Here is a 54,929-nt window from a genome sequence, read left to right on the forward strand (position 1 = left end):
TCCCGGCCGCGGCGGCGATCGCGTCGATGGAGGTGGCGGTGTAGCCCTCGCCGCCGAACAGCTCGCGGGCGGCGGCGACCAGACGGGAGGTGGTCTCGTCCGAGCGTTCGGCCTGGGTACGGCGCGGCATGCGTCCTCCTCTTGACGGGACATACTCCCAGTATGTAACTTCCGGGCTGTTACATACCCAAGGTATGGAAATGAGCAGGCCATGACCGCACCGCTCATCGCGATCTACGGAGCCTACGGCCACACCGGCCGCCTGGTCGCCGCCGAACTCCTGGAACGCGGCCGCCGCATCGTCCTGTCAGGACGCGACGCCACCGCCCTCGACGACCTGGCCGCACACCTGCGAACCACCCTGGACGACCCCGCCCGCGTCCACGTCCACCCGGCCGCGCTCGACGACACCGCCGCACTGCACGAGCTCACCTCCAACGCCCGGGTACTGGTGCACTGCGCCGGACCCTTCTCCCAGACCGGAGGGCCGCTCGCCACCGCCGCCACCGCGACCGGTTGCCACTACATCGACCACGCGATCGAGGCCCACCACGTCAAACGGCTCTTCGACGCCCACGCCGGCCCCGCGCGCGACGCCGGCATCGTCATGATCCCCGGCCTCAGTTTCTACGGCGGCCTCGGCGACCTGCTCGCCTCCGCCGTCGCCCACCGCCGCCACGCCCCCGGCGGCACCGCCCCCGCCGAACGCATCATCGTCGGCTACGCGGTCAGCGGCTGGCGCCTGACCACCGGCGCCAAGAACACCGCCGCCCAGCTGTTCGCCGAGACCGAGCGCATCACCTTCACCGGCGGCGCCCTCCACACCGGCTACCTCGAACCCCGCAACGCCGTCTTCCCCTTCCCGCCGCCCCTCGGCCCCCGCACCATGATCGCGCCACTCCCCTCCTTCGAGACGATCACCATCCCCCGGCATGTCCCCACCCGCAACGTCGACCTCATGCTGACCGCCGCCACCTTCCAGGAGGACGGCGCCTTCGACTCCGAGGACGCCGACGCCGACACCCGCGCCGCCACCGACTTCACCGTCGCCGTCCAGGCCGTCGCACCCGAAGGACCCGGCGCCTCCGGGCACCTCACCGGCCGCGACCTGTGGCGCGCCGCCGCACTGGCCTCCGTCGAGGCCGCCGTGCGCATCGCCGACGGGCAGGGCCCCACCGCCACCGGCGTCCTCAGCCCGGCCGAAGCCTTCCCCGCCGCCCCCTTCCTGCGCGACCTGGAAGACCTCGGCGCCTTCACCCTCCACCTGCCCGCAGCGGCCGCCGACGGGAACGGGTGAAGGCCATGGAACCGATCCTGGTCACCGGCGCCGCCGGCGGACGGCAGGGCTCCACCGGCCTCCTGGTCACCCGGATGCTCCTGGAACGAGGCCACCCCGTCCGCGCGTTCGTCCACACCGACGACGACCGCGCCGCACGCCTGCGCGGCCTGGGAGCCGAGGTCGTCGCCGGCGACCTGCGGGAGATCACCTCCGTCCTCCCCGCGCTGGACGGCGTGCGCCGCGCCTACTTCACCTACCCCGTCACCGAAGGGCTCCTCACCGCCGCCGCGGCGTTCGCGGCCGCCGCGCGCCGGCAAGGAGTGGAACGCGTGGTGGAGGTGTCCCAGCTGGCCGCCGACCCCTACGCCGGAACACCCCACATGCGCCGCCACTGGCTTGCCGAGCAGGTCTTCGACTGGGCCGGCGTGGGCGCGGTGCACCTGCGCGCGGCCGTGTTCTTCGAGAACCTGGACTTCCTGGTCCGGGCAGGAGGACGACGCGAACTGCCCGTCCCGCTCGGCCCGCCCGACACCGTCGTGCCGCTCGTCGGCGCCGTCGACGTCGCCCGGGTCGCCACCGGGATCCTGACCGGCACCGGCCCAGGCCCCGATCCGGTGTGCCGCCTGACCGGGCAGATCCTCTCCGTCGAGCAGATCGTCCACGCCCACACCGCCGCGGGCACCCCCCTCACCTACCTGCGCCCCTCCCCCGAGCAGTGGCGCCGCCAGGCCCTCGACCTGTACGGGGACGCCGTCACCGTCGAGCACCTGGACCATCTCTGGCAGCTGTTCCGCACCATCGGCTCCCACCACGAGCTGTACGAGGTGACCCCCGCCATCGGTGAAGTAGGAGGCAGGGAACCGCAGACCTTGGAGGCTTTCATTGCATCCCGCCAGCGGCCTTGACATAGTAAGGTTCAGTCCGGGAGGCCGCGCAGGACGCGGAACAGCCTCACCCACTGATCGGGGTGGACGTAGGCCACCACCGTCCCCCGCTCCAGCTCCGCCGCACGGAACGCCGCGTCCACCCTCCCCCGCGAATACTCCCGGCGCAGCGAAGCGTGCAGCGTCCCTCCCCTCCCCTCGAACCCGGCCGCCACGCACCGCCGGTACTCGGCCAGCGCCTCCCCCGGCAGCAGCGGACGCTCCCGCCGCTCCAGGCGCAGCACGCCCGCGTCCACCCGCGGAACCGGCCGGAACCGCTCGCGCGGGATCCGCTCCAGCAGCCACCACCCGAACACCGGCCAGGTCTCCACGGTCAACCGGCTCCACCGGCCGCCGTACCCGCCCGTGCGCTTGCGCGCGTACTCCAGCTGCGTGATCAGCGTCGCCGACCCGAGCCCCGGCGCGCGCAGGCACCACTCCACGATCGGCGAGGTGGCCGCGTAGGGGATGTTGCCCGCCACGTGGAACGGGACGAGCGGCGGGCTCGCCCTCAGGAAGTCGCCGGTCACGCAGCGCACGTTGTCCAGGCCGGCGCAGCGGGTGCGCAGCCGCTCGGTCATCTCCGGGTCGATCTCGTAGGCGATGACGCGCTCGGCGCGGGCGGCCAGCGCCGTGGTGATCCGGCCGTCGCCGGCGCCGACCTCAACGATCAGGCCGCCGCCGTCGGTGGCGGCACGGGCGAAACGTCGCAGCGTGGCACGGTCGGCCAGCAGGTTCTGGGAGAGGACGCGCCGCCTGCGTCCCCGGTCCGAGGGCACGGGACGAGCGGCGGAACGGTTCAGAGCGGAACGCTGTGGAGTGGAACGGTGAGGCACGGTCGCCTGTCCTTAGCCGCCGGCCGCTGCGAGGCGGCCGGGCATACGAGGGTCATGGACGCTCGAAGGCCCTGGACAGGCAGGAAGGCATCGCCGCACGAACGCACGGCGCACAAGGCACAGGCACGCGGAAGAACGCGGACGGCACGGCGCGTGCGCCCGCACGAGAGGATCAGGCGTGAAAGAAGATCAGGCGCCGGCGCGACCTGGCTGGTCCAGGACGAGGCGACGCGCGCGAGGCCGCGCTACGGCGGCCAGATACGCGGCCACCTGGACCGCGCCGTCGGTCACTGCGCACATGCCGCCGATCCTAGGGAGACTTCGCGGTGGCATCCAACTGGTTTTCCTGGAGGTCGGCACGGCATCCCGGCCATCGGCCTTGACATAGTAAGGTCCAGGGTTTCGTAGGCTGGTGCACATCCCCGAAGACCGCGCGGACGGGAGCGTCATGGGCCGAGACCCCGACTATCTGGCCTTCATGCGGCGCCGCCTGGCCTCCCCTCCTCCCGCCGGGCGCCGGACGATCGAGGAGATCCGCCGCGAGCACGCCGCCGACCTGGCCCCGCTCCCCCGGCCCGCCGTCGCCGTCGTCCAGGACCTCACGCTGGACGGCCCCGGCGGCCCCCTGCCCGCCCGCCTCTACCGGCCCTCCGCGGACTCGCCCGTCCCCGCGATGGTCTACTTCCACGGCGGCGGCTGGGCGCTCGGCGATGTCGACAGCTACGACCCGGTCGTGCGCGCCCTGGCCGTCGCCAGCGGCGTCGGATGGGTGTCGGTCGACTACCGCCGCCCGCCCGAGCACCCCTTCCCCGCCCCCGTGGACGACGCCGTCGCCGCGATCGCCCAGGTCACCGCACGTGCCGGCGACCTGGGCCTGGACCCGGCCCGGATCGGCGCCGCCGGCGACAGCGCGGGCGGGCAGCTCGCCGCGTCCGCCGCCCTCCGCCTCCGCGACGCCCGGGCCGCTGCGCCGGTGCTCCAGCTCCTGGTCTACCCGGCCGTCGACCTGCGGGAGATCCCGCCGGACCCGCCCGACCCCGACGGCCTGGAGTTCAGCCCCTCCGGGCTGGCCCGCATCGTACGGCTCTACCTCGGCGACACCGACCGCACCCGTCCCGAGGTCTCCCCACTCATGGACCCCGACCCCGCGGGCCTCCCCCCGACGATCATCGCGACGGCCGAGTACGACAAGCTGCGCCCCCAGGCCGAGCAGTACGCTCGGCACCTGCGGGCAGCCGGAGTCCCCACCACCCTCATCACCGGCACCGGGCTCGACCACGGCTTCCTCGGCTGGGGCTCCTACGCCCGCCGCCCCGCCGAAGCCGTGGCCCAGATAGGCACCGCCGTACGGCACGCCCTGCACAGCCCGACGCCTTAACAAAGTAAGGCTAGCGGTGAAAGGCACGGGCGGTCCCATCCGGCCACGGCCTCCAGCCTGCCGACCTGGGCGAGGTGCCGGCGGCGGTGCGCCGATCAGCGGCGGAGGGTGCGCAGGTACTTGGCGAACTTCTCCGTGCCGTCGATGACGCGCGGCCCGCTGATGCCCTCGTTGTAGTCGAGGACGAAGAAGTTGTTCTTCCTGACGGCCGGCAGGTGCCGGGTGTGCGGCGAGGTCCTCAGGAACTCGATCTTCTTGGCGGCGGGCCGGTCGCCGTAGTCGAGGATGATCAGGACCTCGGGCCCGGCCTGGGCGACGGCCTCCCACGACACCGTCGTCCATCGCTGGTCGAGGCCGTCGAAGACGTTCCGGCCCCCGGCGGTCTTGATGATGACGTCCTCGGCCGCAATGGCCTCCACGCCGAAGATCCTGCCGAGGCGCTCCAGGTCGGTGTAGAGGGCCTCGAACGGGGTGACGCGTTCGGGGTGGCCCGGGTAGTTGTAGCAGCTCTCGGTGTGCATGTAGACGCCCAGCCCCGCCAGCCCGCCGGTGACCGTGACGCCGACGGCTCCGACGGACGCGCCCGAGGACACCCCCAGCACGAAGGGGTCGGCCAGCGCGTTGCGCACCATCGCCTGGATCGCGACGCCGACCGCGCTGAGCCCCGCCCCCACCAGCGCCGCCAGCAGCACCCGCGGCGTGCGGATCTGCCAGACGATCTGGTACGTCGTCGCCTCGTCCGCCGCGATCCGGCCCCCGGTCAGGGCCGCCCACAGGTACCGGGCGGTCTCCGCGGGCGGGACGGCCGCGGCTCCCAGCCCGATCGCCACGACCACCGAGGCCAGCAGGACGGCGAGCAGCGCGAGGCACACCACCGGCAGGCCGACGCGCGAACCGGGCCGTCGCCCGGGCCGCGGCGCCGCCTGCGGAGCCGTCCCATCAGAACGCGCTGCGGCCTCGGCGCCGGGCGCCGGCCTGGGCAGCGGGGGTGGGGGCATGGTGCGGCCTTCCTCGGCGATGAAGATCGATCCGAGGGGCAATGGTAATCATATTCATTTTCGCTTGTCGCCCCGCCCCCGCCCTACGCTGCGTCTCCATGGGCGTCCGCGGGGGCCGATGTGCTCGACGAGGGGCTGCGGGCGATGATCGCGCCGGTCGGTTCCTCGGCTGGTCGCCCATGTCGGGAGAGGTCCCGGATCAGAGCATCCGGCCCAGCCCGGCCGCCTGCCGGCGCAGAACGGGCAGGAAGTTGCGGCGCATCTCGTCGATCGAGGCGCGAGCGGTGAACGTGCTCGCGGTCAGCGCGGCGCGCACCCGGCCCGACGAGTCGGTCACGGGCACGGCCATGGAGCGTATGCCGTAGTCCAGCTCCTCGTTGGTGAACGCCACTCCCTCGTCCCGGGCCAGGTCGATCCTGCCGCGGATCTCCGGAACGGTCACCAGCGTGTTCGGCGTGGTGCGAACGGGTGCGCACGACTCGAGGTAGGCCGCCAGCTCCGCCTCGGGCACACCCGTGAGCAGGACCCGCCCGGACGCCGACGAGTAGGCGGGGAGCCGCGCTCCTATCCGCACCCCGGTGTTCACGATGCGCTGGACCTCGGCCCGCGCGACGATCAGCGCGGACCCGTCGTCGTACACCGCGACCGACACCGACTCGTTCAGTTCGTCGCGCGCGGCCAGCACGAAGGGCTGCGCCAGCGCGGGAATGCTGGCCGTCTCCAGGTACGCCGCGCCCAGCCGCATCATCCTCGGCGTCGGGCGGAAGAGCCCGCCGTCCTGCTGGAGGTATCCGAGGTCCCGCAGGGTCAGGAGGCAGCGGCGGGCGGCGGCGGGCGTGATGCCGGTCGCGCGCGCGGCGTCGGTCACCGTCAGCTGCGTGCGCTCGGCCGTGAACGCCTCGACGATGGCCAGCCCCTTCGCCAGCCCGGCCATGCCCTCCGGCTGCCGCTTCCCGGCGGGCTCGGCCGCCGCGTCCTCGTGTGATCGCACCACGGACTCCTTATACGGAAGGTCGCCGTCCCGTTTCAAGCACGCGCGAACTCGCCGGCGCGAAGCTCGACGTCGTGGTCGTACAACCAGGCGCGCAGTTCGCCGGACGCGGCGATCTCGGCGTCCCGCTCGCGCAGGTCCTCGTACTGGGAGTCGTACCTGCGGCCGTTGGCGCGCGCCCCCTCCTGCACCTTGGCCGTCCGGGGACGGCGGAACTCCTCGTAGGAGCGCAGGGCGCGCGGCGCGTCCTCGGGTGAGCCGCCGTCGAGCATTACCGCGAGCGCCACGCCGTCCTCGATCGACTGGTTGGCGCCCTGGCCGAGGTGCGGCAGCATCGGATGCGCCGCGTCGCCCAGCAGCGTCAGTCTCCCGTTCGTCCACTTGGGGAGGGGCTCGCGGTCGTACAGCCCCCACCAGTAGGTCGTCTCGACACGTGAGAGCAACTCCCCGACGAGCGGGTCCCACCCGGTGAAGGCCGCGCGCAGCGCGTCGGGGTCGCCCACGCCGGACCAGGTCTCCTCGGCCGCGTCGGCGCTGGGCAGGAAGCCCACGTAGTTGAGCAGGCCGCCGCCGCGCACCGGGTAGACCATGAAGTGCTTCCCCTCCCCCATCCACACCAGGTGCGCGTCCCTGGGCCAGCTCGGCAGGGCATCGGAGGCGATCAGCCCCCGGTAGGCCACGTGCCCGGAGTAGACCGGCTCCGCCGGCTCGGCCACGTACCTCTGCAGCGCGGAGTGGATGCCGTCGGCGGCGACCACGACGTCGGCCTCGGCACGGGCGCCGTCGGCGAACGCCAGCCGCGCCGAGCCCGCGTCCTGCTCGAACCCGACGCAGCGGTGCCCCGTGCGCACCACGCCGGCCGGGAGGGCGCCGGCGAGCGCCCCCAGGAGATCCGCGCGGTGCATCCCGTAGACGCCGTGCGCGCCCTCGGAGTCCGCGGTCCTGATCGGGCCGACCGTGCTGCCGTCCGTCCGGCAGTACCGCGACCCGGCGCCGACCCGGCCGCCGAGCTCGGCGACCGCCTCGCCCAGCCCCATCCGGGCCAGTTGCCGGACGCTGTTCGGCGTGATCAGCACACCGGCGCCGACCTCGCCGAGCGCGGGCGCCTGTTCGAAGACGGTGACCTCGATGCCGCGCCGCACCAGGGCGTTGGCGGCCGCCAGGCCGCCGATGCCGCCGCCCACGATCGCCACCCGCAACCGATCGCTTCCCACTGACCCTCCAATATTTTCGAATAACGAAAAGTGTTCGGGATTCGTTTCACGCTAGGACGCCCTGCCGCGACTGTCAACATCTGGGCACGTCACGCGGCAATCCCTGGGACGGCGTCGACTCTGAATCCGACTCGGCCCGCGCCGGTCAGCCTCTTGACATGCGGCGATACGAGTGCATCATGTAATTCGATTTTCGCGGTGAGTTTCGATAATCGAAAAGCGCCCTCCCGCCCCCCGCCAGGCACTGCCTCGCACACGAGAAAGGCCAGTGGCCATGACGACACGCTCGACCCTGAAGATCGGCTCGCAGCTCGCGCTGATCCTCGGGGCGCTGATCCCGTTGATCTCCTCGGGATGGGTGGGCATGCCGCTCTCCGAGCAGCCCGCGGTACTGCTCGCCACCCTCGCCCTCTGGACGGCCGGCCTGCTCCTCGGCTACCGCGCCTTCGTGCAGGAGAAGGACTTCCCGGCCGGCCACCCGGCCTGGCGGCGGATCTGCCAGTTCGTCACGGCCGCCTCGGCCACCCTGCTCCTGCTGGGCATGACCTTCGGGTTCGTCTACCACCCCACGATCGGCACATCGTTCCTGGGCACGGACTTCACCACGGTCCTGATGATCACGCTCGTCGTCATGGGCGTGCAGATCGCGCCCGACGACTGGAAGGCGGTCGTCAAGGACGCCCGGGTGGTCTCGCTCGCCGTGCTGATCCGCTGGCTCATCATGCCGCTGACCGGCTACTGCGTCGCGTTCCTGGCGTTCCGGCCGTTCCTCGAGCCCGAACTCGCCGGCAGCCTCGCCATCGGGATGATGCTGTTGTCCACCTCCCCGACCGGCGCGGCGTCCAACAGCCTGACCCTGCTCAGCAAGGGCGACCTCGCGCTCTCGGTGTCGGCCACCACGCTCAACGTGCTCATCGCGCCGTTCCTGCAGCCCCTGCTCATCAGGTTCTTCGTGGGCGGCACGGCGAGCGTGGACGCCGTCGGCATGTTCCTGGACCTCGTGCGGTTCGTGCTGGCGCCGGTCGTGGCCGCGAGCATCGTGGGCGCGCTGTTCCCCGGGCTCATCGCCAGGATCAAGCCCGTCCTGGGCCCGCTGGCGGTGCTGTCGCTGACCTGCGTGCTCATGGGGACGATCTCCAAGGGCGCGCCAGCGATCCTGGACAACCTCAACGTCCTGCCCTACGTCCTGATCGCCTGCGTGGTCCAGGGCCTCGCCGGGCTGATGCTCGGCTACCACGTCCCGAAGTACCTGGGCTTCAACCGGGAGCAGCGCATCGCCTCGTGCTTCGAGGTCGGCGTGGAGAACGCCGCGATCGCCCCCGCGCTGGCCGCCACGTACTTCAACCCGCTGGCCATCGTGCCCGCGATCGTGTACGGCAAGACCCAGAACATCCTCGCCGTCACCATCTTCGTGCGGAAGTTCCAGAAGGAGAACGAGGCGCTCGAACGCCGGGAGGAGGCCGCCGAACCGGCGGTGCGATGACGAAGCTCAGAATGCGCCCGCCACCCGCCTTAACATAGTAAGGTCGCTTTTGAAGGCGTTCGCAGCGCGCCTGATATGGCTTTTCATATCGATCAGTGATTCATAGCGGTATTGGACATGCGCGGCCGTTCTCTGCTCTGCTCTTCCGGGTGAGAATCCCTTTCCGGCCGCGGCCCCGATCGGCGGTCGCCCTGATGGCGGCGTCCGCGCTGCTGGCCCCGGCCTGCGCGGCGAATCCCCCCGCCGCGCAGACGGGCGCCGCCAAGCCCGTCGCCCGGACCGGCGCCCTCCCCTCCCGGATCACCGCCGACCCCGGCCTCCAGCGCAGGCTGCGAGCGCTGGAGGTCTCGTACGCGGGCCGCATCGGCGCGGCGGCGATCGACACCGCGACGGGCAAGGCCGTCGGCTACCGGGCCGGCGAGCGCTTCCCCTTCAACTCCATGTTCAAGGCGTACGCGTGCGCCGCGGTCCTCCGCAAGGCACGCGACACCGACCCGGGCCTCCTGGACCGCGTGCAGCACTGGAAACCCGGCGAGGTGCTGGAGAACTCGCCGGAGACCAAGGAGTACACCGACACCGGCATGACCCCCGCCCAGCTCTGCCGCGCGGCCGTCACCAAGAGCGACGGCCTGGCGGGCAACCAGCTGCTGAAGCAGATCGGCGGGCCCGCCGGGCTGACCGGGTACTTCCGCTCCCTGGGCGACCCGGTGGGCCGGCTCGACCGCTACGAGCCCGATCTGACCGGGTGGAGGCCCGGCGAGGCGCGCGACACCACCAGCCCCGCGGCGGCCGCGGGCGCCCTGTCCCGGATCACCGTGGGCGACGCCCTCCACGCCCGCGACCGGGAGCGGCTCGTCGGCTGGCTCCGCGCCTCCGTCACCGGCGCCGAGCGCATCCGGGCCGGCCTTCCCGAGGACTGGACGATCGGCAACAAGACCGGCACCGGCGGCGCCGCCAACCACGGGACCGCCAACGACATCGCGATCGCCTGGCCCCCGGGATCCTCCGCGCCCCTCGTCATCGCGGTCTTCACCAACCGGAACGCCAACGGGGTCCCGCCCGACGAGAAGGTCATCGCCTCCACCGCCACGGCACTGGCCCGGGCCCTCGGCCGCCTCTGACCCGCACCTCCCCCACCCCGCCCATCGCCGCGGCGCGCCGCCCCGGAAGCGGCGCGCCGCCGGGCGTCCACGCGTGGAATCCAGGAGCCGCAAGGGCTCCGTCTTTGAAGAGAACTGGCGATTCTTTGGCCGGGCGGGCGAAACGCCGCTGGCTATCGTGGAGCATGAGCACAGAGAGGTCCGGGGACCCCGCACCGGACACCGCGGAATCGGCTCGTCTCCGCGACGCGGCGACCCGGCTGTTCGCGGTGCTCGGCTATGACGGGACGGCCACGGAAATGATCGCCGACGCCGCGGGCGTCCCCCGGGAGCAGGTCGTGGCGGCGGGCGGGCGGAGCGGGCTGTACCGGCAGGCGCTCGAGGAGCACTGCCGGGAGCAGTGCCTCATGCTGGAGGAGATCGGCCAGGGGTTCAGACCCGGTGACGACCGGATGGCGATCGTGCTCGAGCACCTCATGGACTTCTATCTGGCACGCCAGGACCTGGTGGCCATGTGGCGGCAGCGCCGGATGATGGACGCGGCCGACATGACCGATCTCGAAGAGCGCTACCAGTACCCCATTCACCAGAAGGTCCTGGCCATTCTCGGCCCCGACGTCGTCGAAAGCCCGGAATACGAGCTGATCGGTGTCGTTTTCGCGTGGTGCCTGCTGGGGTTCACGGCCGGCGGCGCCCCGCGCCCCGACGGCTCGCTCCTGGATCCGGACGATCCCCGGGACCGCGCCCTGTTCCGCTCCCACATGATCGAACTCATGGAGAAACTGCGCTCCGCGTAACGGGAATCGGTTCTGATCCGGCGCCCCGGCCGACGGCCTTGACAAAGTAAGGTTCCCGCCGGCGAATGACTCCCGCCTGATCCCGAACTGCCCAAGTGATTATGTTTCGTCTGATTTCGGGCACGGAGTGCCCGGGTACGGGGACGAGCACGCCGTCTCGTCGGCCCGGCTCAACGGGGGTGTGCTGTGAGAGTTGTCGTCGACCTCACGCGCTGTCAGGGGTACGGGCAGTGCGCCTTCCTGGCACCGGAGGTGTTCACCCTGCACGGCCAGGAAGCGCTCATGTACGACACCGACCCCGGCGACGAGCAGCACGAACGCGTCCTGCGGGCGGCCGCGGCCTGCCCCGTCCAGGCGCTGCACGTCGACCGCCTGGTCACCCAGCACCGGACCGTGCGCCCCGAACTGGCCCCCTCGCCGACCGGCGGCGACGAGGAGTTCAAGCGCAGCGGGCGCATCGTCATCGTCGGCGCCTCCCTCGCCGGCGGCCGCGCCGCGGGAGTCCTGCGCAGGGACGGCTTCCGGGGCCGGCTGACCCTCATCGGGGACGAGCCGCACCAGCCCTACGACCGGCCGCCGCTGTCCAAGCAGGTGCTGACCGGCCGGGTGCCCGCCCAGCGCACCCTGCTCCCCTACCTCCGCAGGATCGACGTCGAGTGGCTGCCGGGGACCCCTGCGACCGGGCTCGACCTGGCCGCCAAGCAGGTCCTCCTCGCCGACGGCCGCACGGTCGGCTTCGACAAGGTGCTGATCGCCACCGGGGCGCGGGCCAGGCCCTGGCCGAACGAGCGGGAGGCCGCGCTGGACGGGGTGCACGTCGTGCGCACCCTGGAGGAGGCGGAACGGCTGCGGCGGCGGCTGTCGGCCGGCGTCGGCCGCGTCCTGGTCATCGGCGGCGGATTCACCGGGTCGGAGGTGGCGTCGGTGTGCCGCGGCCTCGGCCTCCCGGTGACCCTCGTCGAGGCGGGCCCCGCTCCCCTGGCCGGCGCCCTGGGCCGGGTCATCGGCGAGGTCGCGGCGGACATGCAGCGCGCCGCCGGCGTCGACCTGCGCTGCGGAGTCAGGGTCGGCGCCCTGGAAGGCGACGCCGGCGGGCGGCTGCGCGGCGCACGCCTGTCCGACGGCGGCACGGTGGAGGCCGACGTCGCCGTGGTCGCGCTCGGCGCCGTCCGCAACGTCGAATGGCTGCGCGACTCCGGGCTGGCCGCCGGCGTGTGGGGGGTGGCCACCGACGCCGGCTGCCGGGCCCTGGACGTCAACGGCCTGGTCACCGACGACGTGTTCGCCGCCGGCGACGTCGCGCGCTTCCCGCACCCGGTGTACCACTACCAGTTCATGGCGCTGGAGCACTGGGGCAACGCCGTCGCCCAGGCCGAGATCGCCGCCCACAACATGCTCAGCGACCAGGCCCACCGCTGGCCGCACCTGTCGCTGCCGGTCTTCTGGTCCAACCAGTTCGGCACCAACATCAAGTCGGTGGGGGTGCCGACCTTCAGCGAGGAGGTCGTCATCGCGCAGGGCTCGGTGCCCGACCGCCGCTTCGTCGCCGTCTACGGCCACCGCGGCAGGATCACCGCCGCCGTCACCTTCGACCAGGCCATGTGGCTGGACTTCTACCAGCGGCTGATCGAGCAGGCCGCACCGTTCCCGCCCGATTTCCGCATGGTCGACCGGCCGGACGGGGAGCGTCCCGTCCCGGCCGAGGTCCCGCCGCGGATCGTCCCCGCCGAGGGCGCGACCGTCGTGGTGACCGGCCACGACCCGGCCGAGCGCCGCGTCTCGGCCGTCCGCGAGTCATAGGGACGAGGAACCAGCGACACGGGGAGGCACCGACGTGGAACCGGCCGGCGTCTACGAGCGGATTCACCAGTTCTCCAACCGGGCCGACCCCTACCGGCTCTACACCGAGCTCCGCGACACGCCCGTCGCGCGGCAGGAGGACGGCAGCTACGTCGTCAGCACCTACCGCGAGATCGTCGCGCTGCTGCACGACCCGCGGGTCAGCTCCGACCGCCGCAACCTGGCCGAACCGGCCCACGCGGACCAGGACGCGCTGCCCTCGGCCTTCATCGGCCTCGACCCGCCCGAGCACGACCGGCTCCGCCGCCTGACGATGCGGCACTTCGGGCCGCCGCACTCGCCCGGCAAGGTCGACGCCATGCGCGCGGAACTGCTCGAGATCATCACCGGCCTCATCGACGGCGTCGCCGGCCGCGCGCGGGCCGACCTCGTCGACGACATCGCCTACCCGTTCCCCGTCACGGTCATCTGCCGCCTGCTCGGCGTGCCCCGCGAGGACGAGCCCCGCTTCCACCGGTGGGCCGAGGAGATCGTCGAGACCATCGGCCCCGGTGAGGGCGACAGGGACGAGCGGGCCCGGCGGCGCCAGGCCGCCGTCCTGGAACTGGGCCGGTACCTGGGCGAACTCGCCGAGGCCCACCGCCGCGACCCCGGCGACGACGTCCTGTCCGGACTGGTCACCGACCAGGGCCCCGACGGCCCCATGTCCGGGACCGAGGTGATCACGACCTCGGCGCTGCTGCTGATCGCCGGGCACGAGACCACCGTCAACCTCATCGCCAACGGGATGCTCACCCTCCTGCGCGACCCGCCGCTGCTCGAACGGCTCCGCCGGGAACCCGACCTGGTCGTCCACACCGTCGAGGAGCTGCTGCGCTGCGAACCGCCGGTCCACTTCCTGCCGCAGCGCGTCGCCCTCGACGACATCGCCATCGCGGGCGTCACCATCCCCAAGGGCGCCTCCATCGTCCTCGCCCTGGCCTCGGGCAGCCGCGACCCCGCGCACGTGCACGATCCCGACCGCTTCGATCCCGACCGCCCCTACATCCAGCACCTCGGGTTCGGCGGCGGCGTCCACCACTGCTTCGGCGCCCCGCTGGCCCGCCTCGAGGCCCAGATCGCGCTCCGCGAACTCGCCCGCCGGCTGGTGAACCCGCGCCTGGTCACCGACCCGCCGCCCTACCGCCCCAGCTCGACGCTGCGAGGCCCGCGCCACCTCGACATCGAGTACGACGACGTCATCCCGTAGCCCTTTTCAGGGGCGCGGGATGTTGCGGAGGTTGGCGCGGGCGAGCTGGATCATCCGCCCGACGCCGCCGTTGAGGACGAGCTTGCTGGTGGTCGTGGCGAAACCGGCCAGCTGCCGGCCGGTGACGTGCGGCGGGATCGACAGCGCGTTGGGATCGGTGACGACGTCGACCAGCGCCGGGCCGTCGTGGGCCAGCGTCTCGCGCAGGGCGTCCCGGACGTCGGCCGGGTCCTCGACGCGCACGCCGTGCCCGCCCGCCGCGCGGGCGATCGCCGCGTAGTCGGTGCGGGGGTAGGCCGTGCCGTACGGCGGGAAGCCCGCGACCATCATCTCCAGGTCGACCATGCCCAGCGAGGAGTTGTCGAACAGCACCACCTTGACCGGCAGGCCGTGCTGGACCAGCGTGAGGAAGTCCCCCATCAGCATCGAGAACCCGCCGTCGCCCGACAGCGCCACCACCTGCCGCGACCGGTCCAGCATCTGCGCGCCGATCGCCTGGGGCATGGCGTTGGCCATCGAACCGTGGTTGAACGACCCGATCACCCGGCGCCGGCCGTTCGGGGACAGGTACCGGGCCGCCCAGACGTTGCACATGCCGGTGTCCACCGTGAAGATCGCGTCGTCGGCGGCCTCCTCGTCCAGGATCGAGGCGACGTACTCGGGATGGACGGGCCGGTGGTGCTCGACGTCGCGGGTGTAGGCGGCGACGTCGTTCTCCAGCAGCTCGGCGTGCTTGGCGAGCATCCGGTCCAGGAACCGGCGGTCGGTCTTCTCCCGCACCTCGGCCGTGACTGCGCGCAGCGTCTCGCGGACATCGCCCCAGACCGCCAGGTCCAGCCTGGAGCGGCGGCCCAGATGCTCGGGGCGGATGTCCACCTGGACGACGCGGACGCCGTCGGGCAGGAACGCGGTGTAGGGGAAGTCGGTCCCCAGCAGGATGAGCAGGTCCGCCTCGTGCATCGCCTCGTAGGCGGCGCCGTAGCCCAGCAGCCCCGACATGCCGACGTCGAAGGGGTTGTCGTACTGGATCCACTCCTTCCCGCGCAGCGCGTGCCCGACGGGCGCCTTGACGCGGCCGGCGAACGCCATGACCTCGTCGTGGGCCCCGGCGGTGCCGCTGCCGCAGAACAGCGTGATCGCGCCCGCCTCGTCGACCAGCCGGGCCAGTTCGGCGATCTCGGCCTCCCCGGGCCGCACGGCGGGCCGCCGGGTCACCATCGCCAGGGGGGCGTCCTGCCCGGGCGCGGCCCGCCCGGCGACGTCCCCCGACATGGCGACGACGGCGACGCCCGAGCGGCCGATCGCGTGCTGGACGGCCGTCCGCAGGATCCGCGGCATCTGCGCCGGATCGGAGATCAGCTCCGAGTAGTGGCTGCACTCGGTGAACAGCCGGTCCGGGTGCGTCTCCTGGAAGTAGGCGGTGCCGATCTCGGCGCTGGGGATGTGCGCGGCCAGCGCCAGGACCGGCGCCATGCTCCGGTGCGCGTCGTAGAGCCCGTTGATCAGGTGCAGGTGGCCCGGTCCGCAGCTCCCGGCGCACGCGGCCAGGCGCCCGGTCAGCTGCGCCTCGGCACCGGCGGCGAACGCGCCGGTCTCCTCGTGCCGCACCTGCACCCACTCGATCGAGGGGTTGCGCCGCACGGCGTCGGTGACGGGGTTGAGGCTGTCCCCGACGACGCCGTACAGGCGCTGGACGCCCGCGTGCACCAGCAGGTCGACGAACTGCTCCGCGACCGTCTGCTTGGCCATGCCCCGAACCTCCGTCGAACGGCGGACGGCCCCGGTACGCGCCGCCGGCCGTGGCCGGGGCGCTCCGCCCTCACTGCGCAGGGTCCTGCCCCGGCACCGGACGCCGACGACACGGGGGCCCGGTCCTTTGTCAGCCCTCGAAGGAGTTCTGGGACGGCGTTTGACCGCGGGGATACTCGTCGTGGCGGCGCAGCCAGCTCATGAAGGGGTCGTCCCCGCGGCGGGGAGCGGGCTCCCAGTCCTCCTGCCGCCCGCGGGCGGTGAGGTCGAGCCAGTTGTAGGTGCCCAGGAGCAGGTCGAGGCCGCGCGCGTATCCGGAGTAGGTGTGGAAGACGCGGTCGCCCTCCCGCAGGAACGCGCTCACGCCGGGCTGCTCACCCGACCATCCCCGCCAGGCGGGGTCGTCCCGCACCAGCTCGGCCTGATCCTTGTAGTTGTACTCGACCGGTGCGACCGACTCGTCGAGGGTCACGTGGTAGTCGTAGTTGAAGTCGCTCCCGTGCGAGGAGTACCACGGGAAGGTCCACCCCATCCGCCGCCGGTAGCGCTCGAGCCTGTCCAGCGGCGCCCGGGACACCAGCGCGAACGAGGTGTCGCGGGCGTTCAGGTGGCCGAGATGGCCGACGTTGTCGGTCACGAACGAGCAGCTCGGGCAGCCCTCGTCCGCGTCGGGCTCGAACATGAAGTGGTAGATCAGCAGCTGGCCGCGCCCGTCGAACAGGTCCGGCAGCCTCGCCGGCCCGTCCGGGCCCTCGAACACGTAGTCCTTGGTGACCTCGACCATCGGCAGGGCGCGCCGGGCCGCGTTGACCCGGTCGCGCTGACGGGTCAGCGCCTTCTCCTCCTCCAGCAGCTCCCGCCGCGCCGCTAGCCACTGCTCGCGCGTGGCGACCCGCGGATCCTCGGACATGTCGTCCCCCCTCGTCTCGTCCCGTCGCCCCCGTCCGAGGACATGCCCGCCGCCGGGCGGTTCGATCCCGGGCGGTCCGATCTCGGGCCGTTGATCTCGGGCGGGCGCCGCGTGGGACGCTGGGCCGATGGAGAGCGATGTCGCCGCCGACCACCGCCCGTTCGCGGTCCGCGCCGGAGGCCAGGACCTGCTGGTCGCCTGGCATCCCCCGTCCCGCCCTCCGGAGGGACGCCCGCACGGCGCCGAGGGCGTGTGCCTGACCGGCACCGGGGAGGCGGTCCTGGTCAGCCATGACGGCGAGCGCTGGTCGTTCCCCGCCGGACGGCCCGAGGACGGGGAGACCTGGCAGGACACCCTGTACCGGGAGGTGCGCGAGGAGGCGTGCGCGGAGGTCGTGAGCGCACGCCTGCTGGGCTACAGCCGCGGCGAGTGCGTCGCCGGGCCGGAGAAGGGGCTGGTGCTGGTGCGCTCCATCTGGCGCGCCGAGGTCGAGGTGGGCCCGTGGACGCCCCGGTTCGAGATCAGGCACCGCCGGATCGTCGCGGCGGCGGACCTCGCGACCGAACTCAAGCTCGGCGCCCACCCGTTCGCGCCGCTGGTCCGCCGCGCGCTCCTGGAGGCCGGCATCGGCTGAGCCGAACCGGTCTCGGGCGGGCCGGTCGTTCAGAGCGTCCGCGTACCCGCGGGCGAGACGGGGCGGAAAGGATCGGCCGGGCGGCCGCCGACGGCGGCCGGAGCCGCCAGGACGCGGCCGTCGGCGGCGCCCTCGGGACGATCGCCCAGGCCGTACAGCGCCGTGGTCACCACGATCCGGTACGGCGGCGACGGCGTCAGGCACACGCTGGTGGGCTGCTCGGCGGGCACCGCGACGACCGCGAGCAGCTCACCGGACGGCGCGTAGCGGTGGACGGCCGCCGCGCCCCAGACCGCCGACCACAGGCACCCCTCGGCGTCGACGGTCATCCCGTCCGGGGAGCCGTCCGGCACGCGCGCGAAGACCTCGCGCCCGCCCGCCTCGCCCGAGGCGGGATCGACCGGGACGCGGTAGATCAGCCCGAGCGCGCTGTCGGCCAGGTACATCGTCCGGCCGTCGGCGCTGAAGGCTGGACCGTTGGGGACGGTCAGCCCGCCCATCGCCGCGGTGACCGCCCCGTCCCGGTCCACGCGGTAGAGGGATCCGGCTCCGCGCGTGCCGTCGTAGGCCATCGAGCCCGCCCAGAACCGCCCCGCCGGGTCGGCCGCGCCGTCGTTCATCCGCATCGCCGTGGCCGCGCCGTCCTCTGGGCGCGCGAGCCAGCGCACCCCGTCCGCCGAGCCGTCCGCGGGCAGGAGCGCGATCCCCGTGCCGGCGGCGGCGATCCAGCCGTGCGGGCCGCCGGGTGCCGTGACCGGGGCGACGGCGCCGAGCGGGAAAGGGACGCGGGCCGCGAGCACGGTGGGATCGAGCCGGTACAGGCGCCCGGCCAGCAGGTCGACGGCGACCAGCCCGCCGGGCACCGCGCGCAGCCCCTCCCCCAGCTCCCACGGCCCGGCGCCCTCCACCGCCGACCAGGATCCGACCAGGCCGCTCATCGCAGCGCCGCGCCTTCCGGGAGACCGATCATGTCGAGTTCGTCCCGGTAGGGCAGGCCCTCCCAGTCGCCGCGGCTCGACACGGCGAACGCGCCGACGGCGTGGGCGCGCCGCAGCCGCCCCTCCGCGTCCAGGCCGTCCAGGAGACCGGAGAGGTAGCCGGCGACGAACCCGTCCCCGGCCCCGATGGAGTCCACCGCCTGCACGCTGTGGGCGGGGACGGCGCGGACCCCGTCCGCAGTGAACGAGCGCGCCCCCGCGCCGCCGTCCTTGACGACGACCTCAGTGGCGCCCCCGTCCAGGAGCCGCGCCGCGACCGGCTCGGCCGCGATCGGCTCGGCGGCCCCGCCGGGGTGCAGGAGCTCCAGCTCGTCGGGGGAGGCGATGACGTGGTCGGCCTGCGCGGCGATCGGCGCCAGCGCCCGCGCCGCCTCCTCCCGCGTCCACAGCCGGGACCGGTGGTTGACGTCCAGGCTGATCCGCGCGCCGCGCTCCCGGGCCAGGGCGCACAGGGCCCGCACGGCCTCCCGGCAGGACGCGCCCAGCGCCGGGGTGATCCCGGTGAGATGCACGATCGCCGGCGTGTACGGCACCGCCGCGACATCGTCGGCGCACAGCCGCGACCCGGCCGAGCCGGCGCGGACGTACTGCACGCGGGTCACGTCCGGCAGCCGCTGCTCGAACATGATCATTCCGGTGGGGGCGGCGTCGTCGCGGCGCACCGCGGAGACGTCGACGCCCTCGGCGCGCAGCGTCCGCACGACCAGGCGGCCCGGCTCGTCCGCGCCGACCCGGCCCAGCCACGCCGCCGAGTGGCCGAGGCGGCTCAGGCCGATGGCCACGTTGCTCTCCGCGCCGGCGACGCCGGCGGTGAAGCCCGAGCCCAGCCGGATCAGCCCGGTGGCCCGCAGCGCCATCATGGTCTCCCCGGCGGTCAGCACGTCCACCCGCGTCACGAGGAGCCCCCCGGGACCGGCGCGGCCGCCCCCGCCACCGCGACGAACGCGCGGGCACGGCGGCGCAGCGCCTCCAGGTCGCCGCCGGAGGGGGCGTCGCCGCACAGCGGCGAGCCGACGCCCACCGCCAGCGCGCCGCGGGCCAGGAACGCCGCGGCCTCCTCCTCACCGACCCCGCCCACCGGGACGAACGGCACGTCAGGGAACGGATCGCGCAGCGCGCGCAGGTAGCCGGGCCCGTTCGCGCTCGCCGGGAACAGCTTCACCGCCGTCACCCCGGCCGCGACCGCGGCGGCCACCTCCGTGGGTGTCAGCGCCCCGGCCAGCACCGGCAGGTCCAGCCGCAGCGCCTCGTCGACGCCCGCGCCCAGCGAGGGCGTCACGATGTAGCGGGCGCCCGCGTCCCGGGCCCGCCGCACGTCGTCGCCGGTCAGCGCGGTGCCCGCGCCGAGCGCGACGGAGCCGCCGACGGCGCGGGCGATGTCCTCGATGGCGCCCAGGGCGTCGCGGCCGCTCAGCGACACCTCGATCAGCGGCACCCCCTCCTCGGCCAGCACCAGCGCCGTCCGCACCGACGCCGCCCGGTCCGAGCCGCGGACCACGGCCACCAGCCGGTGCCGCCGCAGCGCCTCCAGCATCCCGCTCCGAGTGATCATCGTGCCGGTCGCTCCCCTCACCTCTGGGCCCGTCTCTGGGCCCATCTCCGGGCCCATCTCTGGGCTCACCACTCCGCGTGCCCCCCGTCGGGATGCCGCCACACCGGCGGCCGCCACCGGTGCCCGACCCGGTCGGCCCGGCGGACGGCGGCCTCGTCGATCTCGATGCCCAGGCCGGGCGCCTCCCAGCGCTCGATCGCGCCGTCCACGAAAGCGAACGGCGACCGGTCGGCCATGTAGTCCAGCAGTTCGGCCCCGGTGTTGTAGTGGATGCCGATGCTCTGCTCCTGGATGAGGAAGTTCGGCGTCGCGAACGCCACCTGCAGGCTCGCCGCCAGCGACAGCGGCCCCAGCGGGCAGTGCGGGGCCAGCAGCGCCCCGTACACCTCGGCCAGCGAGGCGATGCGCCGCACCTCGGAGATCCCCCCGGCGTGCGACAGGTCGGGCTGGACGACCCCCACCCCGGCCTGGAGCGCGGGCAGGAACTCCGCGCGCGAGAACAGCCGCTCGCCGCACGCGATCGGGGTGGTCGTCGCGGCCACCACCTCGCCCAGCCGGTGGGTGTGCTCGGGCAGCACCGGCTCCTCCACGAACAGCGGCCGGAAGGGCTCCAGCAGCGGCACCAGCCGCCGCGCCGCCGGGACGCTCACCCGGCCGTGGAAGTCGACGGCCACGTCGTTGCCGTCGCCGATCGCGGCGCGCACCGCCTCGACCCGCCCGACGATCGCGTCGATCTCCCGCGCCGCCGGCAGCGGCGCCACCCGGCCCGAGGCGTTGATCTTCACCGCGGTCAGCCCGGCCTCGACCTGCGCCGCGGCCGCCTCGCCGACCCGCGACGGCTCATCCCCGCCGACCCAGCCGTACACCCGGACCCGGTCGCGGACCGCGCCGCCGAGCAGCTGGTGCACCGGGACGCCCAGGGACTTGCCGAGGATGTCCCACAGCGCCTGGTCCAGCCCGGCGACCGCGCTCGACAGCACGGGCCCGCCCCGGTAGAAGGCCGCCTTGGTCATCGTCTGCCACAGGTCCTCGACGCGCCGCGGATCGGCGCCGATCAGAAGGTCCGACAGCTCCTCGACTGCGGCGCGGGTGGTCGCGGCCCGGCCCTCCACCACCGGCTCGCCCCAGCCGGCCACGCCCTCGTCGGTGTCGATCCGGCAGAACAGCCAGCGCGGGGGGACGAGAAAGGTCTCCACCCGGGTGATCTTCACGTTCGGTTCTTCCCCCTCGGTGCCGCCACGGCCCTTCCCGGCGCCGTCACGGCGAACTCTCGAGCTCCCGTCATGAGGAGCTCTTGGTGATGCTCCAGCCGCCGTCCACGTACAGGGACACGCCGGTGATGTACGAGGCGTCCGGCCCGGCCAGGAACGCGACCGCGCCGGCGACCTCCTCGGGGCGGCCCAGGCGCCCCGCGACGGTCTCGGCGGCGCTGCGCGTGCGGTCCTCCTCGCCGATCCCCTGCCACTGCGCGGTGAGGACGGGGCCCGGCAGCACGGCGTTGACCCGGACCCCTGGCCCGTACTCGACCGCGAGCTGGCGGGTGAGCCCGGTCAGCCCGGCCTTGGCCGCCGCGTACGCGGGCCGTGCGGGCAGCCCGAAGGCGGCGTGCACCGACGACACGATCACGATCGCGGCGCGGCCGCTCGCGCGCAGGTCGTCCAGGGTCGCCCGCACCCCCAGGAAGGCCCCGGTGAGGGTGACGTCCAGCTGCCCGCGCCAGGACTCCAGGGACAGCTCGTGCGCCGCCGCGGGCTCGTAGCGCAGCGCGTTGGAGACCAGGACGTCGACCGGGCCGAGGCCGTCGCGGCAGGCGCGCACGGCCCGCTCCCAGTCGCCGGGGTCGCTCACGTCGCACAGCACGCCGAGCGCGGCGGCGCCTCCGGCGGTCAGTTCGGCGGCGACCCGCTCGACCTCCGGGGACACGTCCAGCAGTGCGACGCCGTACCCGTCGGCGGCCAGTCGCCGCGCGGTCGCCGCGCCGATGCCGCGGGCCGCCCCGGTCACCACGGCGACCGGGCGGCCCGGTGTCCTCTCCTGCGAGGTCATGGCGCCTCCACGCTGACGCGGACGCCGAGGGAGGCGGCGGCGCCGGGCTCGAGCCGCTCCCACGGGCCCAGCGCCTCGCATTCGACGATCCGGTCCGGCGGGTTGAGGCCGCCCAGGTGCTCCAGCGGACGTTCCAGCGGATGCTCCATCCACACCTCCGCGCGCGACCCGCCGTCGGGGTAGGCGGCGTCCGCGCGCACATCCCATTCCATGGTGAGCCGGTGGCGGCCGCGCGCATAGGTCAGCCGCCCGGTGGCGCCGGGGAAGCCGAGCTTGCCGACGACGTCCTGCGCCGGGACCTCCAGGAGCTCCGTCCCGGCCCGCTGCCCCGCGCCGACGCGCGTCCAGGCGGGCGCGGCGGTGCCGACGGCCAGCTCGACCGGCGCGCCCGCTCCCGCCTCGACCTCCACCCGGACGACCCCGCCGCCGGGGTACTGGGCGATGTTCCACAGGGCCCAGCGCACCGGCCGGGACGACTCGTTCACCGCCGTCAGCCGCAGATCGTAGGAGGCCCGCCCGGCCCCCAGCCCGATCTCGCGGCGCAGCCGCAACCCCGTGCGCGGGTCGTGGCCGCTCTCCAGCGTCACCGTCGCGCCGTCGCGCTCCTCGCGGACCGCGGCCGTGTACGGTCCCGAGTCCAGGACGGGGTCGGGCGGCCCGGCCCATTCCTGCGCCGACGACCATCCCTGCGGCGCCGGCCAGGTCTTGTCGCCGCCGTAGTTCGCCCAGGCCGCCATCGGGCCCGAGGCGGGCGCGGGACGGTGCCCGCCGGCCGGGTGCAGCCGGTCGTCCAGCAGCGCGGGATTGCGCCACAGCAGCTCAGTACCGTCGTGGACGAGGCTCAGCAGCCGTCCGCCCAGCAGCGGGACGATCCCGAGCCGCAGCCGCCCGTTGTCGAGCCACACCACCTCGTACGGGCCGGAGGCGTCCGTGGTGGCCTCGACGCGCTCTGTCATGACGCCTCGCCGGGCACCAGGACGACCTTGCCCTTGCTCGCGCCCGCCGCCAGCGCGTACGCCTCACCGGCCCGCTCGAACCCGAAGGCGTCGCTCACGACCTTCTCGGGCCGCAGCCCCCAGCCGACCAGGTTCCGCGCCAGCTCGCTCATCGCCGGGAGCGAGGTGACCCAGGAGGCGTGGATGGTGAGCTGCTTGTGCAGCAGCGTGTCCGACACCTCGGTGTGCAGGTCGCCGCCCTCCCCGACCAGCGACACGTGGCCCCACTCGGCCGCCGCCTCCAGCGCCAGGCTCCGGCCGGGCCGGGTCCCCGAGCAGTCGATGGTGACGGCCGCCCCGCCGCGCCCGGTGAGGTCGGCGACTTCCTCCGCGGCGTCGTCACCGGCGGGCAGGACGGCGTCGAACACCCCGGCCGTCGCGGCCCACGCGCGGCGCGCCTCCGCCGTCTCCACCCCGATGACCTTGCGGGCGCCCATGCCGCGCCCGATCATCCCGGCCGCCAGCCCGACCGGGCCGAGCCCGACGACCAGCAGGTCGGCGTCGCCGCTGACCCCGGCGCGGCGCAGCCCCTCGTAGGCGGTGCCGAAGCCGCAGGCGATCAGCGCGCCGTCGACGTAGGACAGCTCGTCGGGCAGCGGCACGCAGGTCCGCTCCTCGGCCAGCAGGTACGGGGCGTGCCCGCCGTCGCGCTGCCACCCGTAGGACTCGCGGCCGTACCCGCAGCTGATGTAGTGCCCGCGGCGGCAGTTGTCGCACAGCCCGCAGCCCACGATGTGGTAGACGATCACCCGGTCGCCGGGGCCGAACCGGCGCACGCCCGGCCCGGCCGCCACGATCCGGCCGGACGGCTCGTGCCCCGCGATCACGCCGCGGTAGGCGGGGCCGTCCACGCCCCGGTAGCCCTTGTAGCCGCGGTAGATGAAGCCGATGTCGCTGCCGCAGATCCCGGACGCGCCGATCTCCACCAGCACCTGCCCGTGGCCCGGCCGGGGCACGTCGTACTCGCGCAGCTCGGCGGTGGAGTCGCCGGGCAGGAAGACGCCCCGCATCCTGCTCGGTGTCGAAGTCATGATGATCGCCAGCTTTCTCAGAGCCTTCTCAGGAGGTCGGGGTGCCGCGGCCGCGGCGGGCGACGATCACGTTGATCAGCACCGCGCCCACGATGATCACACCGCGCACCACGTTCTGCAGGAAGGAGTCCACGCCGAGCAGCACCAGCCCGTTACCGATCACGGTGATGAACACCACGCCCAGCAGCGTGCCCAGCATCCCGCCGCGGCCGCCGGCCAGCGCGGTGCCGCCGATCACCACCGCCGCGATCACGTCGAACTCCAGCCCGGACGCGGCGCCGCCGCTGCCCGAGCCCAGCCGCGCCGCCAGCAGGATCCCGGTCACCGCCGACAGCAGCCCGGTGGTGGCGAACAGCAGCACCCGGACCCGGGTGAGGCTGATGCCCGACAGCCGCGCCGCCCCGGCGTTGCCGCCGATCGCGTACACCGACCGGCCGTAGGCGGTGAACCGCGCCACGTAGGCGAACACCGCGAACAGCGCCAGCATGATGACCGCGGCGGTGGGGACGCCCAGCAGGTCGCCGCCCAGCACCTCGAACACCCCGCTCTCGGGCAGCGTCACCGGCAGGGCGTCGGTCAGGTAGAGGCCCAGCCCGCCCAGGACGCTCCACACCCCCAGCGTCGTGATGAACGACGGCACGTCGAACGCGGCGCGCAGCCAGCCCGCCAGCCCGCCCCACAGCAGGCCCAGGACCAGCGTGAGCGCGATCGCCCCCGCCACCCCCAGGCCCCATTGGGTGCTTCCCTTGGCGACCAGCACCGAGGAGAACGCCACCGCCGGGCCGATGCTGATGTCGATCTCACCGGCGATGATGACGAGGGTGACGCCCCACGCGGCGATGCCGATCATGGCGGCGTCGCGCAGCATCCCCAGCTGGTTGTGCACCGACAGGAAGCCCTCGGCGGAACTGCCCAGCGCGATGTACAGCACCGCGATGGCGGCCAGCAGGCCGATCTCGTTCAGCTGGTGCGCCCGCCCGGCCAGCAGCCGGGCCGCCGCGCCGCCGGCGGGCGCGCCGGGCGGCGCGGCCCGGCCGGTCTGTGCGGTGGTCATGTGATCTCGTTCTCCTCGGTTGTGCGATGCGGGGGTTGCGGCGGACGGCCTCGCGAGGCGGGGCCGCGCGGCGCGGGATGCGGCTCAGGCGGCCATCGCGGCGGACAGGACGGCGTCGACGGTGACGTCCGCGCCGGTGAACTCGGCGGCGACGGTGCCGCCGCGCACCGCGATGACGCGGTCGCAGACCAGCGGCAGCTCCTCCAGCTCCCCGGAGACGAACAGCACGGCGTTCCCCCGGTCGGCCAGCTCGCGCACCAGCCGGTAGATCCCCTCCTTGGCCTCCACGTCGACGCCGCGGGTCGGCTCGTCCAGGAGCAGGATCCGGCTGCCGGCGTGCAGCCACCGGCCGATCACGGCCTTCTGCTGGTTGCCGCCGCTGAGGGTGGCGATGGGGGTGCGGCCGGAGGCGGTGGCGATCGACAGCCGCTCGATCAGGCCGCGCGCGGCCCGGCCGACCTTGGACGGCGTCACGGAGGTGCCCGTGCTGACCGCGCGGTAGTCGGACATGACCATGTTCTCGCCGACGCCCAGCAGCGGGACGATCGCCTCGCTCTTGCGGTCCTCGGGGGTCAGCCCGACGCCGCGCCGCTTCATTCCGGCGGCCGTGACCCTGGGCACCTGCGCCCCGTCCACCCGGACGGTCCCGGCGGCGATCGGGGCGAACCCGGCCAGGGCGCGCAGGATCTCGGTGCGTCCCGAGCCCATCAGCCCGGCCAGCCCCAGGATCTCGCCGGGGTGGAGGTCGAAGGAGACGTCCACGACCTTCGGCGGCACGCTCAGCCCCGACACCGACAGCAGCGGCGTCCCGGTGCGGTCGACCGTGCGCGGGCGGGGCCGGACGGCCGCCTCGTAGGCGGAGCCGAGCATCATCGCGACCGCCTCGTCGGTGGAGGTGGTCTCCAGGTCGACGGTGCCGACGACCCGGCCGTCGCGCATCACGGTGGCGGTGCGGGCGATCCGGCGGATCTCGTCGAGCCGGTGGCTGACGTAGATCACCGCGACGCCGCTCTCGGCGATCCGGCGCACCGCGTCCAGCACGGTCTCCACCTCGGCGGCCGCCAGCGCGCTGGTGGGCTCGTCCAGGATCAGCAGCCGGGGCTCGCGGCGCACCGCCCGGCAGATCTCCACGAGCTGCTGCTCGGCGAGCGGGAGCGTTCCAACCCGGGCGTCGGGGGCGATGTCCAGACCCAGCCGGCCGAAGATCTCCCGCGCGGCGCGGCGCATCGCGGCGTGGTCGACCCGGCCTCCGCCGGTCCGCGGCCAGCCGCCCAGGAACAGGTTCTCCGCCGCCGTCATCCCCGGGACCAGGCTGAGCTCCTGGTGGACGGTCCGCACGCCCAGCTCGCCCGCGCGGCGCACGCCGCCGCCGTCCAGCGGCACCCCGCCGATCTCCACGGTGCCCGCGTCGGGCCGCTCCACCCCCGACAGCACCCTGATCAGGGTGGACTTGCCCGCGCCGTTGCGGCCGAGGAACGCCCGGACCTCGCCGGCCTCGATCTCCAGGCTCGCGCCGGTCAGCGCCCGGACTCCGGGGTAGTGCCGCGTGACGTCGGCGATGCGTACCAGCGGGGTGCTCATGAGTGGGTCCTTCGTTCGGGGGTCCTGGGGTTCGCCTCTCTCGGACGCGCAGGGGGTCTACGGGATGCCATCGGGGTGCTCCCGGAGCCAGCGGGCGCCGTCCTGGGCGCCGAGGTAGCGGTCGACGGGCGCGGGGACGATGAACCCCGCCGGCGGGTTCCCCGCCAGCACGGCCCGGGCCACCTCGCCGGCCAGCCGCCCGACCTTGATCCCCGAGATGTCGGCCACGCCCTTGAGGACCCGGCCGTCCTGCAGCTTCTTGGCCGCCTCGACGGACATGTCGCCGCCGAAGACGGCGGTCTCGCCGATCCGGCCGCGGGTCTCGACCGCCCGGACCGCGCCGAGCGTCTGGGAGCCCGCCTCGCCGTAGAAGGCGTCCAGGTCGGGGTGGGCGGTCAGGAGCTGCTGGGCCCGCTCCACGGCCTCGTCCATCTGCAGGCCCTGCTGGCTGGCCACGATCCGGGCGCCCGGCACCTTCTCCTTCAGCGCCCGCTCGAAGCCCTTGCGGCGCTGGACGCAGACCTCGAACTGCTCGCAGTTGATGATCCCGACCTGCGGGGCGCGCCGGCCCGCCCGCAGGAAGTGGTCGGCCATCTGCTCGCCGCTGACCCGGCCGAACTCCTCCGGCGAGCCCAGCACGAAGGCGCGCACGTACTTGCGGGCCTGCTCGTCCTCGACGCAGGTGTTGTAGCAGATCACCGGGACGCCGCTCTCCTTGGCGAGCCGCATCGCCGGCACCGACGCGGTGGCCGAGGCGGGCGACACGATGAGCGCGTCGGCCTTCGCCGAGCTCATCGTGCTGATGAACGAGCTCTCCCTGGCGGGGTCGGACTGGATGTTGGTCTGGAGGAGCTGCGGCCCGCGGCCCTCCTCGCCCAGCGTCGCGCGCAGCCCCCGCTCCACGCCCGCGTAGTAGCCCTCGGCGTTGAGGTAGACGACGCCGATCCGGCCGTTCTCGCCCACCCGGCCGCCGCACGCGGCCGTGACCGCCAGGACCGCGGCCGTCACGACAACGGCCAGGGTCCGGCGCTTGGCATGGTTCATCGACGCACTCCTCGACGTGCTCCTGCTTCACCGCGGCGTTCACCGGGAGGTTCACCGGGGGGTCGGCCGCGGGTGTGTCCGCCGACACTGTTTAACGCCCTCGTAGCACCGCTGTCAACATTAATTAGTATTTTATGATTACTGGAGGGCGAGCGATGCCGCTAGGGTGCTCGCCGACGGCCGGAACGGAGGGGGACCCGTGGCGCGCTACTCGGAACGCGGACTGCACGGCCAGACCGTGCAGGAGATCGCGCGCCGCATCCTCACCGGCGAGCTGCGCCCCGGCGACACCATCGACCCGGCCGCCCTCGGCGCCGAGCTCGACCTCAGCCTCACCGCCCTCCGCGAGGCCCTCAAGGTCCTGGCCGCCAAGGGCCTGGTCGCCTCCCGCCAGAAGCGCGGCACCTTCGTCCGCCCCCGCTCCGACTGGAGCCTCCTGGACCCCGACGTCATCCGCTGGCAGTTCGCCAACCGCAACGACCACGCCTTCCTGGAGAACCTCGCCGAGGTCCGCGGCATCATCGAGCCCCAGGCCGCCCGGCTGGCCGCGCTGCGCCGCACCGAGCACGACCTCGCCGCCCTCGACGACGCCCTGGCCGCGATGGGCCGGGCCGACGGCGACGCCGCCCTGGCCGTCCAGGCCGACCTCGCCTTCCACCGCGCCCTGCTCACCGCCACCCACAACGAGCTCCTGGAGCGGATGGAGATCGTCATCGAGGTGGGGCTGGCCGAACGCGACCGGCTCGTCCACGGCGTCGGCGGCCACGACGACCCGGTCCCCAGCCACCGCGCCGTCCTGGACGCCGTCCGCGCCGCCGCGCCGGGCCGGGCCGAGGAGGCCATGCGCGACCTGCTCGCCAAGGCCCGCCGCGACCTCGACACCGTCCGCGAGGACTGAGCCCCCGCCGCCTACGGCTTCGGGCCGACGCGATCCCTGGGATCGGGGTCGGGGCGGGCCCCGGCGAGAAGGCGGCGCGCCTTGTGCGCGGCCCGCCAGCCGGCGTACCGGTGGACGGGCGGCGCCGAGTCGACCGGGTGGTACCGGACACGGGTGAGGACCACGCGGACCGCCAGGAGGGGACCGCCCGCCTCCCCGTCGAGCCGATCGATCGGCACGGCGGGCGGTTCCGCGCCGGACAGGACGATGGAGCGGGGCCGGGGCAGGCCCGTGAGATTCAGGCGCACGCCGCGCTCGATGGCGGGCGCGCACTCCTCGTGCACCTGCCGGTCGTAGGCGTCGAACCCGTGGTCGAGGCCGCCGGCGAACTCGTACCCGAGCCGCCCCTCGGGAAGGGGCTCGAAATCCAGGCTGAACCAGGCGAAGTCGGGGGCGCAGTTGCCGACGCTGCCGTACCGCACCTCGACGCCGCGGACCGCGCGTCCCGGGAACGTCTCTCTCACGCGGGCAAGGGTACGGGCATCGCGGCCGCTCACGGCAGGGGTCGGCCGCGGCCCCCAGAAGCCGCATCGGGTAACGTGGCCGCAGGTGTGCCGGGAAGTCTGGTCGGCGAGGTCCCTCATCCGTCGACTTCGAAGGAGCCCGGTGATCCGTCCCAACCGCCGAACCCCGTCCGGAAACCGTTCCGCCGGCCGCGCCAGGGCCCTGTTCAGCCGCGGCTCGTGGCCCGAGGCACGGCGGATCGGTCACATCCTGCGGCAGGAGACGGTCGGCGGCGTCCTGCTGGTGGCCGCCGCCGCGGCCGCGATCCTCTGGGCCAACTCGCCCTGGTCGGACGTGTACGAGTCCGTGCGCGACCACACCGCCGGGCCCGCGGCCCTGCACCTGGACCTGTCCCTGGAGTCCTGGGCCGCCGACGGGCTGCTGGCGATCTTCTTCTTCGTGGCGGGGCTCGAACTCAAGCGCGAGTTCGTCGCCGGCGACCTGCGCGACGTGCGGCGGGCGCTGGTGCCGGTGCTCGCGGCGGTCGGCGGCGTGGTCGTCCCGGCGCTGATCTACCTGGCGCTGACGCTCGGCGAACCGGGCGCGGCGCGCGGCTGGGCGATCCCGACCGCCACCGACATCGCCTTCGCCCTGGCGGTGCTGGCGGTGATCGGGCGGTTCCTGCCCACCGCCCTGCGCACCTTCCTGCTGACGCTGGCGGTGGTGGACGACCTCATCGCCATCGTGATCATCGCGCTGTTCTACACCGCGCACCTGTCGGTGCTTCCGCTGCTGGGCGCCCTCGTCCCGCTCGGGCTGTTCGCGGTGCTCGTCCAGCGGCGGGTGCGCAGCCGCCGGCTGCGCGAGCTGCTGGCCGCCGCCACCTGGACGCTCGTGCACGCCTCGGGCGTGCACGCCACCGTCGCCGGCGTGCTGCTGGCCTTCACCGTCCCGGTGCTCCGCGGCCACCGGGCCGGCGGCCCCGACGCCGGCCCCGGCCTGGCCGAGCACTTCGAGCACCGCTTCCGCCCGCTGTCGGCCGGGGTCGCCGTCCCCGTCTTCGCCCTCCTGGCCGCCGGAGTCCCGCTCGGCGGCCTCGACGGGCTGGCGTCCGCCCTCGGCGACCCGGTCGCCGTGGGCGTGCTGGCCGGCCTCGTGATCGGCAAGCCGGTGGGCATCATGGCCGCGACCTGGCTGGTGTCGCGCTTCACCCACGCCGACCTGGACGAGGAGCTGGCCTGGCTGGACGTGCTGGGCCTGGGCCTGCTGGCCGGGATCGGCTTCACCGTCTCGCTCCTGATCGGCGAGCTGTCGTTCGGCGGCGGATCCGCGACCGACGACCACGTCAAGATCGCCGTGCTGGGCGCCTCGCTGACCGCCACCGCCCTGGCCACCGTGGTCCTGCGCCTGCGCAACCGCGCCTACCGGCGCATCCACAAGGTCGAGACGCTCGACCTGGACCACGACGGCGTCCCCGACGTCTACCAGGAGCGGTGAGGCGCCCGGCTCAGCCGGCGGGCGCGCGGCCCTCCCTGCGCAGGGCCAGGGCTCCCAGGGCCGCGTAGCCGCCGGTGATCGCCACCAGGCCCGCGGCCGACGCGCGCGGCACGTCCCCGCGGACCAGGTGGACGGCCCCGGCCGCGGTGTCGCACACGTCCACCGCCAGGCACAGCCTCCGCCAGCGCCGCCGCGCCGCCTCGTCGCCGAGGAGGTAACCCAGTCCCAGCGCGACGGCCCTGCTGCCGAAGACCCGGATCAGGTACCTCAGCTCGGGGGTGTCCCTGCTCCCCATGCCCGCCAGCCGCACGTTGAGGCCGGGCGCCGCCAGCGCCAGCACTCCCCAGACGACGCGGCCGCCCGCCGCCGCCTCCAGTGCGCCTTCGATGCCTGCACCGTTCATGCCTGAGCGTTCCATGCCGCCCACCCTCCCGCCCCGTCTCGGACGGGATCGATTACCCCGGAGGTAGGGTCACCGGCCGCGCGCTCACCCGCCCAGCGACGCGCGGTCGTGCGGCTCCTCCCAGTCGGCCCGGTGCGGCTCGACCTCGATCCGGGTCACGGCCTCGTCCAGGAACGGCGGGCCGAGGTGGGAGAACGCGTCCAGGTCGGTGGTGCCGCGGAAGGCCGGACGCCGGTAGAGGTCGCGGGCGTAGCCCCACAGGTTCGGGAAGTCGGTCAGGCGGCGCTCGCTGATCTTGGCGAACGGGTTGTAGGTCAGGTCGAAGCGGACCAGCGTCACCCACAGCCGGACGTCGGACTCGGTGATGGAGTCGCCGTGCAGGAACCGGCGGCCCGACAGCCGCTCGTCCAGCCGCTCCAGGGCGGAGACCACCCGTCCGCGCAGCTCCTCGTAAGACTCGTTCGAGGCCGCGCCGGCGACCCGGTAGGTGCCGTCGTTGACGTTGGCGTAGATGTAGTCGTCGAGCTCGTCGATCTCCGCGCGCAGCTCGGCGGGGTAGAGCCGCACCTCCGGGTCGCCCCACTCCTCGAACCCGGTGCCCAGGTCGATGGTGATATCGGGGAAGTTGTTGCTCACGATCCGTCCGGTCTTCCGGTCCCACAGCACCGGGACGGACACGTGGCCGTCGAAGCCTGGCTCGGTCGCCTCGTAGGCCTCCCGCAGGAACCGGAAGCCGTTGACGGGGTCGGCGCCGCGCCGTTCCCGGAACGCCCAGCCCCGCCCGTCCCGCTTGTCGTCGACGTAGGAGAGCGAGACGACGTCCTCCAGCCCCTTGAGGGCGCGGACGATGGCGGTGCGCTGCGCCCACGGGCACAGGTGCGCGACGTAGAGGTGGTAGCGGCCCGGCTCGGCCCGGTAGCCGCTCGACCCGTCGGCGGTGACGCGCCCCTGGAACGGGTAGCGCGGCCGGTACCAGCCGCCGTTCCGGACGCTGAGCGCGGTGGCTCCGTAGACGCCGTGCTCGTCCAGGTCGACGGGGTCGGCGTAGACGGGGGCGCCGGTCGGCGTGGTCATCAGATCGCCTCCAGAGGGTTCGCGGGACCACGGGAGCCGCACCTCGACCTATCCGACCAAAGCTATCGGTTTAGCAGGGATTCGGCCGTTCGGCGGCGCGGTCAGGATCGCACGGCACCGGGTGGTAACAGCAATGTTCCCTCTTCCCGGCCTGCCGGGCGGCGCGTACATTCACCAGTGCGCCGGGGACGATCGTCCGCGCGGCCGACCGGCGTTCTCTGGGACTCGACGGGGAAGGAAGCGCGATGCCGGCGGAGTCTCGACTGCCCGACGACGTGGACCCGGGCACGTGTGCGGCGTTCCGCGACGTCCTCGACCGGGTCGGGAGCAAGTGGGCGATCGCGATCATCGCGGCGGCGAGCGACGGCCCCATCCGGTTCGCCGAGCTCCACCGCGCGATCCCCGGCATCAGCCGCCGCATGCTCACCCTCACGCTGCGCGCCCTCGAACGCGACGGGCTCCTCGTCCGCACCGTGCACCCGACGGTGCCCCCGCAGGTCGAGTACGCGGTCACGCCGCTGGCCGAGGAGCTGTTCGCCTCCACCCGCGCGCTGTCGGATTGGGCGGCGAACAACCACGAGAAGGTCGCGGCCGCCCGCGCCGCCTACGACGGCGGCGAGGCCGCCGACCGGTAGCCGGGACCGGCGAACCGCACGGCCACCGGCCCCCGCGGGCTCACCACCTGTAGTCGAGGAACTTCCCGTCGAAGGTGACCACGACGCGGTCGCCGTCGGGATCCGGACGGCGCGAGACGTCGACGCGGAAGTTGATCGCGCTCATGATCCCGTCGCCGAACTCCTCGTGGATGAGCTCCTTGAGGGCCGGCCCGTACACCGACAGGGCCTCGGCGAAGCGGTAGATCGTGGGGTCGCTCATCAGGGCCGGGTCGGCGCCGCGCGCGGGCTGGAGCCGCAGGCTCTCGGCGACCGCCTCCTCGAGCCCGAGGAACTCGCAGACGCGGCGGGCCTGCTCCTCCGTCATCGGGTGCTGGCCGAGCAGCGCCGCGGTGGTCCACACGACCGGCGCGCCGATCTCCCCGGCGATCTCGGCCCAGGTCACGCCGCGTCGTATCCGGGCGGCGACCACCAGCGCGGCCGCGTCGGACTTGCTCATGATCGGGTTCATGGGGGCACCGTAGGCCAATAACACCCCGTGCGCGCCGGTGTGAGCCCGAGGTGACGAGATGATCTTCACCTCGTCACACGCCGGAAATAAACGGAGCCGAAACTCGACCGGACACGAGCCGGAACTTGGGCACGCCACCACCTTCCCGCCGGTGCCCGCCGGCCTGCCCCCACGAGAGAGCGACGCATGTCCTACCTGAACCCAGCGGAGTTCGTCACCAAGATGATCGACGCGGGCGAGGCCAAGGCCTTCATGTCCACCCGCGACACCATCATCCGCGCGTACATGGCCGGTGCCATCCTCTCGCTGGCCGCGGCGTTCGCGGTCACGATCACGGTGCAGACGGGCGAGCCCCTGCTCGGGGCCGTGCTCTTCCCGGTCGGCTTCTGCATGCTGTACCTGCTGGGTTTCGACCTGCTCACCGGCGTCTTCACCCTGGTGCCGCTGGCGCTGATCGACAAGAGGCGAGGCGTCACCGTCCGCGCGGTGCTGCGCAACTGGTGGCTGGTCTTCGTCGGGAACTTCGCCGGCGCGCTCACGGTCGCGGTCATGATGGCCTGCATCTTCACCTTCTCGTTCAGCATGGACCCGAACGAGGTCGGTCGGCAGATCGGCACGATCGGCGAGTCGCGGACGGTCGGTTACGCCGACCACGGCGCCGCCGGGATGCTGACCCTGTTCATCCGCGGCGTCCTGTGCAACTGGATGGTCTCCACGGGCGTGGTCGGGGCGATGATGGCGACGTCCGTCCCGGGCAAGGTGATCGCCATGTGGATGCCGATCCTGGTCTTCTTCTACCTGGGCTTCGAGCACTCGATCGTCAACATGTACCTGTTCCCGTCCGGCCTGATGCTCGGCGGCGACTTCTCGATCGCGGACTACCTGCTGTGGAACGAGATCCCGACGGTCATCGGCAACCTGGTGGGCGGCCTGACCTTCGTGGGCCTCACCCTGTACGCCACGCACGCCCGTACCGGCGCGGCCCGCAACGCACCCGCACTCCCCGAGAAGGTCAAAGTCCCGGCCGAATGACCGGTCTCACCCTCGCCTGAACTGACCTGGACGGCCGCGACCGCGGCGACGAACATGGGGGCGTCCGGGCCCGTGAGATGCTGCACTCGTGATGAGGACCGGGTCCGCCGAACCAGCCCCGCGCCGCCGGCGCGGCCGTCCCGGCTACGACCAGTCGGCGATCCTGCGCGCCGCGGTGGAGCTCTTCAACCGCAAGGGGTACGACGCCACCAGCATGGGCGACCTCGCCAAGGAGCTGGGGCTCACGAAGCCGGCCATCTACCACCACGTCACGAGCAAGGAGCAGCTGCTCGGCCAGGCCCTGGACGACGCTCTCGACGAGCTCACCGCGGTCGTGACGGAGGCCTCCCGCGAGAGGGCGGGGGCGACCGCCCACGGGCGCCTGCGCGAGGTGGTGCGGCGCAGCGTCGAGGTGCTCGTCGCGCACCAGCCGTCCGTCACGCTCCTGCTCAGGGTGCGGGGCAACAGCGACGTCGAGCTGGCCGCCCTGGAGCGGCGCCGCTGGCTCGACGACCGCCTGGCCGGGCTCGTCGCGGACGCCGTCGCGGAGGGCGCCCTGCGCGACGACGTGCCGCCGGCGCTGGTCAGCCGCCTGCTGTTCGGCATGGTGAACTCGCTGGTCGAGTGGTATCGCCCTGACGGGGCCCACGACCCGGCGACGGTCGCCGACGCGATCACCGCCATCGCCTTCGACGGCCTGGCCCGGCACGAGACCTGAGCCCGGCGCGTCGGCGGACGGGCGGGGACGGTTCAGGCGTCGTAGTCGACGGTCACCTTCTCGCCGACCGGGAACGTCTGGCAGGTGAGGACGAACCCGGCGTCCACCTCGGAGGGTTCGAGGGCGTGGTTGCGGCGCATGTCGACCGCGCCCTCGCGGACGACGGCGCGGCAGGTGCCGCACACGCCGCCCTTGCAGGCGAACGGCAGGTCGGAACGGGTCGCCTGGGCGCCGTCCAGGAGCGTCGCCTCCCGGGAGACGGCCGAGGTCGCGCGCAGGCCGTCGAGCACCGTCGTCAGCTCGCTCGTCGCGCCCGTCGGGACGGCCCCCTCGGTCCGCCGCGGCCGCGGCGGGGGCGCGTCCACGTAGAACAGTTCGACGTGCACGCGGTCGGCGGGGACGCCGAGGCCGGAGAGCACCGCGCGGGCGTCCTCGACCATCCACAGCGGCCCGCAGAGCCACACGTGGTCGAACACCTCGACCGGCACCAGGCCGGTGAGCAGGCGGCGCAGCCGGTCGCCGTCCAGCCGCCCGGAGAACAGCTCGACGTCGCGCGGCTCGCGCGAGAGCACGTGGACCGTCTGGAGCCGGGGGCCGTACCGGTTCTTCAGGTCGCCGAGCTCCTCGGTGAACATCACGGTGCGGCTCGTCCGGTTGCCGTACAGGAGCGACACCTGGGCCCGGGGGTGGGTGAGCACCGTCGAGGCGACCGACAGCATCGGGGTGATGCCCGATCCGGCCGCGACGCACAGGTGCCGCTCGCCCGGCCCGGGGTCGGCCCGCCAGGAACCGGTGGGCGTCCCCACCTCGATCCGTGTTCCTGGCACGACCTCGCGGACCAGCCAGGTGGAGAAGAGCCCGCCCGGGATCTCGCGGACGCCGATCCGCGGCGCGGCCCCGGCCGGTGCGCAGATCGAGTAGGAGCGGCGATGCTCCCGCCCGTCCACGACGCGGCGCAGGGTGAGCGACTGGCCCGCCCGGAAGTCGTAGGCGTCGCGCAGCCCGTTTGGAACGGCGAAGGTGATCGCCGCGGCGTCCTCGCACAGGCGGTCCACCGCGGCCACGGTCAGCGGGTGGAAGGCGGTCCGCCGGGGCGGCGCGGGCGCGGACGTGGGCATGTCAGATCTCCTTGACGTGCTCGAACGGCTCGAGGCACTCCGTGCAGGTGTAGAGGGCCCTGCAGGCGGTGGCGCCGAACTCGGAGACCGGCCGGGTGGCGGCCGCGCCGCAGCGGGGGCAGGACGGGGCGGGCCGCACCGGTCCGAGCGTGAGCCGCACCGGTCCGCCGGCGGGGCGCGGGGCGGGTCCGGGCGGCGATATCCCGGCCTCGCGGAGGGCGGCCCTGCCGCGTTCGGAGATCCAGTCGCTGGACCAGGGCGGGTCGAGCACGACGCGCACCTCGACGCGGGGGAACCCGGCCCGGTTGAGCCGGTGGACGAGGTCATCGCGCATGGTCGCCATCGCCGGGCAGCCGGTGTAGGTCGGCGTGATCGAGACGACGACGGCCGCGGCGTCCGCGTCCAGGTCGACGCCGCGCAGCACGCCGAGGTCGGCGAGGGTCAGCATCGGCATCTCCGGGTCGCGCACCTGCCCGGCGGCCTCGGCGGCGCGTTCGCGGGCGTTCACCAGCGCCCGCCCGGATGTGCGCGCGCGACCTCCTGCATCTCTGCGAGCAGCCGGCCGAGGGCCTCGGTGTGCAGGCCGTCCCGGCCCCTCCGCCCGCCGTCGCCGGGTGGCGGCTCGCGGTCCGGGCGGTCGACGCCGCTCACGGCGAGGACCTGGTCGAGGACGGCGTCCGCCTCTTCGTGGAGGGAGCCGGGATCGACCGCGACGCCGGCGCGGGCGAGGGAGAGTTCGAGGGGGTGGGCGCTGACCAGTTCGGTCCGGAGCGGCCACAGCGCGTCGAGGGCCGTGAGGAGCCGGCGGCGCGATTCCTCGGTGCCCTGCGCCAGGGTGAGGAACCAGCGGCCCGCCCAGTCACGGTGGTAGGCGACCTCCTTGACCCCCTTGGCGGCCACCGCGGCCAGCACCGTGTCCCTGCTGGTGCGGAGCCGTTCCAGGAGGGCGAGGCGTGCCACCGAGAACAGGAGCAGGCGGACGACGACGTGCGCGAAGTCGCCGTTCGGCACTTCGGCGAGGCGCACGTTGCGGAACTGCCCGGCGTCGCGGAAGAAGGCCAGCGCGTCCTCGGCGGGCACCGGCGAACCCTCGGGGAGGACGGGCACGACGCCGGGGTCCGCGGCGGCCGCCCGTGCCAGGAGCAGGCGCGCCTGCCCGAGGAGGTCCAGTGCCATGTTCGCCAGCGCGATGTCCTCTTCGAGGTCGGGCGCGCGGCCGCACCACTCCGACAGGCGCTGCGACATGATCAGCGCGTCGTCGCCGAGCATGAGGCAGTACGCGGCGAGTCCGGCGTGATCGACTCCGTCGGGCACCCGCGTGTCGACGCCGGACAGGGGGTCCTCGAAATCGGTGCCGAACGCCCACTGGGAGGAGTCTCCGCCGATCAGGCCGTCGAAGACGGTGCCGTGGTCGTCGCTCATGGTGGTCCGCCCCTCACATGTGCGGGACGTTCTCGGGGATGTCGTAGAACGTCGGGTGCCGGTAGACCTTGTCGCCGTTCGGCGCGAACAGGGGGTCCTTCTCGTCCGGGCTGGAGGCGGTGATGGCGTCGGCCCGCACGACCCAGATGCTCACGCCCTCGTTGCGCCGGGTGTAGACGTCGCGCGCGTGCCGCAGGGCCATCACCTCGTCCGGGGCGTGCAGCGATCCGACGTGCACGTGGTTGAGCCCGCGCTTGCCGCGGACGAACACCTCGTAGAGCGGCCACTCCCGCCGGTCCGTGCTCATCGGGCGCCCTCCCCCACGGACGTCCGGTCCGCGAACGCCGTCGCGGCCTCGCGCACCCACGCCCCGTCCTCGTGCGCGGCCCGGCGGTGGGCCAGCCGCTGCGCGTTGCACGGCCCGTCGCCGCGGATAACGGCGGCGAACTCCTCCCAGTCGGGCTCGCCGAAGTCGTAGTGGCCGCGTTCCTCGTTCCAGCGCAGGTCCGGGTCGGGCAGCGTCACCCCGAGCGCCTCGGCCTGGGGGACGGTCATGTCGACGAACCTCCGCCGCAGCTCGTCGTTGGAGTTGCGCTTGATGCCCCAGGCCATCGACCGCTCGCTGTTGGGCGACTTCGCGTCCGGGGGGCCGAACATCATCAGGACCGGCCACCAGAACCGGTCGACCGACTCCTGCACCATGGCGCGCTGGGCGGCGGTCCCGCGCATCATCGTCATGAGCAGCTCGTAGCCCTGCCGCTGGTGGAAGGACTCCTCCTTGCAGATGCGGATCATGGCGCGGCCGTAGGGCCCGTAGGAGGTGCGGCACAGCGGCACCTGGTTGCAGATCGCGGCGCCGTCGACGAGCCAGCCGATCGTGCCGACGTCGGCGTAGGACGGCGCCGGGTAGTTGAAGATCGAGGAGTACTTCTGCCGCCCGGCCAGCAGCAGGTCGGTCAGTTCGGCGCGGGAGACGCCCAGGGTCTCGCACGCCGAGTACAGGTAGAGGCCGTGCCCGGCCTCGTCCTGCACCTTGGCCAGCAGGATCGCCTTGCGGCGCAGGGACGGGGCGCGGCCGATCCAGGCGCCCTCGGGCTGCATGCCGATGATCTCCGAGTGCGCGTGCTGGGCGATCTGGCGCACGAGCGTCCCGCGGTAGTCGTCCGGCATCCAGTCCCGGGGCTCGATGCGGTCGCGGCGCGCGATGGTCGCGTCGAACGCCGCCCGCGGCGGCCCCTCCGGGTCCGGCTCGGCGGTCGTGGTCGTCATCGTTCCTCCCGAGGCGTCGGCCCATTTACTTATCGCTCGGTCAGTAATAAGGTCGCACGGGTCGGCCCGGCCGCGCAACATCGGTGACACCATTGAGGCCACGCATGGCGTGCTCACGACTCCGGAGGCTGAAATGCACCGCATCACCGTCCAGTACTTCGCCCCCGCCGATCCCGCGGCCTTCGACGAGCGCTACGAGCGCGTGCACGTGCCGCTGGTCCGCGCCCTGCCCGGGCTGAAGTCGTTCACCCTGTCGCATCCACGCCCGCTCGGCACCGACGCGCCCCACCTGGTCGCCGAACTGTGGTTCGAGGACGGCGACGCCCTCAAAGCCGCGCTGACCAGCCCTGAGATGGCGGCGGCGGCCAAGGACGCGGCCACCTACAAGGTCGCCTCCTCGGTCATGTACACCGGCGAGGTCCGCGAGGCCCTGGACTGACCCGCGAGGCCGGCTTACGGGGCGGCCTTGCGGGCCTTCCGCTCGGCCAGCAGACCGGCCAGGGTCACGGCGGCGGTGTAGGCCGGACGCGGCTCCCGGTCGCTCCGCGGCCCCGCCGTGTCTCCGGCGGGGACGGCGGTCAGGTCCCAGGCGAACACGGCGATTCCACGGGGCGGCCCGCCGATGACCGGCCCGACCAGGTACGCCACCGGCGACCGGCCGATCCGCGCGTCGGGCAACCACACCGCTTCGGTCACCACGGCCGTCTCCCTGTCGGCCAGTTCCACCAGATCGCCCACGGTGGGGCCGTCGATGGCGCCGGTCAGCACCGCGTCCAAGGTCTGCCGCGCACCGTCCACGGCGGGGTCCAATGCGGGGTCCGGCGGCGAGTGCGGAGCCATCCGCGCCTGCCAGACCGTGGACCCCAGGGTCAGGTAGCGGCGGGCGCCGTAGTCCAGCGGCGCCATGACCCGGTGCGTCGCCGCGGCCTCCGCCCGCGAGGCCGTCACCGCCTCGACGACGGCCGCCACGGCATCGGCGCCGGGCATCAGCCGGGAGTCGTGGCGCAACACCGCGGAATAGGTGGCGCGCAGGACCATGACACGGTCGGCGCCACCGCCGAACAGGCGCACTTCTCGCCCCGGACGGCCGACCACGCGCTCCTGGAAGAGATCGGTCAGGTATTGGCCGCGACGTTTCGGGTCGAAGGCATCCTGGAGCCGCGCCTCACTCTCACGCTCTCCCACCCGGTTCTCCCTTTCCAGTGCCCGGCGTGTTGCCGCACTCCACGGCCTGTCGCGTCCCGCGGGCCTCAGCCGGACGGCGTGCTGCCCACCTCGGCGCAGTACTTGACGACGCTGGCGTAGTAACCGGCCCACGCCGATTCACTGGTCGAGCTCGTACGAACCACCTGCCCGAAATTGCCGAGGGCGACGCTGACGTTGTCATCGGGCACGTTCTGAGCCATGGCGCGGAGTTGCGTGGCCAACTGCGACGCGGCCACCGACGCCGCGGCGTCGGACCGCGAGCGGTCCCGCTCGAACGCCGCAATGGCCGCGAAGGCCTCGTCGCAGGCCGTCCGGGAAGCGGTCCTGTCACGATACTGGTCGCCGAAGTAGACGGCCCCGGCGACGACCACCGCGGCCTGATCATGGAGGTGACGCCGGGCGGCAGCCACCGCGCCGCGTGGTCCGCGGGCGCGGCCAGCCGGTCCAGGATCTCCCCCACCTCCGGCCGTGCGGCGGGGTCCTTGGCCAGGCAGCCGGCCACCAGGCCGGCGAGCCCGGCGGGCACCTCCGACAGGTCGGGCTCGTCGTGGACGACGCGGTAGAGGACGGCCTCCACCGGGCCGCCGCCGAACGGGCTGTGACCGGTGGCGGCGAAGGCCAGCACCGCGCCGAGGGAGAACACGTCGCTGGGCGGGCCGACCGGGCGGCCGCGCACCTGCTCGGGGGACATGAACGCCGGGGTGCCGATCACCCCCCGGGTCAAGGTGTGGGACGTGCCGTCCAGCGCGCGGACGATCCCGAAGCACGCGGGGCCCGTCCTCGGCCAGGATCACGTTGCCCGGCTTGAGGTCGCGGTGCACCAGGCCGCACGCGTGGATCGCGGCCAGGCCCTCCGCCAGGCCCGCGCCCAGGGCGGCGACCGCCTCGGGCGGGAGCACGCCGTACGCCTCCACGGCGTCCTGCAGGGGCGGGCCGGGAATGTAGGCGGTGGCCAGCCAGGGCGGATCGGCGCCGGCATCGGCGTCGACGACCTGCGCGGTGTAGAACCCGCCGACCCGCCCCGCCGCCTCCACCTCCAGGGCGAACCGGCGCCGGAACCCCGCGTCGTCGGCGAACTCGGGGCGCACCAGTTTCACCGCGACCGGACGACCGCCCCGGGAACGGCCCAGGTACACCTGCCCCATCCCGCCCCCGCCCAGCCTCCGTTCCAGCCGGTACGGCCCCACCTGCCGCGGATCGGCCGGTCGCAGCGGTTCCATGTGGAGACACCTCTCAAAAGGACATAGGAGTCTGGTCGACCATTCGAGATCATCTCAGGCGACAGACCGTCCATAAGCGGTGTCGGGTACATCCCGTGCGTGCGGCTCTCAGTCCAGGCGGACCGCGGACGGGGTCCACTGCGGTCACGCCGTGCAGGACGTGCGCCAAGACCTGCGCCCCCGCACCACCCCGAGGCCGGGACGGTCGAAGTAGGCGGGGCCGTCGAACCCCGCCTGGGCCTGTGCCGCGCCTAGCGCGCGTCCCGCCGCGTCACCGTCCTTCCCGGGACGGCGCGGGCGCCTCGGCGGGCCGCCGACCGTCCGGCCGGGAGCGGGGACCGTCGCGGCCCTCGCCCCGTTCCAGGCCGGCCCGCACCGCGCCCGCCGAAGCCACCACGACCAGGGCGATGCCGGCGATCTGCAGGCCGCGCGGCTGCTGGCCGAGCACGGCGTACCCCACGGCCAGGCTGATCACCGGGCCGAGGCTCAGCAGGATTCCGAAGGTGTGGGCGCTGACGTGCCGCAGCGCCAGCAGGTCGAGGCTGTAGGGCAGCGCCGAGGAGAACAGCCCGACGACCACCGCGAGCGCCAGCACCCGGCCCTCGGTCAGCGGGCCGCCCGTCTGGGTGACGGCGACCGGGGCCCAGAGCACCGCGCTCAGCACCATCGCCGCGACGAGGCCGGTCCGGTCGGGGAAATCGCGTCCCAGCCGCCGTGTCAGCAGCACGTAGGCGCCGCGCAGGACCGCCGCCGCGGCGGCGAACGCCAGCCCCGCCCCCGACAGCGCGCCGGGCACGGTCAGCAGCGCCAGCCCGCCGATCGCCAGCAGCGCCCACACCGCGTCCATGCGGCTGCCCGCGGCCAGCAGCGCCACCGCCAGCGGCCCCAGCAGCTCGATCGTGGTCGCGATGCTGAGCGGAAGGTGGTCGATGGCGGCGAAGAAGCAGAAGTTCATGCCGGAGATGACCGCGGCGTAGGCGCAGATTCCGGGCAGGTGCGCGCGCCGGATCCGGCCCAGCCGGCGTGCGGGCAGCAGCGCCAGGACGCACGCGGCCAGGATCACCCGCAGCGAGACCGTGCCCCAGGTCCCGATCCGGTCGAACAGGTGGGTCGCCGCGGCGGCGCCCACCTGCAGGCTGGTGATCTGGATCGGGACCAGGGCCGGTGCCAGCGCCGTGCGCCGGTCGGCGGTCACGACGCGGAGAGCATCGCCTCGTGGACGCCGCTCCAGTAGCCGGCGGTCAGTTCGAGGAAGCCGTCGAAGCCCTGCCGCACCCGGGCGAGGTCGTCGTCACCGCGGCAGACCGCGGCGGCCGACACCACGGCCTCGGCCTTGTGCTCCTTCTCCGCCTCGCCGATGTGGACGTAGAAGTACTCGCAGGCTTCGTGGAACTCGTCCTCGCCGTACAGGTCCTTGTAGTTGCGGACACCCTCGTAGAGGCGGACGAGCATCGAGAACGCCAGATGCTCCTGCCCGAGCAACGCGCCCTGCACGACGCGCTGGTCGGCGTCGGAAAAGAGGGAGCGCTGCCCTTCGCTGAACGCGCGCGTGCTGGGGAGCGCCTCGGCGCCGCGCAGTTCGTCCAGTGAGTAGGGGGCGCCGCGCAGCCGGGTGAGGAGGTCGGTGAGGAACTGCTCCAGAAGGAGCAGATGCGCCTTGGCGGGGTCTCCGTTGCCGTACTCGGAGTACAGGTTCTTGACGCATTCGACGCGGGCCGCCAGGTCCTCGGTGTTCAGGACCGACAGCGCCACCATGACCGAGGTGTTGACGGTGCGGGCGTAGAACTCGCGCGCGAACGTCTCGACCTCCGGGTAGGGCAGGGGGGCGGCCATCCAGCGCTTGTAGAAGTCGTTGTCGAGCGCCGGATGGTGGTGGACGGAGGCGGCGAGTTTCTCCACCGCCTCGGTGTAGGGCGTGGCGAGGGTCTGCTGCGCGGACATGGTCCTCCTTGGGAGCGGTTGAGATGACACGTGTCCGAGGCGCCGCAAACAGTTTGCATTAACTCGTGATCTGACGAAAGCCCACACCAATGGAAAAGACCGTCTCTCCTTCCCCACGGGTGCGTGAACCGCGGGCCGACGGCGGGTGGCCTCAGCGGCACCGGTGGAGGATCCAGGCCAGGTAGCAGCCGCCGAAGGCGTGAGGCTTCGCGCAGCGCAGAGTCTGCGACCCATGCCAGCGGAAGGCGGCATCGGACCAGGGGCTCGTCATCCGGCCCCGTGCCACCAACTCGGCGGCGGGCCGCCGCATACAGCGGCGGACCTCGGGCATGACGGCGCCCGGCATCGCAGCAGAGGAAGGAGAAGAAGATGAGCACCATCGTCGAGTCGGTCGACGTGGACGTTCCGGTCCGCGCCGCCTACGACCAGTGGACCCAGTTCGAGACCTCCCCGAGGTTCATGGAGGGCGTCGAGCAGATCCACCGGCTCAACGACACCACCACCCGCGTCACCGCCCAGATGGAGATCGACCCCGAGGGGTTCGCCGAGAAGGCCGCCGACAGGCTCGGCGCCGTCAAGGGCCGGGTGAAGGGCGACATGCAGCGCTTCAAGACCTTCATCGAGGAGCGCAAGATCCCCACCGGCGCCTGGCGCGGCCAGGTCGACCGGCCGCACTGACCCGCGAGACCGCGCCTGAAGGCGGAACCCGCGGCGGCCCCGGCTCCTCGACCACGCGGGGCGGGGCCCCCTGCGGGGGCTTCGGGTCGGAGGTACCGGTCCCCTAGTTGGACCCGTCTCCGCGCGCAGCACGTGAGCTGTCCAGCACCCCATCGTCGCCTCCGCGCCAGCGACGCACCGCCTCGGCACGATGCGCCTCCGGCGCGGGAGGCTCGGGGTGGGCGCGGAGATCCGGAGAGTCAGAAGGGCGAGCGCCGGCGGGCCCGGCGGCCTGCCTCCCCGCTGCGGCCCACGGCCCGGGACGAGCTCCGGAACGGCTTGCTCAGCAGCCGCCCGAGAGGGCCGGGCGCGCTCCGGCCCGTCCGGGAGCCGATGCCGAGCGCGCGCTGGGTCCCCTGCTGGGGATGTCGTGAGAGCCGCGGGGCGAGGAAGGCCAGGACGAGCAGGACCGCGCACACGGCCACGATCGCGACGATGGCCATTGAGTTCTCCTTTGAGTGATACGTCGTGCTCGACCGGCTTTACCCCTCAATCTCGATGCCATGCGCCCGCGCCGGGGCGCACCGGTTACCTAGCGTTACTTGCTGTGGGTTGAGTATTCTTCGGCGTTGAATTGACCGTGGCGACGAGCGGATGGGTGAAGCGTGGTCCTGCCCGGGATGGCCGGTGGGTCGAGGTCACCGTTACAGGACGTGCCAGGGCCCGGTGTGACGCCGGTCCCGGCGGACACGGTGCGGGCGGGCGACGGCTCCGGGCCGATCGAGCTTCTGCTCGTCGAGGACGACGCCGGTGACGCCCTGCTGGTCGAGGAACTGCTGGTCGACGGCAATGTGCACAACCGGCTGACCTGGGTGCGCTCCCTCCAGGAGGCGCGCGCCGAGCTGGCGGGCGGCGGGCGCGGGCGCTGCGTGCTCCTCGACCTGCACCTGGCCGACGCGCAGGGGCTGGACGCGCTCAAGATCGTGCTGGCCGAGGCGCCGGAGGCCGCGGTGATCGTCCTCACCGGGCTGGCCGAGGCTGAGGCGGGCCTGGCCGCGGTGTCGGCGGGCGCGCAGGACTACTTCGTCAAGGGCCAGTTGGAACCGGAGTGGCTCGGCCGGGCGATCCGCTATGCCGTCCAGCGCAAGCAGGCCGAACTCTCAGCCGCCGCGCTCCAGGCCGGCCGGCTGCGCGCCGAGGAGAACGCGCGGCTCGAACGCGGGCTGCTGCCGAACCCGCTGCTGACCACCGACCAGGTCACGGTGGTCCCCCGCTACCGTCCCGGACGCGCCACCTCACTGCTCGGCGGCGACTTCTACGACGTGGTCGAGACCCCCGACGGCGCCGTGCACGCGGTCATCGGGGACGTGGCCGGCCACGGGCCCGGCGAGGCGGCCCTCGGCGTCTGCCTCCGGGTGGCGTGGCGGTCGTTCATCCTGACCGGCGCCCGCGGCGCCCGCCTCATAGAACTCTTGGAGGAACTGCTGCTCGCCGAGCGCGACGACGATGAGAGCTTCGTCACTCTCACGACCCTCACCCTCACCCCCGACCATCGGACGGCGATCGTCCTGCGGGCAGGCCATCCGGCGATGATGCTCCGCGAGTCCGACGGTCCGGTACGGCTCGTCGAGCCCGAGGGCGGCATGGCGCTCGGCCTCATCCCTGGCCTCGGCGAGTGGCCGGAGGAAGAGGTGCCGCTGGCGCCGGGGACCGAGCTGGTGCTGTTCACCGACGGGCTGTTCGAGGGCGAGGTCGGTCCGGGCGGCAAACGGCTCGACCTGGACGGGCTGCTGGAACTGGCGGGGCGGTCGCGGCACCTGGACGCCGCGGGCTTCGTCGACTCACTGATCGCGGACGCCGAGGAGGCCTCGGCCGAATACGGCGGGCTCGGTGACGACGTCGCCGTGCTGAGCCTGGGCTGGAAGAACCGGTGACAGGGAACGAGAACGGGAACACCCCGGACGCGACGGACGCGGGCGAGGCGGCTGAGCGCCCGGCCCGCCGGAGGCGGGGCGGCGGCCTCACGGTGCAGCAGTGGCTGGTGCTGGTCCTCGCCGCGGTGGGGCTCCTGGTGGCCGTCTCGGGCGTCGTCGGCTACACCCTGCTGAACCGTACGAGCGAAGCCGCCGACCGCCTGCTCGGCGGGCTCTCCCCCGCCCGCACCGAGGCGTACCGGCTGCAGGCCGCGCTCCTCGACCAGGAGACCGGGGTGCGCGGCTACGTGCTCACCGGCGACCCCTCCTTCCTGGAGCCCTACCGGCGCGGGCAGCGCGCGGAGCGGCAGGCGGCCGGCAGGCTCGTCGCCCTGGTGCGCGAAGTCCCCGAGGCCGGCGCGGACGTGCGGCGGATCAACGGGCTGGCGGCCGCCTGGCGCACCTCCTACACCGAGCCCGTCGTCGACCGGGTCGCCGAGCGCGGCCCCGGCTCGGTGGACGCCGCCACGGTCCGCGGCGGCAAGGCCGGCTTCGACCGGCTGCGCGACGCGCTGGACGACCAGAACCGCCGGCTCGACCGGCTGGTCGCCGAAGGCCGCGCCGACCTCCGGGACAACCGGGCCACCCGTGACGCGGCCCTGGCGACCATGGTCGCGGCGATCCTGGTCGCCGGGCTGTTCCTGGCGATCGTGCTGCACGTCGCCGTGGGGCGGCCGCTGTCGCGGCTCGGCCGCTCCTCCCGGCGCGTCGCCGACGGCGACTTCGACCACGTCATCGAGCCGCGGGGGCCCGCGGACCTGCGCGCCGTGGCCTCCGACGTCGAAGCGATGCGGCATCGCATCGTGCACGAGCTGGGGCTGTCCACCCGGCGGGCACGCCAGCTGGAGGAGCGGACCGCCGATCTGGACGCCCAGACCGAGGAGCTGCGCCGCTCGAACGCCGAGCTGGAGCAGTTCGCCTACGTCGCCAGCCACGACCTGCAGGAGCCGCTGCGCAAGGTCGCGTCGTTCTGCCAGCTGCTCCAGCGCCGGTACCAGGACAAGCTCGACGAGCGCGGCAACCAGTACATCGAGTTCGCCGTCGACGGCGCCAAGCGGATGCAGGTGCTCATCAACGACCTGCTCTCCTTCTCGCGCGTCGGGCGCCTCTACGACGAACGCCGCCCCATGAACCTGGGCGAGCCCCTGGACAAGGCCCTGTCCAACCTCCAGGAGTCGATCGAGGAGTCCGGGGCCGTCATCGAGCGCCCCGAGAGCCTGCCCGAGGTCGAGGGCGACATGACCATGCTGACCATGCTGTGGCAGAACCTGGTCGGCAACGCGGTGAAGTTCCGCTCCCCCGACCGCGCGCCGATCGTCCGTATAGGGTGCGAGGAGACCGGCGAGGGGTGGGAGCTGTCGGTGGCCGACAACGGCATCGGCATCGCGCCCGAGTTCGCCGAGAAGATCTTCGTGATCTTCCAGCGGCTGCACGGCCGCGAGGCGTACGGCGGCACGGGCATCGGCCTGGCCCTGTGCAAGAAGATCGTCGAGACGCACGGCGGGCGGATCGGGCTGGACACCGAGCACTCCGGGGGGGCCCGCATCGGCTTCTTCCTGCCCCGTCCCGGCGGCTCCACCGCATCCGGCGGCGAGTCCGCCACCACCGACGTCTCCGAGGGAGCCGCATCATGACCACGCCCGTACGTCCCATCGAGGTCCTCCTGGTCGAGGACGACCCCGGTGACGAGCTGATGACGCGCGAGGCGTTCGAGGACAACAAGGTCGGCAACGTGCTGCACGTCGTCCGCGACGGCCTGGAGGCGCTCGACTTCCTCTACCGCCGGGGGGAGTACGCGGACGCGCCGCGTCCCGACCTCATCCTCCTGGACCTCAACCTGCCCCGCTACGACGGCCGCCAGGTCCTCGAGCAGATCAAGAACGACGGCGAGCTCGCGTCCATCCCGGTCGTCGTGCTCACCACCTCCTCCGCGGAGGAGGACATCCTGCGCAGCTACCGGCTGCACGCCAACGCCTACGTGACCAAGCCGGTCGACTTCGAGCAGTTCATCGCGGCCATCCGCCAGATCGACGACTTCTTCGTCACGGTGGTCCGCCTGCCGCCGCGCGGCTGACCCCGCCTGTCGTCGCCGGTCCCGGCCGCCGCGCCGCCGCGGCGAAATTCTTTCCGGGGACGTGTCCATTCGGCGCCGTCCCGTTCGTAGTGATGGCGTACGGCGGCCACGCCGTGCCGGAGACGACGCAGAACAAGGGAGTCAGACCGTGAAGTACATGCTGCTGATCATGGCCGATGCCGCGGACGAGAACGGCGGCGCCGCCGGCTGCACCGTCGAGGACTGGACGGCCTACGACAAGGAGGTCCGGGAGGCGGGGATCATGGTCTCCGGGGAGTCGCTGGCCGACCTGGTCACCGCCACGGCGGTCCGGGTGGACGAGGACGGCCGGCGGATCGTGACCGACGGGCCGTTCGCCGAGACCCGGGAGCTGCTCGGCGGCTTCTACGTGATCGACGTCCCGGATCTCGACGCCGCGCTCGACTGGGCCGCCCGCTGCCCCGGCGCGCGGGACGGGTCGATCGTGGTCAGGCCGGTCGCCGACTTCGGCGCCTGAGCACGATGGACGGGCGGGACGCGGGGGCGGGCACGCCGGACGGGACGCCGGCGGCGTCGGTGGAGGCGGTGTTCCGCGAGGAGCGCGGCCGGCTGCTGGCGGCCCTGGTCCGCCGCTTCGGCGACCTCGACCTGGCCGAGGAGGTCACCTCCGAGGCCGTCGAGGCGGCGCTGGAGCGCTGGCCGGTCGACGGCGTTCCGCCCAAGCCGGGCGCGTGGCTGATGACCACGGCGCGCCGCAAGGCCGTCGACCGGCTACGGCGCGACCAGGCGTTCGCCGCGCGGCTGGCGGTCCTGCAGGTGGAGGCGGACCGGGCGGGCCCCGTCCCCGCCGCCGAGCCGGGCGGCGACCTGCCCGACGAGCGGCTGCGGTTGTTCTTCACCTGCGCCCACCCGGCGCTCGCGGCCGAGGACCGCGCGGCGCTGACGCTGCGCTACCTGGGCGGGCTGACCACGCCCGAGGTGGCGCGGGCCTTCCTCGTTCCCACCGCGACGATGGCCAAGCGGATCACCCGGGCCAAGAAGAAGATCCGCGAGGCCCGGATCCCGTTCCGCGTCCCCGGCGCCGACGAGCTGCCGGACCGGCTGCCGGGGGTGCTCCAGGCGGTGTACTCGATCTTCACCGAGGGGTACGCGGCCAGTTCGGGCCCGCTGCTGCAGCGGCTCGACCTGGCCGAGGAGGCGGTCCGGCTGGCGCGGATCCTGCACCGGCTGCTGCCGCGCGAGCGGGAGGCCGCCGGACTGCTCGGGCTGATGCTGCTGGTCCACGCCCGGCGCGACGCCCGTACCGGCCCGGCCGGGGAGCCGGTGCTGCTGGAGGAGCAGGACCGCGGCCGGTGGGACCGGCCGATGATCGAGGAGGGCCTCGTCCTGGTGCCGGCCGCGCTGACCGGCGGCCCGCCCGGCCCGTACGGGGTGCAGGCGGCGATCGCGGCCCTGCACGACGAGGCCGCCGACGTCGCCTCCACCGACTGGCCGCAGATCGTGGCGCTGTACGACGTGCTGCTCGCGATCGCACCGTCGCCGGTCGTCGCGCTGAACCGGGCCGCGGCCGTGGCGATGCGCGACGGCCCGCAGGCCGGCCTGGACCTGCTCGACGAGCTGGCGGGCGAACCGCTGCTGCGCGGCCACCACCCCTACCCGGCCGCCCGGGCCGACCTCCTGCACCGGCTCGGCCGCGACGCCGAGGCCGCCTCGGCCTACCGGGAGGCGCTCGACCTGGCGGGCACCGACCCGGACCGGGCGCTCCTGCGGCGCCGGCTCGACATGATCGAGCGCCCCGGCTCGTAGCCGGACCAACGACCTATAGAAGAGAGTTCGACATGCGACGCGACGAGATCCTCGCTTGGGTGCGGGCCGAACGGCTCGGCCTCGCCGACTTCCTGGACACGCTCGACGAGCACGAATGGCGGGCCGACTCCCTCTGCCAGGGGTGGACGGTGCACGACGTGGCCGCCCACATGACCCTGTCCACGCGCACCACCCTCCTCGTCGCGGTCAAGGGCGCGATCCGGGCCCGCGGCGACTTCAACCGCATGGAGGCCGACCTGGCGCGGGAGCGGGCCGCCAGGTACGGACCGGCCGCGCTCGTCGAGCAACTCCGCGAGACCGCGGGCTCGGCCCGCCGTACGCCCGGCGCCGCCCCGCTGGACCCGCTGGTCGACGTCCTGGTGCACGGGCAGGACATCGCGCGCCCGCTGGGACGCGTCCGGGAGATGCCCGCCGAGCCGGCGATCCCGGCGCTGGAGCACGTGCTGCGCCGCCGGTTCTACGGTGCGCGCAAGCGCCTCCGCGGCACGCGGCTGACCGCCACCGACGTCCGGTGGTCGGCGGGCGAGGGGCCGGACGAGATCCGCGGTCCCATCGCCGACCTGCTCATGCTGGCCACCGGGCGCACGGCGGGCCTGGCGGCGCTGACGGGCGCGGGCGTCGCGCGCGTCGCCGCCTCCGCGACATAACCGGATGGCTCCTCGGGCACCCCGGCGTGATGCGTTGTGGCGCCCTCCCCTGGAGGATCCGCAGGCGAGCACGTGGCGGGCACGCTCGGAACGCATCTCGCGGGGCAGTTCCAACCCCTCTGCGAAGCCGTAAGACTTCCCGGCACCGTCCGGCCCCATCTGCCGGCGCTGCACGACCTGCTCGAGCCCGTGCGGGACGTCACAGCCGCCACCTGATCTCGCGGTCGGGGGCGTAGCGGCACGTCGCGCCGGTCGAGACGGACGCGCGGAGATGGGCGGCGAGGTCGGGGTGCCGGTCGCCGATACGGCGCAGGGCGTTGTGGATGCGCGCCGTCACCGTCTTGCGGGCGCGCTCGCCGGTGTCGCCGAGCCTGCGGGCGCGTCCCGCCAGGCCGGTGGCGCGGCGCAGCTCGTCGAGCAGGGCCTCGCGCTCGCGGTCGTATTCGGCGGCCCGCCGGTCCTGCCCGAGCTCCGTGGCCTGCTCGATGGCCTCGTCGAGCCGCGCCAGGCGCTGCCGGTAGCGCGCCTTGGCCTCGTCGTCCAGGACGGCGTCGGCCCCCAGGGACGCGGCCGTCTCGACGGCCTGCGTCGCGTCCTGGGGGTTCAGCAGGCGTACCGCGGCGAGGTCGCGGCCCGGCTGGGAGAGGAGGCAGTGCAGGTCGCGCAGCCCTTTGGCATCGGGCATGTGCACGGTGCCGCCGCCGTAGGTCAGCCGCCAGACGGAGCCGTCGCGGGTGAACTCGTACGAGCCGTCGGCGGCGCCCTTCCTGGACGGGCCGGGAGCCATGTGCTCGGCCCGTTCGGCCAGATGCGCCATGCCCAGCCGTCCGGCCTCGGCGGCCACCTCGCGCAGCAGCGCGGCGGCGGTGGCGGCATCCTGCCCGCTCCCCCGGGCGTTCAGGACGGTCGCGAGTTCGAAGCGGGCCCGTACCGACCACGCGCGCAGGTGCAGCCGGTCGGCGGACCGCCGGGCCTCGGTCAGCTCGTCCACCGCCTCGTCCCAGCGCCGCTGCGCCGCCGCCAGCATGCCGGCCCACAGCGATGCCGGGCCACTGATGCTCCACCCGTAGAACGAGACGACCCACTGCCCCCGGTAAGGGGCGAGGTCCGCCCGCGCCCGCTCGCACCGGACCGCGTCCCCCGAGGCCGCCGCGGCCTGGGACTCGTACCTCAGCCACAAGGGGAGGATGCTGCGCTGCAGGACGGTGTCGGCGTCCCGCGCCGGACGCGGTACGGGCTTGGACGGTCGTTCGCCCCGTTCCAGCGCGCTGATGGCTTCGAGCAGTTCGATGTGCGGATGGCCGTGCGCCGCCAGCGACCGCAGGACGCCGTCCGCCTCATCGAACCGCCCCTGGAGCAGGGCCAGGGCCCAATGGTGGTGGAGGGCGAGGAGCCGGAAGTACTTTCCGTCCCGTTCGGTGAGCGCCAGCGTTTCGGCGAGCAGCTGCTCGGCCTCGGCGAAGCGGCCCATGGCGGCGCAGACGACGCTGCGGTCCATGACCGAGGCGAAGCCCATGCGAGGCGAGCCGCTGTCCCTCGCCGCCCTCGCCACCGCGTCCAGCTGCTCCAGGTAGGCCGGATCACCGTTCTCCAGCAGCGTCACCCAGTGGACGCACATGGTGACGAGTTCCATCACGCGGTCGCCGTGGCGCCTCGCCACCTCCACGAGCTCGCCCGTCAGGGCGACCCTGTCGGCCACGGTGTCCGGTCCCCATTCGGCGACCAGGCGTCCCCACAGCCCGATGCGCAGTGCCTCGTCGTCGCCGGACTCGCGCGCGGCGGCGACGACCCGGCGGGCCACGACGCCGGCCAGCTCCTGCTCGCAGCCGGGAGCGTCCCCGGCGGGAGCCGCCCCTCCCGCCGGCAGCGCGTGCGTCTCCCGGAGGACGCGGGACTTCAGCCCGGTCCGGTCGCCCTGCCCGTCGGTGCTGAAGAGGACCATGGCCACCTGGCCCAGGAGTTCCAGGTCGCCGGCCTCGCGGGCGAGCGCCGCCGCCCGCTCGAAGGCGAGCCAGGACCGGTCGTGCTCGCCGATGAACTGCAGCTCCGTGCCCAGGAACAGGAACAGCCGGACACGCCTGCCATGGGCGTCGGCGGCGAGCCGTTCCAGGGCGCGCTCGCAGTGCCGCACCGCCTCGTCGCAGGCCATCCTGGCCGACGCGTGCCGCGCCGCGTCCAGCAGCAGGTCCACCGCCACGTCCTCGTCGAGTTCGCCCGCGGCGAGGTAGGCGTGCCGGGCGAGCGCGGTCGGCCGTTCGGGATCGGGCACCCCCGCCGGATCGCGCAGAGCGCGGACGGCGGCGGCGTGCAACCGCCGCGTGTGCCGCTCCTCCAGCGAGTCGTACAGGGTCTCCCGTACGAGGTCGTGCCTGAAGACGAGGTCGCCTCCGGGGGCCGTCCGCACCAGATCGGCGTCCACCGCCTCCGCGAGGAGCCCGGCGACGCCGGTCCCGCTCGCGCCCACCATCCCGGCCAGCGTCGCGGGGCCGAAGCGCCGGCCGAGCACGGCGGCCGCGCCGAGCAGGTCGGCGGCCGGTTCGCTGAGCAGGGACACCCTCCGGCGCAGCGCGGCCCGCACGCCGGAGGAGATCCGGGTGACCGGATGCCCGGCCGACAGCAGCCGCGCCGCCTCCTCGACGTAGAACGGGTTGCCGCCTGTGCGCAGGTGCGTCTCCCCGAGCACCTGCTCGAGCGGCCGTTCCCCCGTGATGCGGGCCATCAGCTCCGCCACGCCCTCCGGCTCCAGGCCCGCCAGCCGGACGGTGGTCGCCCTCATCACCAGCGGCTGGAACAGCGGGCGCAGGGGATGGCCCGGCCGCTCGACCTCGACGTCCCGGTACGTCGCCACCACCAGCAGCCGCTCGAACCAGATGTGCTGCGCCGCGAACTCCAGCAGGCGGAGCGACGCCGCGTCCGCCCAGTGCAGGTCCTCCAGCACCGCCAGGACGGGCCGGTCCTGGGAGGCGGCGATCAGGACGGAGGTGACCGCGTCGAACAGGCGGAAGCCGTCGACGGCCTCGTACTTGGCGTCCTCTCCCAGCAGGGCCGGCAGCAGCCCGCCGGCGGACGCCGCCACCCGCGCCCACCCGGCGTCGTCGAGGCTGCGCCGCAGGCCGCGGAGGGCCTGGGTCCACGGCCAGTACCCCGGGGTGCTGTCGGAGTCCCAGCACGCGCCGTGCAGCACGCGCACGCCCCGCCGCGTCGCCTCCCCGACGGCGGCGCCCACCAGCGAGGTCTTGCCGATGCCGGCCTCGCCGGTGACCAGCACCAGGCCGCCGTGGCTCGCGGCCGCCCTCTCGATCTGGGACCGCAGCACGCGCAGCGGCGCGTCCCGCCCGATGAGCGTCGACTCCATGAGGCCTCTTCCCCCACCCGACATCACCGAGAGTTTAATATTGATCACTGTCGGCGATAACCGCTCGGCGCCCGCACGCCAAATAGACAAGCGTGTTTACAGTCGCTATTTTCGGCGCATGCCTGGCGAATCGGCTGACATCCCCGGGGCGAGGGACCGGTGACCCGCTTCACCAAGAGCGTGGAAACGGTCCTCGGCATGGCCCGCCGGGAAGCGCGGGCGGGGCACGCGCCCTCGGTGGAACCGGGGCACCTGCTGATCGGGCTGAGCAAGCTGAGCCGCGCCGACATGGCCGAGGTCCTCGTCGGCAGCGGCCTCACCGCGGACGACCGCGCCGCGATGGAGAACGACGCCCGGCGCCTGTATCAGCTCTTCGTCATCGCCCGCGCCGATCCGGTCGCGCTGCGCCGCCGGCTGCGCACGGCGCTCGCCGCTCCCGCCCCGGGACGGCCGCGCAACGGGCCGGTCCATCGCAGCCCGGCCGCCTACCGCGCGTTCAGCAGGGCGGCCCAGCTGGCGGACCCGGGCCCGGCGGGTCCGTCCCACCTTCTGCGGGCGGTTCTCGAACGGCTCGGGCCCGCGGAGTCGCGCGCCTTCGTCGCTCTCGGCGTCGCGGATCCGCTCGCCGCCTTCTTCCCCGAGCCCGGCGGGCGGGCCGCCCCGGCCGCCCACAGCGCCAGGTCGCCTCGCCCCGAACCGGCCCGGAAGCCGAAGCCGGAGCCGGAGCCTCCCGAGGAGCGCAAGCTGGAGTTCCTCGACCGGTACGGCCGGGATCTGACCGCGCTGGCCCGCCAGGGCAGGCTCCCGGAGCTGATCGGACGGCGCGAGGAACTGCGCAAACTGGCCCGCGTGCTGGTGCGGCAGCGCAAGGCGAACGCGGTCCTGGTGGGCCACGCGGGCGTGGGGAAGACCTGCGTCGTGGAAGGGCTGGCGCAGCGGCTCGCCGCCCCGGGGGCCCCCGCCGCGCTGGCCGGGTCGCGCGTGATCGAAGTGTCGATGGCGGGCCTGGTCGCGGGCGCGACGTACCGGGGCGAGTTCGAGGAGCGGCTGCAGGGCGTGCTCAAGGAGGCGACCGGGGCGCCCGAGGTGATCCTCTTCATCGACGAGCTCCACACGGTGCTCAGCGCCGGCGGGAGCGGGGCGGGCAACGCGGCGAACATCCTCAAGCCGGCGCTGGCGCGGGGCGAGCTGCGCTGCGTCGGGGCGACGACCCCGGGCGAGTACCGGCGGTACATCGAGTCCGACCCCGCGCTGGAACGCCGTTTCGAGGCGGTCTGGATCGACGAGCCGAGCCGCGCGGAGGCGGTGACCGTCCTGAGCGGGCTGCGGGGACGGATCGCGGGCCACCACGGGGTGGAGATCGATCCGG

General features: G+C 73.7%; 55 protein-coding genes and 3 pseudogenes (2 of these 58 only partly in view). 23 read left to right on the forward strand and 35 right to left on the reverse strand.

The features are described from left to right. On the reverse strand, positions 1 to 130 hold the 5' end (the start) of the coding sequence (locus ACFPZN_RS18320) for a TetR/AcrR family transcriptional regulator (RefSeq protein WP_378283205.1). The gene continues 479 nt to the left of window position 1, outside the view; the window shows 130 of its 609 coding nt (coding positions 1–130); the start codon lies at positions 128 to 130; its stop codon lies beyond the left edge, outside the window. Between the two features lie 81 nt (positions 131 to 211). Between ACFPZN_RS18320 and ACFPZN_RS18325 the strand changes: the two genes are divergently transcribed. Both ACFPZN_RS18325 and ACFPZN_RS18330 read left to right on the forward strand, forming a co-directional pair. Next, complete coding sequence (locus tag ACFPZN_RS18325; protein WP_378283206.1) at positions 212 to 1,297, forward strand: saccharopine dehydrogenase NADP-binding domain-containing protein; 1,086 nt, start codon at positions 212 to 214, stop codon at positions 1,295 to 1,297. A 5-nt stretch (positions 1,298 to 1,302) separates the two neighbouring features. Beyond that, positions 1,303 to 2,184 (forward strand): NmrA family NAD(P)-binding protein, encoded by an 882-nt coding sequence (locus tag ACFPZN_RS18330; RefSeq protein ID WP_378283207.1) that lies wholly within the window; start codon positions 1,303 to 1,305, stop codon positions 2,182 to 2,184. Between the two features lie 11 nt (positions 2,185 to 2,195). Here the strand turns inward: ACFPZN_RS18330 and erm are convergent, their stop codons facing one another. Next, complete coding sequence (erm, locus tag ACFPZN_RS18335; protein WP_378283208.1) at positions 2,196 to 2,981, reverse strand: ErmE/ErmH/ErmO/ErmR family 23S rRNA (adenine(2058)-N(6))-methyltransferase; 786 nt, start codon at positions 2,979 to 2,981, stop codon at positions 2,196 to 2,198. Positions 2,982 to 3,450: 469 nt separating this feature from the next. On the opposite strand from erm, the gene ACFPZN_RS18340 reads away from it, so the two are divergent. Continuing rightward, positions 3,451 to 4,416: an alpha/beta hydrolase gene (locus tag ACFPZN_RS18340; RefSeq protein WP_378283209.1), complete on the forward strand. Its 966-nt coding sequence runs from the start codon at positions 3,451 to 3,453 to the stop codon at positions 4,414 to 4,416. Positions 4,417 to 4,511: 95 nt separating this feature from the next. Here ACFPZN_RS18340 and ACFPZN_RS18345 read toward each other — a convergent pair whose 3' ends face one another. From ACFPZN_RS18345 to ACFPZN_RS18355, 3 genes are all read right to left on the reverse strand, one after another. Next, entirely contained in the window at positions 4,512 to 5,456 is a 945-nt protein-coding gene (locus tag ACFPZN_RS18345) for an iron chelate uptake ABC transporter family permease subunit (RefSeq protein WP_378283210.1), read from the reverse strand. A 157-nt stretch (positions 5,457 to 5,613) separates the two neighbouring features. Continuing rightward, the gene (locus tag ACFPZN_RS18350; protein WP_378283211.1) at positions 5,614 to 6,405 is read right to left on the reverse strand and encodes an IclR family transcriptional regulator domain-containing protein; all 792 of its coding nucleotides are present in this window, start codon (positions 6,403 to 6,405) and stop codon (positions 5,614 to 5,616) included. Between the two features lie 35 nt (positions 6,406 to 6,440). Next, positions 6,441 to 7,619 (reverse strand): FAD-dependent monooxygenase, encoded by a 1,179-nt coding sequence (locus ACFPZN_RS18355; RefSeq protein WP_378283212.1) that lies wholly within the window; start codon positions 7,617 to 7,619, stop codon positions 6,441 to 6,443. A 274-nt stretch (positions 7,620 to 7,893) separates the two neighbouring features. On the opposite strand from ACFPZN_RS18355, the gene ACFPZN_RS18360 reads away from it, so the two are divergent. The 5 genes from ACFPZN_RS18360 (at position 7,894) to ACFPZN_RS18380 (ending at position 14,048) form a co-directional block, all read left to right on the forward strand. After that, positions 7,894 to 9,102, forward strand: coding sequence for a bile acid:sodium symporter family protein (locus ACFPZN_RS18360; RefSeq protein WP_378283213.1), 1,209 nt, complete (start codon positions 7,894 to 7,896; stop codon positions 9,100 to 9,102). A gap of 149 nt (positions 9,103 to 9,251) precedes the next feature. Beyond that, the gene (gene bla / locus ACFPZN_RS18365) at positions 9,252 to 10,223 is read left to right on the forward strand and encodes a class A beta-lactamase (protein ID WP_378283214.1); all 972 of its coding nucleotides are present in this window, start codon (positions 9,252 to 9,254) and stop codon (positions 10,221 to 10,223) included. Positions 10,224 to 10,387: 164 nt separating this feature from the next. Then, positions 10,388 to 10,999, forward strand: a complete 612-nt coding sequence (locus ACFPZN_RS18370; protein ID WP_378283215.1) for a TetR/AcrR family transcriptional regulator — start codon at positions 10,388 to 10,390, stop codon at positions 10,997 to 10,999. Between the two features lie 186 nt (positions 11,000 to 11,185). Beyond that, on the forward strand, positions 11,186 to 12,799 hold the full coding sequence (locus ACFPZN_RS18375; RefSeq protein WP_378283216.1) for an FAD-dependent oxidoreductase: 1,614 nt from the start codon (positions 11,186 to 11,188) through the stop codon (positions 12,797 to 12,799). A gap of 34 nt (positions 12,800 to 12,833) precedes the next feature. Further along, positions 12,834 to 14,048 (forward strand): cytochrome P450, encoded by a 1,215-nt coding sequence (locus tag ACFPZN_RS18380; RefSeq protein ID WP_378283217.1) that lies wholly within the window; start codon positions 12,834 to 12,836, stop codon positions 14,046 to 14,048. A gap of 6 nt (positions 14,049 to 14,054) precedes the next feature. Here the strand turns inward: ACFPZN_RS18380 and ACFPZN_RS18385 are convergent, their stop codons facing one another. Continuing rightward, on the reverse strand, positions 14,055 to 15,797 hold the full coding sequence (locus ACFPZN_RS18385) for a pyruvate dehydrogenase (protein ID WP_378283218.1): 1,743 nt from the start codon (positions 15,795 to 15,797) through the stop codon (positions 14,055 to 14,057). Between the two features lie 130 nt (positions 15,798 to 15,927). Next, the gene (locus ACFPZN_RS18390) at positions 15,928 to 16,707 is read right to left on the reverse strand and encodes a DUF899 domain-containing protein (RefSeq protein WP_378283219.1); all 780 of its coding nucleotides are present in this window, start codon (positions 16,705 to 16,707) and stop codon (positions 15,928 to 15,930) included. A gap of 127 nt (positions 16,708 to 16,834) precedes the next feature. On the opposite strand from ACFPZN_RS18390, the gene ACFPZN_RS18395 reads away from it, so the two are divergent. Further along, complete coding sequence (locus ACFPZN_RS18395) at positions 16,835 to 17,341, forward strand: NUDIX hydrolase (protein ID WP_378283220.1); 507 nt, start codon at positions 16,835 to 16,837, stop codon at positions 17,339 to 17,341. 29 nt (positions 17,342 to 17,370) lie between these two features. Here ACFPZN_RS18395 and ACFPZN_RS18400 read toward each other — a convergent pair whose 3' ends face one another. From ACFPZN_RS18400 to ACFPZN_RS18445, 10 genes are all read right to left on the reverse strand, one after another. Next, the gene (locus tag ACFPZN_RS18400) at positions 17,371 to 18,279 is read right to left on the reverse strand and encodes an SMP-30/gluconolactonase/LRE family protein (RefSeq protein WP_378283221.1); all 909 of its coding nucleotides are present in this window, start codon (positions 18,277 to 18,279) and stop codon (positions 17,371 to 17,373) included. Further along, positions 18,276 to 19,235, reverse strand: coding sequence for a sugar kinase (locus ACFPZN_RS18405; RefSeq protein ID WP_378283222.1), 960 nt, complete (start codon positions 19,233 to 19,235; stop codon positions 18,276 to 18,278). Before ACFPZN_RS18405 ends, ACFPZN_RS18400 begins: the two co-directional genes overlap by 4 nt. Next, positions 19,232 to 19,891: a bifunctional 4-hydroxy-2-oxoglutarate aldolase/2-dehydro-3-deoxy-phosphogluconate aldolase gene (locus ACFPZN_RS18410; protein ID WP_378283223.1), complete on the reverse strand. Its 660-nt coding sequence runs from the start codon at positions 19,889 to 19,891 to the stop codon at positions 19,232 to 19,234. Before ACFPZN_RS18410 ends, ACFPZN_RS18405 begins: the two co-directional genes overlap by 4 nt. Positions 19,892 to 19,956: 65 nt before the next feature. Then, positions 19,957 to 21,102: a galactonate dehydratase gene (gene dgoD, locus ACFPZN_RS18415; RefSeq protein WP_378283224.1), complete on the reverse strand. Its 1,146-nt coding sequence runs from the start codon at positions 21,100 to 21,102 to the stop codon at positions 19,957 to 19,959. Positions 21,103 to 21,172: 70 nt separating this feature from the next. Next, positions 21,173 to 21,937: an SDR family NAD(P)-dependent oxidoreductase gene (locus ACFPZN_RS18420; protein ID WP_378283225.1), complete on the reverse strand. Its 765-nt coding sequence runs from the start codon at positions 21,935 to 21,937 to the stop codon at positions 21,173 to 21,175. Then, the gene (locus ACFPZN_RS18425; protein ID WP_378283226.1) at positions 21,934 to 22,893 is read right to left on the reverse strand and encodes a DUF4380 domain-containing protein; all 960 of its coding nucleotides are present in this window, start codon (positions 22,891 to 22,893) and stop codon (positions 21,934 to 21,936) included. The genes ACFPZN_RS18420 and ACFPZN_RS18425 overlap by 4 nt, the downstream gene beginning before the upstream one ends. After that, positions 22,890 to 23,963, reverse strand: coding sequence for a zinc-dependent alcohol dehydrogenase family protein (locus ACFPZN_RS18430; RefSeq protein WP_378283227.1), 1,074 nt, complete (start codon positions 23,961 to 23,963; stop codon positions 22,890 to 22,892). Before ACFPZN_RS18430 ends, ACFPZN_RS18425 begins: the two co-directional genes overlap by 4 nt. Before the next feature lie 28 nt (positions 23,964 to 23,991). Further along, positions 23,992 to 25,017, reverse strand: a complete 1,026-nt coding sequence (locus ACFPZN_RS18435; RefSeq protein ID WP_378283228.1) for an ABC transporter permease — start codon at positions 25,015 to 25,017, stop codon at positions 23,992 to 23,994. A gap of 84 nt (positions 25,018 to 25,101) precedes the next feature. Further along, positions 25,102 to 26,598, reverse strand: a complete 1,497-nt coding sequence (locus tag ACFPZN_RS18440; protein WP_378283229.1) for a sugar ABC transporter ATP-binding protein — start codon at positions 26,596 to 26,598, stop codon at positions 25,102 to 25,104. 57 nt (positions 26,599 to 26,655) lie between these two features. Then, complete coding sequence (locus ACFPZN_RS18445; protein ID WP_378283230.1) at positions 26,656 to 27,642, reverse strand: substrate-binding domain-containing protein; 987 nt, start codon at positions 27,640 to 27,642, stop codon at positions 26,656 to 26,658. 199 nt (positions 27,643 to 27,841) lie between these two features. Between ACFPZN_RS18445 and ACFPZN_RS18450 the strand changes: the two genes are divergently transcribed. After that, positions 27,842 to 28,540: a FadR/GntR family transcriptional regulator gene (locus ACFPZN_RS18450; RefSeq protein ID WP_378283231.1), complete on the forward strand. Its 699-nt coding sequence runs from the start codon at positions 27,842 to 27,844 to the stop codon at positions 28,538 to 28,540. Between the two features lie 11 nt (positions 28,541 to 28,551). Here the strand turns inward: ACFPZN_RS18450 and ACFPZN_RS18455 are convergent, their stop codons facing one another. Beyond that, positions 28,552 to 29,043 (reverse strand): hypothetical protein, encoded by a 492-nt coding sequence (locus ACFPZN_RS18455; RefSeq protein ID WP_378283232.1) that lies wholly within the window; start codon positions 29,041 to 29,043, stop codon positions 28,552 to 28,554. A gap of 202 nt (positions 29,044 to 29,245) precedes the next feature. On the opposite strand from ACFPZN_RS18455, the gene nhaA reads away from it, so the two are divergent. Then, positions 29,246 to 30,520 (forward strand): Na+/H+ antiporter NhaA, encoded by a 1,275-nt coding sequence (nhaA, locus tag ACFPZN_RS18460; protein WP_378283271.1) that lies wholly within the window; start codon positions 29,246 to 29,248, stop codon positions 30,518 to 30,520. Positions 30,521 to 30,530: 10 nt separating this feature from the next. On the opposite strand, the gene ACFPZN_RS18465 is transcribed toward nhaA, so the two are convergent. Together ACFPZN_RS18465 and ACFPZN_RS18470 are read right to left on the reverse strand one after the other, a co-directional pair. Next, a complete protein-coding gene (locus ACFPZN_RS18465) occupies positions 30,531 to 30,923 on the reverse strand; it encodes a hypothetical protein (protein ID WP_378283233.1) in 393 nt (130 codons plus the stop codon). A gap of 84 nt (positions 30,924 to 31,007) precedes the next feature. Continuing rightward, entirely contained in the window at positions 31,008 to 31,997 is a 990-nt protein-coding gene (locus ACFPZN_RS18470) for a glutathione S-transferase C-terminal domain-containing protein (protein ID WP_378283234.1), read from the reverse strand. Between the two features lie 245 nt (positions 31,998 to 32,242). Here ACFPZN_RS18470 and ACFPZN_RS18475 point away from each other — a divergent pair, with 245 nt between their 5' ends. Continuing rightward, positions 32,243 to 32,632, forward strand: a complete 390-nt coding sequence (locus ACFPZN_RS18475) for a winged helix-turn-helix transcriptional regulator (protein WP_378283235.1) — start codon at positions 32,243 to 32,245, stop codon at positions 32,630 to 32,632. Between the two features lie 40 nt (positions 32,633 to 32,672). Here the strand turns inward: ACFPZN_RS18475 and cynS are convergent, their stop codons facing one another. After that, a complete protein-coding gene (gene cynS / locus ACFPZN_RS18480; protein WP_378283236.1) occupies positions 32,673 to 33,122 on the reverse strand; it encodes a cyanase in 450 nt (149 codons plus the stop codon). Positions 33,123 to 33,308: 186 nt separating this feature from the next. Between cynS and ACFPZN_RS18485 the strand changes: the two genes are divergently transcribed. Both ACFPZN_RS18485 and ACFPZN_RS18490 read left to right on the forward strand, forming a co-directional pair. Then, the gene (locus ACFPZN_RS18485; RefSeq protein WP_378283237.1) at positions 33,309 to 34,154 is read left to right on the forward strand and encodes a formate/nitrite transporter family protein; all 846 of its coding nucleotides are present in this window, start codon (positions 33,309 to 33,311) and stop codon (positions 34,152 to 34,154) included. Positions 34,155 to 34,245: 91 nt separating this feature from the next. Continuing rightward, complete coding sequence (locus tag ACFPZN_RS18490; RefSeq protein WP_378283238.1) at positions 34,246 to 34,872, forward strand: TetR/AcrR family transcriptional regulator; 627 nt, start codon at positions 34,246 to 34,248, stop codon at positions 34,870 to 34,872. A 32-nt stretch (positions 34,873 to 34,904) separates the two neighbouring features. Here ACFPZN_RS18490 and paaE read toward each other — a convergent pair whose 3' ends face one another. The 5 genes from paaE to paaA are packed head-to-tail and all read right to left on the reverse strand — an operon-like array spanning position 34,905 to position 38,681. Continuing rightward, positions 34,905 to 35,990 carry a 1,2-phenylacetyl-CoA epoxidase subunit PaaE gene (paaE, locus tag ACFPZN_RS18495; protein WP_378283239.1) on the reverse strand — a complete coding sequence of 362 codons (1,086 nt, stop codon included), beginning with the start codon at positions 35,988 to 35,990 and terminating at the stop codon, positions 34,905 to 34,907. A 1-nt stretch (position 35,991) separates the two neighbouring features. Next, entirely contained in the window at positions 35,992 to 36,498 is a 507-nt protein-coding gene (gene paaD, locus ACFPZN_RS18500) for a 1,2-phenylacetyl-CoA epoxidase subunit PaaD (protein WP_378283240.1), read from the reverse strand. Next, a complete protein-coding gene (paaC, locus tag ACFPZN_RS18505; protein ID WP_378283241.1) occupies positions 36,495 to 37,412 on the reverse strand; it encodes a 1,2-phenylacetyl-CoA epoxidase subunit PaaC in 918 nt (305 codons plus the stop codon). The genes paaD and paaC overlap by 4 nt, the downstream gene beginning before the upstream one ends. Positions 37,413 to 37,425: 13 nt before the next feature. Then, positions 37,426 to 37,719, reverse strand: a complete 294-nt coding sequence (paaB, locus tag ACFPZN_RS18510) for a 1,2-phenylacetyl-CoA epoxidase subunit PaaB (protein ID WP_378283242.1) — start codon at positions 37,717 to 37,719, stop codon at positions 37,426 to 37,428. Beyond that, the gene (paaA, locus tag ACFPZN_RS18515; protein ID WP_378283243.1) at positions 37,716 to 38,681 is read right to left on the reverse strand and encodes a 1,2-phenylacetyl-CoA epoxidase subunit PaaA; all 966 of its coding nucleotides are present in this window, start codon (positions 38,679 to 38,681) and stop codon (positions 37,716 to 37,718) included. The genes paaB and paaA overlap by 4 nt, the downstream gene beginning before the upstream one ends. A gap of 133 nt (positions 38,682 to 38,814) precedes the next feature. Between paaA and ACFPZN_RS18520 the strand changes: the two genes are divergently transcribed. Beyond that, positions 38,815 to 39,120 carry an EthD family reductase gene (locus ACFPZN_RS18520; protein ID WP_378283244.1) on the forward strand — a complete coding sequence of 102 codons (306 nt, stop codon included), beginning with the start codon at positions 38,815 to 38,817 and terminating at the stop codon, positions 39,118 to 39,120. A gap of 14 nt (positions 39,121 to 39,134) precedes the next feature. Here the strand turns inward: ACFPZN_RS18520 and ACFPZN_RS18525 are convergent, their stop codons facing one another. The 7 genes and pseudogenes from ACFPZN_RS18525 to ACFPZN_RS18555 form a co-directional block, all read right to left on the reverse strand. After that, entirely contained in the window at positions 39,135 to 39,866 is a 732-nt protein-coding gene (locus ACFPZN_RS18525) for a hypothetical protein (protein ID WP_378283245.1), read from the reverse strand. Positions 39,867 to 39,931: 65 nt separating this feature from the next. Continuing rightward, the gene (locus ACFPZN_RS18530) at positions 39,932 to 40,297 is read right to left on the reverse strand and encodes a hypothetical protein (protein WP_378283274.1); all 366 of its coding nucleotides are present in this window, start codon (positions 40,295 to 40,297) and stop codon (positions 39,932 to 39,934) included. 86 nt (positions 40,298 to 40,383) lie between these two features. After that, positions 40,384 to 40,599 (reverse strand): annotated as a pseudogene (locus tag ACFPZN_RS18535) (protein kinase domain-containing protein); the annotation flags it as partial. A 121-nt stretch (positions 40,600 to 40,720) separates the two neighbouring features. Then, a pseudogene (locus ACFPZN_RS18540) lies at positions 40,721 to 41,107 on the reverse strand (protein kinase family protein); the annotation flags it as partial. 271 nt (positions 41,108 to 41,378) lie between these two features. Continuing rightward, positions 41,379 to 42,302, reverse strand: coding sequence for an EamA family transporter (locus ACFPZN_RS18545; RefSeq protein WP_378283246.1), 924 nt, complete (start codon positions 42,300 to 42,302; stop codon positions 41,379 to 41,381). Beyond that, a complete protein-coding gene (locus ACFPZN_RS18550; RefSeq protein ID WP_378283247.1) occupies positions 42,299 to 43,048 on the reverse strand; it encodes an iron-containing redox enzyme family protein in 750 nt (249 codons plus the stop codon). Before ACFPZN_RS18550 ends, ACFPZN_RS18545 begins: the two co-directional genes overlap by 4 nt. Before the next feature lie 209 nt (positions 43,049 to 43,257). Next, positions 43,258 to 43,428: pseudogene (locus ACFPZN_RS18555) on the reverse strand (hypothetical protein); the annotation flags it as partial. Here ACFPZN_RS18555 and ACFPZN_RS18560 point away from each other — a divergent pair. Then, the gene (locus tag ACFPZN_RS18560) at positions 43,418 to 43,726 is read left to right on the forward strand and encodes an SRPBCC family protein (RefSeq protein ID WP_378283248.1); all 309 of its coding nucleotides are present in this window, start codon (positions 43,418 to 43,420) and stop codon (positions 43,724 to 43,726) included. The pseudogene ACFPZN_RS18555 and the gene ACFPZN_RS18560 overlap by 11 nt on opposite strands. A 239-nt stretch (positions 43,727 to 43,965) precedes the next feature. Here ACFPZN_RS18560 and ACFPZN_RS18565 read toward each other — a convergent pair whose 3' ends face one another. Continuing rightward, positions 43,966 to 44,208, reverse strand: a complete 243-nt coding sequence (locus ACFPZN_RS18565; RefSeq protein WP_378283249.1) for a DUF6411 family protein — start codon at positions 44,206 to 44,208, stop codon at positions 43,966 to 43,968. Between the two features lie 210 nt (positions 44,209 to 44,418). Between ACFPZN_RS18565 and ACFPZN_RS18570 the strand changes: the two genes are divergently transcribed. The 6 genes from ACFPZN_RS18570 (at position 44,419) to ACFPZN_RS18595 (ending at position 50,205) form a co-directional block, all read left to right on the forward strand. Further along, complete coding sequence (locus ACFPZN_RS18570; protein ID WP_378283250.1) at positions 44,419 to 45,639, forward strand: PP2C family protein-serine/threonine phosphatase; 1,221 nt, start codon at positions 44,419 to 44,421, stop codon at positions 45,637 to 45,639. Next, positions 45,636 to 47,312, forward strand: a complete 1,677-nt coding sequence (locus ACFPZN_RS18575) for a sensor histidine kinase (protein WP_378283251.1) — start codon at positions 45,636 to 45,638, stop codon at positions 47,310 to 47,312. The genes ACFPZN_RS18570 and ACFPZN_RS18575 overlap by 4 nt, the downstream gene beginning before the upstream one ends. Further along, positions 47,309 to 47,752, forward strand: a complete 444-nt coding sequence (locus ACFPZN_RS18580) for a response regulator (RefSeq protein WP_378283252.1) — start codon at positions 47,309 to 47,311, stop codon at positions 47,750 to 47,752. Before ACFPZN_RS18575 ends, ACFPZN_RS18580 begins: the two co-directional genes overlap by 4 nt. 157 nt (positions 47,753 to 47,909) lie before the next feature. Continuing rightward, complete coding sequence (locus ACFPZN_RS18585; protein ID WP_378283272.1) at positions 47,910 to 48,248, forward strand: YciI family protein; 339 nt, start codon at positions 47,910 to 47,912, stop codon at positions 48,246 to 48,248. Positions 48,249 to 48,253: 5 nt separating this feature from the next. Then, complete coding sequence (locus tag ACFPZN_RS18590; protein ID WP_378283253.1) at positions 48,254 to 49,537, forward strand: RNA polymerase sigma factor; 1,284 nt, start codon at positions 48,254 to 48,256, stop codon at positions 49,535 to 49,537. A 32-nt stretch (positions 49,538 to 49,569) separates the two neighbouring features. Continuing rightward, on the forward strand, positions 49,570 to 50,205 hold the full coding sequence (locus ACFPZN_RS18595; protein WP_378283254.1) for a maleylpyruvate isomerase family mycothiol-dependent enzyme: 636 nt from the start codon (positions 49,570 to 49,572) through the stop codon (positions 50,203 to 50,205). Between the two features lie 199 nt (positions 50,206 to 50,404). Here ACFPZN_RS18595 and ACFPZN_RS18600 read toward each other — a convergent pair whose 3' ends face one another. Then, positions 50,405 to 53,560, reverse strand: coding sequence for an ATP-binding protein (locus ACFPZN_RS18600; protein WP_378283255.1), 3,156 nt, complete (start codon positions 53,558 to 53,560; stop codon positions 50,405 to 50,407). Positions 53,561 to 53,719: 159 nt separating this feature from the next. On the opposite strand from ACFPZN_RS18600, the gene ACFPZN_RS18605 reads away from it, so the two are divergent. Beyond that, a protein-coding gene (locus ACFPZN_RS18605; RefSeq protein WP_378283256.1) for an AAA family ATPase crosses the window boundary here: on the forward strand, positions 53,720 to 54,929 show its beginning. 1,214 nt of this gene lie beyond the right edge of the window; the window shows 1,210 of its 2,424 coding nt (coding positions 1–1,210); it begins with the start codon at positions 53,720 to 53,722; its stop codon lies beyond the right edge, outside the window.

This window comes from Actinomadura rugatobispora, assembly GCF_042656285.1.
Lineage (GTDB): Bacteria > Actinomycetota > Actinomycetes > Streptosporangiales > Streptosporangiaceae > Spirillospora > Spirillospora rugatobispora.

Bases quoted from the DNA above. Each gene is read 5' to 3' on its own strand.
- ACFPZN_RS18470 (WP_378283234.1), bottom strand. From the start codon at position 31,997: ATGACCACGCCGACCGGCGCCCCCGTCTACGCCGACCCCGTCGACCTG.
- ACFPZN_RS18425 (WP_378283226.1), bottom strand. From the start codon at position 22,893: ATGACAGAGCGCGTCGAGGCCACCACGGACGCCTCCGGCCCGTACGAG.
- ACFPZN_RS18565 (WP_378283249.1), bottom strand. From the start codon at position 44,208: ATGGCCATCGTCGCGATCGTGGCCGTGTGCGCGGTCCTGCTCGTCCTG.
- ACFPZN_RS18330 (WP_378283207.1), top strand. From the start codon at position 1,303: ATGGAACCGATCCTGGTCACCGGCGCCGCCGGCGGACGGCAGGGCTCC.
- ACFPZN_RS18440 (WP_378283229.1), bottom strand. From the start codon at position 26,598: ATGAGCACCCCGCTGGTACGCATCGCCGACGTCACGCGGCACTACCCC.
- ACFPZN_RS18590 (WP_378283253.1), top strand. From the start codon at position 48,254: ATGGACGGGCGGGACGCGGGGGCGGGCACGCCGGACGGGACGCCGGCG.
- ACFPZN_RS18410 (WP_378283223.1), bottom strand. From the start codon at position 19,891: ATGATCACTCGGAGCGGGATGCTGGAGGCGCTGCGGCGGCACCGGCTG.
- ACFPZN_RS18370 (WP_378283215.1), top strand. From the start codon at position 10,388: ATGAGCACAGAGAGGTCCGGGGACCCCGCACCGGACACCGCGGAATCG.
- ACFPZN_RS18390 (WP_378283219.1), bottom strand. From the start codon at position 16,707: ATGTCCGAGGATCCGCGGGTCGCCACGCGCGAGCAGTGGCTAGCGGCG.
- ACFPZN_RS18400 (WP_378283221.1), bottom strand. From the start codon at position 18,279: ATGAGCGGCCTGGTCGGATCCTGGTCGGCGGTGGAGGGCGCCGGGCCG.
- ACFPZN_RS18360 (WP_378283213.1), top strand. From the start codon at position 7,894: ATGACGACACGCTCGACCCTGAAGATCGGCTCGCAGCTCGCGCTGATC.
- paaE (WP_378283239.1), bottom strand. From the start codon at position 35,990: ATGCCCACGTCCGCGCCCGCGCCGCCCCGGCGGACCGCCTTCCACCCG.
- ACFPZN_RS18420 (WP_378283225.1), bottom strand. From the start codon at position 21,937: ATGACCTCGCAGGAGAGGACACCGGGCCGCCCGGTCGCCGTGGTGACC.
- ACFPZN_RS18580 (WP_378283252.1), top strand. From the start codon at position 47,309: ATGACCACGCCCGTACGTCCCATCGAGGTCCTCCTGGTCGAGGACGAC.
- ACFPZN_RS18520 (WP_378283244.1), top strand. From the start codon at position 38,815: ATGCACCGCATCACCGTCCAGTACTTCGCCCCCGCCGATCCCGCGGCC.
- ACFPZN_RS18445 (WP_378283230.1), bottom strand. From the start codon at position 27,642: ATGAACCATGCCAAGCGCCGGACCCTGGCCGTTGTCGTGACGGCCGCG.
- ACFPZN_RS18435 (WP_378283228.1), bottom strand. From the start codon at position 25,017: ATGACCACCGCACAGACCGGCCGGGCCGCGCCGCCCGGCGCGCCCGCC.
- ACFPZN_RS18585 (WP_378283272.1), top strand. From the start codon at position 47,910: ATGCTGCTGATCATGGCCGATGCCGCGGACGAGAACGGCGGCGCCGCC.
- ACFPZN_RS18485 (WP_378283237.1), top strand. From the start codon at position 33,309: ATGTCCTACCTGAACCCAGCGGAGTTCGTCACCAAGATGATCGACGCG.
- ACFPZN_RS18560 (WP_378283248.1), top strand. From the start codon at position 43,418: ATGAGCACCATCGTCGAGTCGGTCGACGTGGACGTTCCGGTCCGCGCC.
- ACFPZN_RS18325 (WP_378283206.1), top strand. From the start codon at position 212: ATGACCGCACCGCTCATCGCGATCTACGGAGCCTACGGCCACACCGGC.
- ACFPZN_RS18465 (WP_378283233.1), bottom strand. From the start codon at position 30,923: ATGAACGGTGCAGGCATCGAAGGCGCACTGGAGGCGGCGGCGGGCGGC.
- paaB (WP_378283242.1), bottom strand. From the start codon at position 37,719: ATGAGCACGGACCGGCGGGAGTGGCCGCTCTACGAGGTGTTCGTCCGC.
- ACFPZN_RS18490 (WP_378283238.1), top strand. From the start codon at position 34,246: ATGAGGACCGGGTCCGCCGAACCAGCCCCGCGCCGCCGGCGCGGCCGT.
- ACFPZN_RS18475 (WP_378283235.1), top strand. From the start codon at position 32,243: ATGCCGGCGGAGTCTCGACTGCCCGACGACGTGGACCCGGGCACGTGT.
- ACFPZN_RS18395 (WP_378283220.1), top strand. From the start codon at position 16,835: ATGGAGAGCGATGTCGCCGCCGACCACCGCCCGTTCGCGGTCCGCGCC.
- ACFPZN_RS18385 (WP_378283218.1), bottom strand. From the start codon at position 15,797: ATGGCCAAGCAGACGGTCGCGGAGCAGTTCGTCGACCTGCTGGTGCAC.
- ACFPZN_RS18550 (WP_378283247.1), bottom strand. From the start codon at position 43,048: ATGTCCGCGCAGCAGACCCTCGCCACGCCCTACACCGAGGCGGTGGAG.
- paaC (WP_378283241.1), bottom strand. From the start codon at position 37,412: ATGAGCGACGACCACGGCACCGTCTTCGACGGCCTGATCGGCGGAGAC.
- cynS (WP_378283236.1), bottom strand. From the start codon at position 33,122: ATGAACCCGATCATGAGCAAGTCCGACGCGGCCGCGCTGGTGGTCGCC.
- ACFPZN_RS18600 (WP_378283255.1), bottom strand. From the start codon at position 53,560: ATGGAGTCGACGCTCATCGGGCGGGACGCGCCGCTGCGCGTGCTGCGG.
- paaA (WP_378283243.1), bottom strand. From the start codon at position 38,681: ATGACGACCACGACCGCCGAGCCGGACCCGGAGGGGCCGCCGCGGGCG.
- ACFPZN_RS18430 (WP_378283227.1), bottom strand. From the start codon at position 23,963: ATGACTTCGACACCGAGCAGGATGCGGGGCGTCTTCCTGCCCGGCGAC.
- ACFPZN_RS18595 (WP_378283254.1), top strand. From the start codon at position 49,570: ATGCGACGCGACGAGATCCTCGCTTGGGTGCGGGCCGAACGGCTCGGC.